Annotated in this window: 53 protein-coding genes and 1 tRNA gene (2 of these 54 only partly in view); 9 read left to right on the top strand and 45 right to left on the bottom strand. The window is 33.8% G+C overall.

All coding sequences use genetic code 11. From position 1 onward, the window contains the following. Nucleotides 1-1,245, top strand: the 3' portion of a protein-coding gene (locus V7719_RS10960; RefSeq protein WP_335729948.1) for a phenylacetate--CoA ligase family protein. 75 nt of this gene lie to the left of the window's left edge; the window shows 1,245 of its 1,320 coding nt (coding positions 76-1,320); the start codon falls outside the window, past its left edge; the stop codon is at nucleotides 1,243-1,245. After that, on the top strand, nucleotides 1,242-2,405 hold the full coding sequence (locus V7719_RS10955) for a glycosyltransferase family 4 protein (RefSeq protein ID WP_335729947.1): 1,164 nt from the start codon (nucleotides 1,242-1,244) through the stop codon (nucleotides 2,403-2,405). The genes V7719_RS10960 and V7719_RS10955 overlap by 4 nt, the downstream gene beginning before the upstream one ends. On the opposite strand, the gene V7719_RS10950 is transcribed toward V7719_RS10955, so the two are convergent. The 30 genes from V7719_RS10950 to V7719_RS10805 form a co-directional block, all read right to left on the bottom strand. Beyond that, nucleotides 2,402-3,808 (bottom strand): exopolysaccharide biosynthesis polyprenyl glycosylphosphotransferase, encoded by a 1,407-nt coding sequence (locus V7719_RS10950; RefSeq protein WP_335729946.1) that lies wholly within the window; start codon nucleotides 3,806-3,808, stop codon nucleotides 2,402-2,404. The two genes, V7719_RS10955 and V7719_RS10950, sit on opposite strands and share 4 nt — an antisense overlap. Before the next feature lie 3 nt (nucleotides 3,809-3,811). Next, entirely contained in the window at nucleotides 3,812-4,798 is a 987-nt protein-coding gene (locus tag V7719_RS10945; protein WP_335729945.1) for a UDP-glucuronic acid decarboxylase family protein, read from the bottom strand. Between the two features lie 6 nt (nucleotides 4,799-4,804). Then, nucleotides 4,805-6,103, bottom strand: coding sequence for a UDP-glucose dehydrogenase family protein (locus V7719_RS10940; protein ID WP_335729944.1), 1,299 nt, complete (start codon nucleotides 6,101-6,103; stop codon nucleotides 4,805-4,807). Nucleotides 6,104-6,118: 15 nt separating this feature from the next. Continuing rightward, nucleotides 6,119-7,465 (bottom strand): undecaprenyl-phosphate glucose phosphotransferase, encoded by a 1,347-nt coding sequence (locus V7719_RS10935; RefSeq protein WP_335729943.1) that lies wholly within the window; start codon nucleotides 7,463-7,465, stop codon nucleotides 6,119-6,121. 355 nt (nucleotides 7,466-7,820) lie between these two features. After that, nucleotides 7,821-8,612 carry a 6-hydroxymethylpterin diphosphokinase MptE-like protein gene (locus V7719_RS10930; protein WP_335729942.1) on the bottom strand — a complete coding sequence of 264 codons (792 nt, stop codon included), beginning with the start codon at nucleotides 8,610-8,612 and terminating at the stop codon, nucleotides 7,821-7,823. Further along, nucleotides 8,578-9,762, bottom strand: coding sequence for an O-antigen ligase family protein (locus V7719_RS10925; RefSeq protein WP_335729941.1), 1,185 nt, complete (start codon nucleotides 9,760-9,762; stop codon nucleotides 8,578-8,580). Before V7719_RS10925 ends, V7719_RS10930 begins: the two co-directional genes overlap by 35 nt. A 1,248-nt stretch (nucleotides 9,763-11,010) precedes the next feature. Beyond that, nucleotides 11,011-12,612 (bottom strand): O-antigen ligase family protein, encoded by a 1,602-nt coding sequence (locus V7719_RS10920; RefSeq protein WP_335729940.1) that lies wholly within the window; start codon nucleotides 12,610-12,612, stop codon nucleotides 11,011-11,013. A gap of 194 nt (nucleotides 12,613-12,806) precedes the next feature. Continuing rightward, nucleotides 12,807-13,742: a phosphoglycerate dehydrogenase gene (locus tag V7719_RS10915; RefSeq protein WP_335729939.1), complete on the bottom strand. Its 936-nt coding sequence runs from the start codon at nucleotides 13,740-13,742 to the stop codon at nucleotides 12,807-12,809. Nucleotide 13,743: 1 nt separating this feature from the next. Then, complete coding sequence (locus V7719_RS10910) at nucleotides 13,744-14,406, bottom strand: HAD family hydrolase (RefSeq protein ID WP_335729938.1); 663 nt, start codon at nucleotides 14,404-14,406, stop codon at nucleotides 13,744-13,746. Nucleotides 14,407-14,462: 56 nt separating this feature from the next. Then, nucleotides 14,463-15,131: a 6-phosphogluconolactonase gene (gene pgl / locus V7719_RS10905; protein WP_335729937.1), complete on the bottom strand. Its 669-nt coding sequence runs from the start codon at nucleotides 15,129-15,131 to the stop codon at nucleotides 14,463-14,465. Beyond that, on the bottom strand, nucleotides 15,118-15,999 hold the full coding sequence (locus V7719_RS10900) for an NAD-dependent epimerase/dehydratase family protein (protein ID WP_335729936.1): 882 nt from the start codon (nucleotides 15,997-15,999) through the stop codon (nucleotides 15,118-15,120). The genes pgl and V7719_RS10900 overlap by 14 nt, the downstream gene beginning before the upstream one ends. Nucleotides 16,000-16,011: 12 nt before the next feature. Next, on the bottom strand, nucleotides 16,012-16,794 hold the full coding sequence (locus V7719_RS10895; protein WP_335729935.1) for an HpcH/HpaI aldolase family protein: 783 nt from the start codon (nucleotides 16,792-16,794) through the stop codon (nucleotides 16,012-16,014). Then, nucleotides 16,775-17,236 carry a YhcH/YjgK/YiaL family protein gene (locus tag V7719_RS10890; RefSeq protein ID WP_335729934.1) on the bottom strand — a complete coding sequence of 154 codons (462 nt, stop codon included), beginning with the start codon at nucleotides 17,234-17,236 and terminating at the stop codon, nucleotides 16,775-16,777. The genes V7719_RS10895 and V7719_RS10890 overlap by 20 nt, the downstream gene beginning before the upstream one ends. Beyond that, nucleotides 17,233-17,910, bottom strand: coding sequence for an acylneuraminate cytidylyltransferase family protein (locus V7719_RS10885; protein WP_335729933.1), 678 nt, complete (start codon nucleotides 17,908-17,910; stop codon nucleotides 17,233-17,235). Before V7719_RS10885 ends, V7719_RS10890 begins: the two co-directional genes overlap by 4 nt. Nucleotides 17,911-17,923: 13 nt before the next feature. Then, nucleotides 17,924-18,442, bottom strand: coding sequence for a hypothetical protein (locus tag V7719_RS10880; protein WP_335729932.1), 519 nt, complete (start codon nucleotides 18,440-18,442; stop codon nucleotides 17,924-17,926). Between the two features lie 35 nt (nucleotides 18,443-18,477). After that, nucleotides 18,478-19,731, bottom strand: a complete 1,254-nt coding sequence (gene cysN, locus V7719_RS10875; RefSeq protein WP_335729931.1) for a sulfate adenylyltransferase subunit CysN — start codon at nucleotides 19,729-19,731, stop codon at nucleotides 18,478-18,480. A gap of 15 nt (nucleotides 19,732-19,746) precedes the next feature. Continuing rightward, nucleotides 19,747-20,652, bottom strand: coding sequence for a sulfate adenylyltransferase subunit CysD (gene cysD / locus V7719_RS10870; RefSeq protein WP_335729930.1), 906 nt, complete (start codon nucleotides 20,650-20,652; stop codon nucleotides 19,747-19,749). Then, the gene (gene cysC / locus V7719_RS10865; protein WP_335729929.1) at nucleotides 20,645-21,247 is read right to left on the bottom strand and encodes an adenylyl-sulfate kinase; all 603 of its coding nucleotides are present in this window, start codon (nucleotides 21,245-21,247) and stop codon (nucleotides 20,645-20,647) included. Before cysC ends, cysD begins: the two co-directional genes overlap by 8 nt. A 1-nt stretch (nucleotide 21,248) precedes the next feature. Next, a complete protein-coding gene (locus V7719_RS10860) occupies nucleotides 21,249-21,704 on the bottom strand; it encodes a DUF2061 domain-containing protein (protein ID WP_335729928.1) in 456 nt (151 codons plus the stop codon). A 6-nt stretch (nucleotides 21,705-21,710) separates the two neighbouring features. Continuing rightward, on the bottom strand, nucleotides 21,711-22,520 hold the full coding sequence (gene cysQ / locus V7719_RS10855) for a 3'(2'),5'-bisphosphate nucleotidase CysQ (protein ID WP_335729927.1): 810 nt from the start codon (nucleotides 22,518-22,520) through the stop codon (nucleotides 21,711-21,713). Next, nucleotides 22,498-23,544, bottom strand: a complete 1,047-nt coding sequence (locus V7719_RS10850; protein WP_335729926.1) for a GDP-L-fucose synthase family protein — start codon at nucleotides 23,542-23,544, stop codon at nucleotides 22,498-22,500. Before V7719_RS10850 ends, cysQ begins: the two co-directional genes overlap by 23 nt. Before the next feature lie 6 nt (nucleotides 23,545-23,550). Further along, nucleotides 23,551-24,669 (bottom strand): GDP-mannose 4,6-dehydratase, encoded by a 1,119-nt coding sequence (gmd, locus tag V7719_RS10845; protein ID WP_335729925.1) that lies wholly within the window; start codon nucleotides 24,667-24,669, stop codon nucleotides 23,551-23,553. A 2-nt stretch (nucleotides 24,670-24,671) separates the two neighbouring features. Next, nucleotides 24,672-25,538: a dTDP-4-dehydrorhamnose reductase gene (gene rfbD, locus V7719_RS10840; protein WP_335729924.1), complete on the bottom strand. Its 867-nt coding sequence runs from the start codon at nucleotides 25,536-25,538 to the stop codon at nucleotides 24,672-24,674. Continuing rightward, nucleotides 25,532-26,080: a dTDP-4-dehydrorhamnose 3,5-epimerase gene (gene rfbC, locus V7719_RS10835; RefSeq protein ID WP_335729923.1), complete on the bottom strand. Its 549-nt coding sequence runs from the start codon at nucleotides 26,078-26,080 to the stop codon at nucleotides 25,532-25,534. Before rfbC ends, rfbD begins: the two co-directional genes overlap by 7 nt. Continuing rightward, entirely contained in the window at nucleotides 26,080-26,946 is an 867-nt protein-coding gene (gene rfbA / locus V7719_RS10830) for a glucose-1-phosphate thymidylyltransferase RfbA (protein ID WP_335729922.1), read from the bottom strand. The genes rfbC and rfbA overlap by 1 nt, the downstream gene beginning before the upstream one ends. A gap of 3 nt (nucleotides 26,947-26,949) precedes the next feature. Next, nucleotides 26,950-27,999: a dTDP-glucose 4,6-dehydratase gene (rfbB, locus tag V7719_RS10825; protein ID WP_335729921.1), complete on the bottom strand. Its 1,050-nt coding sequence runs from the start codon at nucleotides 27,997-27,999 to the stop codon at nucleotides 26,950-26,952. Further along, a complete protein-coding gene (locus V7719_RS10820; RefSeq protein WP_335729920.1) occupies nucleotides 27,992-29,050 on the bottom strand; it encodes a hypothetical protein in 1,059 nt (352 codons plus the stop codon). The genes rfbB and V7719_RS10820 overlap by 8 nt, the downstream gene beginning before the upstream one ends. Before the next feature lie 17 nt (nucleotides 29,051-29,067). Continuing rightward, nucleotides 29,068-30,756 carry a DUF6909 family protein gene (locus tag V7719_RS10815; RefSeq protein WP_335729919.1) on the bottom strand — a complete coding sequence of 563 codons (1,689 nt, stop codon included), beginning with the start codon at nucleotides 30,754-30,756 and terminating at the stop codon, nucleotides 29,068-29,070. 29 nt (nucleotides 30,757-30,785) lie between these two features. Next, nucleotides 30,786-32,288 carry a GH3 auxin-responsive promoter family protein gene (locus tag V7719_RS10810; protein WP_335729918.1) on the bottom strand — a complete coding sequence of 501 codons (1,503 nt, stop codon included), beginning with the start codon at nucleotides 32,286-32,288 and terminating at the stop codon, nucleotides 30,786-30,788. Beyond that, nucleotides 32,288-33,154, bottom strand: coding sequence for a M23 family metallopeptidase (locus V7719_RS10805; protein WP_335729917.1), 867 nt, complete (start codon nucleotides 33,152-33,154; stop codon nucleotides 32,288-32,290). The genes V7719_RS10810 and V7719_RS10805 overlap by 1 nt, the downstream gene beginning before the upstream one ends. A 114-nt stretch (nucleotides 33,155-33,268) precedes the next feature. Here V7719_RS10805 and V7719_RS10800 point away from each other — a divergent pair, with 114 nt between their 5' ends. Beyond that, on the top strand, nucleotides 33,269-33,463 hold the full coding sequence (locus V7719_RS10800) for a Sec-independent protein translocase subunit TatA/TatB (protein ID WP_335729916.1): 195 nt from the start codon (nucleotides 33,269-33,271) through the stop codon (nucleotides 33,461-33,463). 51 nt (nucleotides 33,464-33,514) lie between these two features. Here the strand turns inward: V7719_RS10800 and V7719_RS10795 are convergent, their stop codons facing one another. From V7719_RS10795 to V7719_RS10780, 4 genes are all read right to left on the bottom strand, one after another. Further along, nucleotides 33,515-34,486 carry a DUF4837 family protein gene (locus V7719_RS10795; RefSeq protein WP_335729915.1) on the bottom strand — a complete coding sequence of 324 codons (972 nt, stop codon included), beginning with the start codon at nucleotides 34,484-34,486 and terminating at the stop codon, nucleotides 33,515-33,517. Nucleotides 34,487-34,507: 21 nt separating this feature from the next. Further along, the gene (locus tag V7719_RS10790) at nucleotides 34,508-36,109 is read right to left on the bottom strand and encodes a LysM peptidoglycan-binding domain-containing protein (protein WP_335729914.1); all 1,602 of its coding nucleotides are present in this window, start codon (nucleotides 36,107-36,109) and stop codon (nucleotides 34,508-34,510) included. Nucleotides 36,110-36,245: 136 nt separating this feature from the next. Beyond that, nucleotides 36,246-37,433, bottom strand: coding sequence for a phosphoglycerate kinase (locus V7719_RS10785; protein ID WP_335729913.1), 1,188 nt, complete (start codon nucleotides 37,431-37,433; stop codon nucleotides 36,246-36,248). 13 nt (nucleotides 37,434-37,446) lie between these two features. Next, nucleotides 37,447-38,514: a DUF2652 domain-containing protein gene (locus tag V7719_RS10780; RefSeq protein WP_335729912.1), complete on the bottom strand. Its 1,068-nt coding sequence runs from the start codon at nucleotides 38,512-38,514 to the stop codon at nucleotides 37,447-37,449. 181 nt (nucleotides 38,515-38,695) lie between these two features. Between V7719_RS10780 and V7719_RS10775 the strand changes: the two genes are divergently transcribed. Continuing rightward, the gene (locus V7719_RS10775) at nucleotides 38,696-39,847 is read left to right on the top strand and encodes a DNA polymerase III subunit (protein WP_335729911.1); all 1,152 of its coding nucleotides are present in this window, start codon (nucleotides 38,696-38,698) and stop codon (nucleotides 39,845-39,847) included. A gap of 42 nt (nucleotides 39,848-39,889) precedes the next feature. Here the strand turns inward: V7719_RS10775 and V7719_RS10770 are convergent, their stop codons facing one another. From V7719_RS10770 to V7719_RS10750, 5 genes are all read right to left on the bottom strand, one after another. Beyond that, the gene (locus V7719_RS10770) at nucleotides 39,890-40,405 is read right to left on the bottom strand and encodes an OmpH family outer membrane protein (protein ID WP_335729910.1); all 516 of its coding nucleotides are present in this window, start codon (nucleotides 40,403-40,405) and stop codon (nucleotides 39,890-39,892) included. A gap of 215 nt (nucleotides 40,406-40,620) precedes the next feature. Continuing rightward, nucleotides 40,621-41,478, bottom strand: coding sequence for a class I SAM-dependent methyltransferase (locus tag V7719_RS10765; RefSeq protein ID WP_335729997.1), 858 nt, complete (start codon nucleotides 41,476-41,478; stop codon nucleotides 40,621-40,623). Between the two features lie 72 nt (nucleotides 41,479-41,550). Further along, a complete protein-coding gene (gene mnmG, locus V7719_RS10760; protein ID WP_335729909.1) occupies nucleotides 41,551-43,422 on the bottom strand; it encodes a tRNA uridine-5-carboxymethylaminomethyl(34) synthesis enzyme MnmG in 1,872 nt (623 codons plus the stop codon). 173 nt (nucleotides 43,423-43,595) lie between these two features. After that, entirely contained in the window at nucleotides 43,596-44,006 is a 411-nt protein-coding gene (gene ybeY, locus V7719_RS10755) for an rRNA maturation RNase YbeY (protein ID WP_335729908.1), read from the bottom strand. Beyond that, nucleotides 43,999-47,487 (bottom strand): DUF4175 family protein, encoded by a 3,489-nt coding sequence (locus tag V7719_RS10750; protein WP_335729907.1) that lies wholly within the window; start codon nucleotides 47,485-47,487, stop codon nucleotides 43,999-44,001. Before V7719_RS10750 ends, ybeY begins: the two co-directional genes overlap by 8 nt. 120 nt (nucleotides 47,488-47,607) lie before the next feature. On the opposite strand from V7719_RS10750, the gene V7719_RS10745 reads away from it, so the two are divergent. Together V7719_RS10745 and gltX are read left to right on the top strand one after the other, a co-directional pair. Further along, entirely contained in the window at nucleotides 47,608-48,657 is a 1,050-nt protein-coding gene (locus V7719_RS10745; protein WP_335729906.1) for an alkane 1-monooxygenase, read from the top strand. A 102-nt stretch (nucleotides 48,658-48,759) separates the two neighbouring features. Beyond that, complete coding sequence (gene gltX, locus V7719_RS10740; protein ID WP_335729905.1) at nucleotides 48,760-50,271, top strand: glutamate--tRNA ligase; 1,512 nt, start codon at nucleotides 48,760-48,762, stop codon at nucleotides 50,269-50,271. A gap of 135 nt (nucleotides 50,272-50,406) precedes the next feature. Here the strand turns inward: gltX and V7719_RS10735 are convergent, their stop codons facing one another. Then, nucleotides 50,407-51,090 carry a hypothetical protein gene (locus V7719_RS10735; RefSeq protein WP_335729904.1) on the bottom strand — a complete coding sequence of 228 codons (684 nt, stop codon included), beginning with the start codon at nucleotides 51,088-51,090 and terminating at the stop codon, nucleotides 50,407-50,409. 77 nt (nucleotides 51,091-51,167) lie between these two features. Here V7719_RS10735 and V7719_RS10730 point away from each other — a divergent pair, with 77 nt between their 5' ends. Beyond that, the gene (locus tag V7719_RS10730) at nucleotides 51,168-52,094 is read left to right on the top strand and encodes an SPFH domain-containing protein (RefSeq protein ID WP_335729903.1); all 927 of its coding nucleotides are present in this window, start codon (nucleotides 51,168-51,170) and stop codon (nucleotides 52,092-52,094) included. Nucleotides 52,095-52,148: 54 nt separating this feature from the next. Here V7719_RS10730 and V7719_RS10725 read toward each other — a convergent pair whose 3' ends face one another. The 4 genes from V7719_RS10725 to V7719_RS10710 form a co-directional block, all read right to left on the bottom strand. Further along, on the bottom strand, nucleotides 52,149-52,682 hold the full coding sequence (locus tag V7719_RS10725) for a hypothetical protein (protein ID WP_335729902.1): 534 nt from the start codon (nucleotides 52,680-52,682) through the stop codon (nucleotides 52,149-52,151). Nucleotides 52,683-52,744: 62 nt separating this feature from the next. Beyond that, nucleotides 52,745-53,902 (bottom strand): GNAT family N-acetyltransferase, encoded by a 1,158-nt coding sequence (locus tag V7719_RS10720; RefSeq protein WP_335729901.1) that lies wholly within the window; start codon nucleotides 53,900-53,902, stop codon nucleotides 52,745-52,747. A 64-nt stretch (nucleotides 53,903-53,966) separates the two neighbouring features. Beyond that, nucleotides 53,967-54,452 (bottom strand): DUF1761 domain-containing protein, encoded by a 486-nt coding sequence (locus V7719_RS10715; protein WP_335729900.1) that lies wholly within the window; start codon nucleotides 54,450-54,452, stop codon nucleotides 53,967-53,969. A gap of 141 nt (nucleotides 54,453-54,593) precedes the next feature. Continuing rightward, nucleotides 54,594-56,603 carry a glutamine--tRNA ligase/YqeY domain fusion protein gene (locus tag V7719_RS10710; RefSeq protein WP_335729899.1) on the bottom strand — a complete coding sequence of 670 codons (2,010 nt, stop codon included), beginning with the start codon at nucleotides 56,601-56,603 and terminating at the stop codon, nucleotides 54,594-54,596. A 111-nt stretch (nucleotides 56,604-56,714) separates the two neighbouring features. Between V7719_RS10710 and folB the strand changes: the two genes are divergently transcribed. Together folB and V7719_RS10700 are read left to right on the top strand one after the other, a co-directional pair. Continuing rightward, complete coding sequence (folB, locus tag V7719_RS10705; protein WP_335729898.1) at nucleotides 56,715-57,083, top strand: dihydroneopterin aldolase; 369 nt, start codon at nucleotides 56,715-56,717, stop codon at nucleotides 57,081-57,083. A gap of 79 nt (nucleotides 57,084-57,162) precedes the next feature. After that, nucleotides 57,163-57,233: transfer RNA gene (locus tag V7719_RS10700), tRNA-Cys, on the top strand. 233 nt (nucleotides 57,234-57,466) lie between these two features. Here V7719_RS10700 and V7719_RS10695 read toward each other — a convergent pair. Next, on the bottom strand, nucleotides 57,467-57,671 hold the 3' portion of the coding sequence (locus V7719_RS10695; RefSeq protein WP_335729897.1) for a ribose-5-phosphate isomerase. 146 nt of this gene lie beyond the right edge of the window; only the last 205 of its 351 coding nucleotides appear in the window; its start codon lies off the right edge, out of view — the gene reads right to left on this strand; its stop codon occupies nucleotides 57,467-57,469.

Genomic DNA, 57,671 nt, shown 5'->3' with positions numbered 1-57,671 from the left:
CAGAAAAAAAATGATATCGCCTTTAAAACCTTTTTAAATCAAAAGCAAAATGACATTGTTAATTATCATTTGCAGCATAATGATTACTATAAATCGCTAACAAAACATATACAGTCTAAAAACTGGAACTCATTACCAGTAATGACAAAACGAGATTTGCAGTTACCACTAGAAGAGCGGTTATCTAAAGGGTTTACAACCAAAAATGTATATGTAAACAAAACTTCAGGTTCTTCAGGAGATCCTTTTATTTTTGCGAAAGACAAATTTTGTCATGCGATGACTTGGGCTGTTATTCAAAATAGGTTTGGATGGTATGATTTAGATTTTAACACGTCTAGACAAGCTCGATTTTATGGAATTCCGTTAGATAAAAAAGGCTATTACAAAGAACGTCTTAAAGATGGTTTGAGTAAACGCTATCGGTTTTCTGTTTTTGATTTAAGTGATGCCGCTTTTGAAAAGCATCTAAAGAAATTTAAATCCACTACTTTCGATTACATCAATGGCTACACAAGCTCTATCGTACAATTCGCAAAGTTTTTGGAGCGAAAACAATTAAATTTAAAATCTATTTGTCCAACGTTAAAGGCATGTGTAGTAACTTCGGAAATGTTATTTGACAAGGATAAAGCTTTAATGGAGGACTATTTTGGAGTTCCTGTAATTAACGAATATGGTGCTTCAGAATTGGATTTAATTGCTTTTCAAAACCCCAGTAATGATTGGCAATTAAACAGCGAAACCTTATTTATCGAGATTTTGGATGAGAACGATACTATACTTCCTTATGGTGCTGAAGGTCGTGTTGTGATTACTTCATTATACAATAAAGCACACCCTTTTATTAGATATGATATTGGTGATGTTGGCGTACTTTCTGAGCAGAGTACATTAAAAATACCCATCTTAAAAACATTAGTTGGACGAACTAATGATATTGCAATTTTGCCTAGCGGAAAGAAAGCCGCTGGACTTACCTTTTATTATATTACAAAAAGTATCATTGAAGATGATGGCAATGTTAAAGAGTTTATTGTTGAGCAATTAGAAACCCATTTGTTTAAGGTTACATACGTTAGTTCTGAAGCGCTTACTGAAGACAAAACGGCTACCATTACTCAAGAAATGGAAAACTATCTTGAAAAGGGTTTAACCATAACTTTTGAAAGACAAAACGAATTAAAGCGATCTAAAAGTGGTAAGCTAAAACAGTTTACTTCTTTTGTGAAAGAGAACTTATGAAGAAGGACGTCTTAATTATTACGAGTTATTTTCCTCCAGAAATTGGAGCAGCTTCCAACCGGATTTTCCAATTAGCTCATGGATTACAAAAAAACAACTTCAATGTGAGTGTTCTAACGCCATTGCCCAACTATCCTACAGGAAAAATATTTGATGGTTATAAAGGTAAATTCAAGCACGTTTCCGAAGAAAAAAATGTCACCATATATCGTCTTTGGATTTACGCCAGCAATTCTAAAAACAAACTTTTGCGTTTAATCGCGATGCTGTCTTATAGTTTTAGTTTGGTTTGGTTTTTTATGTGGAATAGGATTCCTAAAACCGTTATTGTTCAGTCTCCTCCTTTACTGGTGGCTTTTACTTCAATGCTTTTTTTACGACGTAAAAACCGAAATCTCATCCTAAACGTTAGTGATCTTTGGCCTATTGCCGGTTTGGAATTGGGTGCTTTTAAAAGGAATTTTAGTTATCGAATTCTTGAAAAAATTGAACGATATAATTATAAAAAGGCAAGCTTAGTTTTGGGGCAGAGCGAAGAAATATTAGCTCATGTCACTTCTATTTTTCAAGAGAAACCGACGTTCTTATATCGGAATTTTCCAGATTTTGAAGCACCTTCTATAAAGCAGACTTCATCAACCGGGAAACTCAAAATTGTTTATGCTGGCTTATTGGGTATTGCTCAAGGCATCTATAATCTTTGCGGTCAATTAGATTACTCAACTATTGAGTTTCATATTTACGGTTCGGGAGCTGAGCAAACTAAAATTGAAGATTTTATATCTACACATCCTGAATTGCCTATTTTTTTCCATGGTCGCGTGACACGAGAGAAACTTCATAGTGTATTGATGAACTATGATGTTACCATTATCCCTTTGCTAAACAGAATTTATGGAAGTGTGCCCTCAAAAATATTTGAATATGCGCGTTTAGGTATCCCTATGCTTTACTTTGGTGGTGGTGAAGGCGAGGATATTATTAAGTCTCATAATTTAGGATGGATCGCTAATGCGAGTGATTACGACGATCTAAATAAAGTGATTTCAAAAATTGAAGTTGGTAACCTTTCCGAAGAACAAAAAAGGACAATACAACAAACTGCGGTTTCTCAATTTGATTTTAATAAACAGTTATTGGAGCTGGTGAATGGCCTTTAATAGGCTTTTTCTTCTCCTTTGACGACGTTGGTTAAGGTTTGAAATATAATCTTAATATCTAGTAGTATAGACCAGTTTTCAATATAATAAATATCAAATTTGACACGACCTATGATGTCCTGGTCAGTTTCTATCTCACCTCTAAATCCACTAACTTGAGCCAGACCAGTAACACCTGGTTTTACATTGTGTCTAAAGATAAAATTATAGATGTCTACTTTTTTAGAATAGGCATCTGTATATGAAAGCATATGAGGTCTTGGCCCTACAACACTCATGTCTCCTCTTAAGACATTGTAAAATTGAGGTAACTCATCTATACTCGTCTTTCTTATGAATTTACCAATTCTAGTCATTCTTTTATCGTCTTTTTTGACATAGCCTTCATCATCTTTATTTATTTGTCTAAGCGACCTAAACTTATAGCAATTGAATTCTTTATAATTTATTCCGTTTCTTTTGTGCTTGAAAAACAATTCTCCTTTGGATTCTAATTTGATAAGAATGAATAAAAGAACAGTTAGCCAGGAGAGTATAAACACGATTATTAGTAAGGAGAATACAACATCAAAAGCGCGTTTCAAGAACTTATTAAACTCATCATTTAGAGCAACTTCTTGAATGGATAAAACGGGTAAATATCCATAATAGTCGGCCTTTAATCGCTTAGTAAGTAGTTGTTTTGTGTTGGGAATAAACTTGATGTTGCAGTTATTAAGATTCGCATACTTAACAAACTTGTTAACTTGACCTTCAGTAAGTTCATCAATTGAACAATATATTTCATCTATGGTATTAGGATTAGAATCAAGAAATTTAAAACTGTCCGCAACACTTCCGTCTTGAGTTTTTGCATCGTAGAAGTACCCTTCAAGGATGTAGCCTAAGTTCTTTTTGGTTGTAAACATTTTATGCAATTTCTGAGCATTTTCACCTTTACCTATAATGATTACATGTCTCACGTTTCCTTTTAAATAAGCTCTAAAGCTTTTTAAAACATAATAACTGACTAGTTTTACAACCGCAATACATAAAAAACATACAATGAGGTATTTAAAAACAAGAATTGCCTCAATCTCAAGACTTCTAAATATCCCAATGAAGGCGTATATAACAATGATATAAGCCAAGAACTGCTTTAAAAGCAGATATATAATATTAAGTAGAGATGTGTACCGATAAACTTTATAGAATTTAATAAGATATGTCGATATAAGCCACGTTACTACCGAATAGAACAAGTAAAGTAGATGCTTATCATTAAGAAATTCGTAAGAGAAAAAATAAAGTTCTGAGTCGTTAAAATTAAAGAAATAATAAGCGAAAGCATTGATAATCAATAGATCGTAAGAAATCAAAAATGGTCTTAGTAACCAAGAAAACCTTCCGCGTCTATATTCCATAAATTACTTTTTTATATAACTCATAAAATTTTTGTGTTCACTTTTATAAAGTTCTTCTTCGGAAAGGCCTTTGAAATAATCATATGTTGTAGCCATTCCTTGTTCTCTATCTACTTTAGGCTCCCAATTAAATAACTTTTTAGCTAGTGAAATATCTGGTTGCCTTTGAAGAGGGTCGTCTTTAGGTAAAGGTTTAAATATGATTTTTTGATCAGAATTTGTGAGTTTAATTATTTCTTTTGCAAAATCTAATATGGTGATTTCATTAGGGTTACCAATATTTACTGGTAGGTTATAATCACTCATCAATAATCTATAAATTCCTTCTACTTGATCATCTACATAGCAAAATGATCTCGTTTGTAATCCCTCTCCAAATACTGTTAAATCTTCACCTCTTAGTGCTTGACCCATAAATGCAGGGATTACTCTACCATCATTGAGACGCATACGAGGACCATAGGTGTTAAATATTCTTATAATTCTTGTATCTACACCATGAAAGCGATGATACGCCATTGTAATAGATTCTTGAAAACGTTTGGCTTCGTCATAAACCCCTCTTGGCCCTATGGTATTAACGTTTCCATAATACGCTTCAGTTTGAGGATGTACCAATGGGTCACCATAAATTTCAGAAGTCGAAGCTATTAAGATTCTTGCTTTCTTCTCTTTGGCTAAGCCTAATAGGTTGTGCGTGCCTAAAGCACCAACTTTTAAAGTTTGTATGGGAATTTTAAGATAGTCTATTGGACTGGCAGGAGACGCAAAATGCAAAATATAATCTACTGTTCCAGAAACATGAACAAAATTGGTTATATCATGATTGTGAAACTCAAAATTTTCTAGTGGGAATAAATGCTTGATATTATCTAGATCTCCTGTGATAAGGTTATCCATGGCAATCACGTGCATTCCCTCTTTGATAAATCTATCACAGAGATGTGATCCTAAAAATCCTGCAGCACCAGTTATTAAAATTCTTTCCATATTTAATTATCTGCCTATTGAACTATAAAATTCTACTTCTTTTGAAACCTCATCGACATCATATAGATTTCGTCCATCAAAAATAACAGATGAATTCATATTCGAATTTAATTTTTCAAAGTTTGGTGTTCTAAATATACTCCATTCTGTACATATTACAAGTGCATCTGCATTTTCGAGAGCGCTATACATGTCTTTTGCATATGAAATTTCAGACCCTAATTTTCGTTCTACATTTGGCATTGCTTCAGGGTCAAAGGCAATAATCTTAGCCCCTTCTTTGAGAAGTGCATCTATTATAAACAATGCGGGTGCTTCTCTAATATCATCGGTTTCAGGTTTAAACGCTAAACCCCAAATTGCAATTTTTTTATCTTTTAAATTATTTTTGAAATAGGTCCTAATTCTAGGAATTAGAATTGTTTTTTGAGTGGCATTAACCTCTATAACAGAATCCAATATTTTAAAGTTGTAGTCTGAGTTCAATCCTGATTTATGTAAAGCCTTTACATCTTTTGGGAAACATGAACCCCCGTATCCAATACCTGGAAACAAAAATCGCTTTCCAATTCTAGAATCTGTTCCCATTCCAATTCTCACCTTATCTACATCTGCTCCTACTTTTTCACAAAAATTAGCAATTTCGTTCATAAACGTGATCTTAGTTGCTAAAAAGGAATTAGCGGCATATTTTGTGAGTTCGGCCGATTTCTCATCCATAATAATAATAGGATTACCCGATCTTACATAAGGCTGGTATAGTTTTTTCATGAATTTAATTGCACGCTCAGACTGTGTCCCTACAACTATTCGTTCGGGTTTTAGAAAGTCATCAACCGCAAAACCTTCTCTTAAAAATTCAGGATTTGAAACTACATCAAAATCTACGGAGGTGTTTTTAGAAATAGCTTCCCTTACTTTTTCTGATGTGCCAACTGGAACCGTGCTTTTATCGACAATAACTTTATAGCTAGTGATTTTTTTGCCTATTTCATCTGCAACACCAAGTATATATTTTAAATCGGCTGAACCATCTTCACCTTCTGGAGTAGGCAATGCTAAAAAGATAATGTCGCCATGTTCTAATCCTTCATCTAAAGAGGTGGTAAATTGTAATCTATTTGCTTTAATATTCCGTTCAAAAATAACATCCAAGTGTGGTTCATAGATTGGCACCTCACCCTTTTTCATTTTTTCGACCTTGTTCTCATCTATGTCTACACAAATAACTTCATTTCCTGTTTCTGCCAAACATGTTCCGGTTACCAAACCTACATATCCTGTTCCTATTACCGATACCTTCATTCTTAATTTAAGTTTTTAATATGCTTTTTCTTCTCCTTGAATAACGTTTAATATCGTTTTAATAATGATTTTGAAATCCAATATTAAAGACCAATTTTCGACATAGAACACATCATAACGAACTCTATTTTGCATATCTCCATCTGTCTCAATATTTCCTCTGTAACCACTAACTTGCGCCAACCCTGTAATTCCTGGTTTGACAGTATGCCTTACCATAAATTTATCTATTTTGTTTTTATAGTCATTAGTGTGACTCAGTAATAATGGTCTAGGGCCTACTACTGACATGCTACCAAATAAAACATTAAAAAATTGAGGTAACTCGTCAATACTTGTTCGTCTAATAAATCTACCGATTCTGGTAACTCTCATATCATTTTTAGCAGCTTGAACCATATCTGATTCATTGTTTGCCGTCATTGATCTAAATTTATAACAAGCAAAAAGGTTAAAATCTGCACCATATCTTAGCTGTTTAAAAAACACCGCCCCTTTTGATTCCATTCTTATAAGAAGCGCTATTAAGGGAGTAAACCAAGACAATAAAAATATGATAACCAGCAATGAAAAAACAATATCAAACCCTCTTTTGACAAATCTATTAATTCCTGTTTTTAACGGAATTTCACTCAATGACAAAATAGGTAATAAGTTATAATTTTCAAACTTTAATTTCTTAGAATATATATACTTATTATCTGGTATAAGTTTTAGTGCGAATAAATTGTTTTCTGCAAAAAAAATTAGTTTAGACATTTGCTCATTAGACAGTTCTTTAATGGAGCAATAGACCTCATCTATCTTGTTTTTGAGAATATAATCATAAACGTCTTCGAAGGCCCCTAGTTTCTGTATTTCGTTTTTATTTGAAAAAAAACCCATGTATTTATAACCATAACCAGGTTCGTCGATAAAGAATTGTGATAGTTTTTTTGTTGAACTATTTGAGCCTATAATCACGACTTGTTTATAGTTGCTTCCTGTAACTATTCTATATTTTTTGAACATAACATGAAGCGTCACTCTCCATAAAGTAAAAAGGGCAAATAAAACCCCGGAATATTGAAGAACCTCTTTAAAATTTATATCAGAATCTATTATATATAAATAAGAAAATATCATTAAAATAAAAGCAAAAGTCTGCTTAAGTATTAAAGATATAATGGTCATGATTTTCGTATATCTATATACGTCGTAGAAAGAAAAAAAAACAGAAAGTAATATCCAAAATACAACAAAAGAAACCAAATAGGTTATTTCTGTCGTTAAAAAAAAGTATGCCAATGAAGAAATTATAAAAAGATCCAACAAATATAATGCTGGCCTAATTAATTGTGAATATCTCCTTCTTCTTGTCATGAAATGAATTTAATAAAAAGCAAATATAGTCCTATCATTCAACAATTAAAGAAAAAATAAAAAAATAAAAAAATGTTGATTATTAATGAGATTGGATGGTTTATTTTCGAAATTTGATAGAACTTCATCAGTGGGAAATTTACTAATAATATACTTCCATGCATGTGTGCCAAATTGCAACGTCTTTTTCGGCTTCTCGAATAGTTGATCTACAATAGAAATATATTTGTCTTGGTCCATCCAATTAGTATTGTAGAGTCCAACAGCTGTGTATTCAGTATAATAGTATCCGCTTATTAATTTTGGGTTTTAAAAATTTCAATTATAAAATAATTCGAGATTATTTAGTGTTTAGTTAATGAGAGTTAACAGCGCCTTTGGTTATTTCTGAAATATCCCCTTTTCTAAATATCTCTAATTTCCCACCAATAGTACAATCACTTATAGGAATCTTTTTCGACAGGAAGTAATCATTGCTCAATGCGTATAGCCTTTCACTACCATCTAAATCAGGTAATCCCCAAAAACTATCTTTAAAGTAATCTTTACTAAAATGGTTAACATCATCGCCTTCATATTTCTTTATGTCATATTCTTTTCCTTTTTCAACAACAAAACTATGATCAACACCTACAATATGCACTGATTTCGGATTTAAATATGCGGCGATTTGTAGTGCTGTAAATGTTACTGTGCACCCTGTTGAGACCGATTTTTTAATATTTGTATGGATTCTTTCCTCATCTTTTAAGTTGACAAACAAAATATTTTTTCTAGGTTTCACCCCTAGATAATACGCTTTTACTGGTAAAATTAACGGTATTTCAGTTTTGTTAAAATAGTCTTTATTTTGACCAAGCACTAGGCCGTTGACACATACTAGAATATCGGGCCTCCATTTGCTTGTACTATAAATTAAATTTATCTTATTCATACCAATAGAAACAATTGATTCATCAACTTTATCTAAAGGGGTTTTATTTAAACTTGGCCCATTACCAACAATCAATACAGGTTTTTTAAAATATGGGTCTAAAATATTCCAATTATTTCGTCTTTCGAGATAAAGTTTATATAATAGTATGTCTAAAATTTTTCTAGGATAGTACGTACTAATTCGTACTAAATCTAATATCTTTTCTTTCATTCTGAATAAATAAAATTGATAATATGGTTATGAAAAACAATGTTGCTTCAGTGGAATAAAATGATGGAATGGATTCCGTGAAACCAATTAGCAAAAGCATAACTATGAGTATGGTTATTATAAGTGACCTTAATTTTAAGGTTAATGCAAATATTTTCACAATAAATGTTAGCACAATTATAGCCCCTATTATACCAAAGTCAATAAGAGTTTGTAAAATAAAATTGTGAGAGGTTTGTAGGTATTGATCTTCAAAAACTTCTTTTGTGGAATCTGACATAGAGTTTTCGAAGCCATTTAATCCATGACCATAGATGGCACTAAAGTCGCTAAATATTGTTTTTAACGCTATTGACCAAATTTCTATTCTAGACAATGCTTTCCCTGTTAGTTCACCTGGCCTTTTAAGTCCGTCAAAAAATTCAGTATTATAAAACAAATACAATAGTGCTGCTATAACCAATCCAATTACCCACCATGTTTTTTTAAAAAAGGATACTATTGTCTTTAGAGAAAACCAATAGATAAATGAAAAAAACAGGGTTAAAAGCAAGATCAGTCTTGAATCGGCTAAAACTAACATGTAAATATAGAATGTATATATTAATATGTACCAAATGTTATTTCTAACATGTTTAATAAAATACAAGCCAATTAATGCGTTAAGGCCAAGTTGTGATGTGAAAACATTTGCACCTGATGATAAAGGGAAGTAGATCCTATAATCTACTATACCAAACAGTGCCAAAATACTATTAAGTCCGAGTTTTTGGTCCGCAAAATATAATTTAAAATGCACGAAGTTGGCAAAGTTAAAAATCAAGAAAGATATTAAAATGTACTTAAGGCATTCATCTAAAGTTTTATTTTTAAAGTAAGTGAACGTAAATACTAACCAAATCCAATAAGTTAATAAAACCGCTACATCTCTAATTTCTATTTTACTTAAAATTAGTCCGTGCACTAATAAAACAATAGTCAATAATAATGAGTAGAAAACATATTTTGGTACTGCTTTTATTTTAGACACAGATGTTCTCTTAATTATAGAGTACAGCATCAAGACAAAAACACCAGCGAAAGAGACAATCTTCGCAGTGCCTTCAAGATATGCAACTATTCTCAATAAGAGTACATAAAAATATATCATTTCATCCTATTGTATTTTATTACGGCGTAAACCCCTTGTACCAAAATGAAGTTTAGCATTATAATCAAAAGCCAATACTGTTCGTTTATATTTACAAAAAATAAAGGGAGTAAATATACAGTAAACACAACTAAATATTGAGCGAAATTCAAAGTTTTAATCTTGGTGATTTTGTTATTATATATAAGAATGAAAACCAATGGTTGAATAATCATAAATACCAACCCAACTAAAGATACTTTTACAAGAAGTGAGTCGTAAGTGACATATTTCGGGAAAAACAATCTTAGTATTTCAGTATTAAAGAGTAAGATAATAGTGATTACACCAACCACAAATGGTATTATCGTCTTTAGGATGTTTATATATGTTTTTCTAATAAAGCTTTTGCTAAACTCACTTATATTTTGGACTGTAATTTTAGATTGTAATCCTGATATAACTGCCATTGTAAGTAGTGTAAAAACATTATAGAATTGGTACATAATATGAGCGTATGCAACAAAAAGGTCCCCGAAATAAATTTGACCAAGATATCTAACAGCAAAATTTGACAGTACTTCATTTCCTCTTAATATGGTATAATTAATTCCTAATCTAAAGTCGGAAAACGAAAAGTCTATTAAACTAATCCTATAAGAGTTTATTTTTAGCTTGAATTTCCTTTTGAACAAAATCAAGCAAAAAACAGCAGTTATTATCGTAGAAAAAAGTAGCGCACAGACAATAGAAAAAAGGTTGTTTGAAAACATAACAGCAACAATTCCAGACGCAAAAAACAGAAAATAAAGCAGGAAGTCTTCTATAAATATAGATAGAAATAACGAGTTGTCAGACTTGGCAAACTCCGACAAATTTCTAATAACTATAGTTAGTAATAAGGTTGGTAAAAATAAAAGTGAAAGGAAAATATTATTAAAAATTACAATTGAGATTCCAAAAGAAATCAAACCAAACAATAGTGCCGTAATAACAATATTTACTGAAGTAACATTAGACCATATTTTATGTTCTATTAAGTTTTCTCGAACCTTATTGAAATAAATTATGTATAAATTATTAGCTGAAAAAAATGCAAACATTCTCAAAGTTGACCAAAAAATCGCAAATCCAGCAAAATCCTTAACAGATAGCTTGTAAGCAAAAAATGAGGTCAATAATAAAAATAAACCTCTCCCAAATACCTTACCAAATAGGTTAATTAGTCCAAGGTTGTTCTTTAGATATTTGCTATATAGATTTATTATCTTACTCAACTATCCGTTTTTTATATTTACCAAATAAAACCAACAACATAAAGGCGAAAAACAATAATCCCCATTGTCTCGATAAGGTGTTTTCGGTTAAAAAATTTAATACTAACAATGTGCAAAATGTTATTTTAAGTATGCTCTTTTCGGTAATAGCATTTCTAAAAAGATGTATCAAGAAAACTAAAAACGCTATAAGCCCAACAAACCCTGTGGTTAGAATCATATATAAATAATTATTATGGGAATTAAACTGCTTATCTATGGCTTTTTGGAGTAGTTCTGAACCGTTTTTTTTATACTCTGTTAAATGACCTTGCTCTAATTGTGCTCCCCAAATATAAAACCCCGATCCCTCAGATTTATAATGATAATCTGCATTTTTATTAGACATTCCTATCAATGCCAGTGGATTGGTTGTGTTTAGGTTAACTTTAATTGAGCACCTGTACCAATCATTATTTACTTTCTTAATGCTTGCAGCGTCCACATTCAATGTCTTGATAACACTTCCTTGTTCTAGATCAAATGTTGCTCTTTGGTTGATGTCTCCCAATCTTAAAATTACAGAATTTGAATGATCATTCTTAACAAAAACAGAGAAAGTATAAGTTCCGGATTGAGGTATGTCTATATTTGTTGATATACTATGCGAAGCTATACTGTCGTTGTTTTGTTCAAGTAAAATTTCGGTATTTTGTTTTCCTTCAGGAGAATCAATAACATTGTTATCTACTTTTACATTATTCTTAAACCAATAAGGGTGATCAAATTCTTCATTAAAAAAAAGTAGGTTTATGATATTTCTTTCTAAAAACCTGCTCTCATAATCCTCATTTAAAAGATCTTGCGGATCACCGACTCCAAATCCAAAAACTAATTCGGTAATACTTGCCGATTCTAAAACCTCGAGATGAGAAGTGTATATTTCTTTCCTAACATCATTAACTTCATATTCTTGTTCGTCCACCGTAGATTTCACGAAATTAAACCCTCGTTGTACATCAGTGTCATTTAATTTAAACACAACTAAGGACACACATATTAGAGTAAAAACCCCAATTGTTTTGACAAAGTTTTTTCTATTTAAATTATAATAAAGTAGTATTGTTACACCAATGGTAAGTGCTATTATGTTAGGGAACGAAAATCCGTAGAACAACCAAAAAAAGAAATATAGAAATATGGCTGAATATATTCTAAAATAGTTTTTATTCTTATGATAAAACCCTATAGCCTCTCTCAAACAATATATAGCACAGATTACAAATCCCATAGAGAAATAGGCTTTGTGAATAAAGATTAAATCGTTATCAATACTTCTATCAACGATTAATTGAAATTTGTCATAATCCAACAAAAAATGTAATAAGCCTAAATTTGTTTTATGAATATTTAAGAGGAATATTGCTGTAATAATAATCGTAAACAAGATGTTAGCGACTATAAATACTGAAATGGCAGTTTTTTTAAAATTTTTAGCAAATTGAAATTGATAAAATGACACAAAGAATGGTGCAATCAATAAGGGCAAAAACTGGACGCTTCTTTTTATTGCATTATCTGTATTTTGGGAATATGCAACTGAAATAAACAGCAAAAACAAATAGGTACATAAAAAAAGAAAGCTACGGCGGTTTTTTTTATCAAAATTGAAGGTCTTATATTTTATACCTATAAAAACAGATATTACTGAGAATGAAATTAATATTTGAGATGAATAATTAAACTTTAAAAGAGGATATAGCCCTAATAAACATAGTAATATAAATTGTAGTTTAATTAATTTCGCCTTCAATTTTCCAAAAGGTTTAATAAGTTATTTACAGCCATCAAACCTTGTCTTTCTACACTTTGATAAGTTCTAGATCCAACGTGTGGCGTTATTATGACATTTTCAACGCCTTTTAGCACTTCATCTTGAGGCATTGGTTCTTGTATAAGAACATCGGCTAGATAACCTCTTATTTTGTTTTCTTTTAAACCTTCAATAATCGCATTAGGATCTATCAACATCCCTCTTGACGTATTAATTAAAATAGGTTTTCTTTTAAGTTTTTCAAAAATCACAGACTTGTTAATCATCTTTTCAGAAGTTGGTGTATGCGGTAAATGCAAACTAATAACATCTGCTTTTTCATAAACCTCATCAATCTGCTCTGTAAAATATACATAATCATGCTCGGTTAAGAATGCTTCATTCTTAAAAACATCATGTGCCATGACATTCATGCCTAAAGCATTTGCTTTTTTTGCAAGCTCTTTCCCGACGGCTCCAAGTCCAATAATACCTATAGTTCTACCTTGAATTTCATTACCTGTATATCGTTTCCAATTTCCCTGTCTTGTTTCATTATACTGTAAATGCACATTCTTTTCAAATGTAAATAGTAATGCTAAAACATGTTCTGCAACAGAAACCTGATTCACTCCAGGGCAATTTGTAACTGGTATATTAAATTCTTTGGCTGCCTTTAAATCAATTTTATCTAAACCAACACCATATTTTGAAATATATTTTAGTTTCCCTTCTACACCCTTCTTTATTACCTGGTGTGTATACTCATCATCACCGCATATTACTGCATCGTAATTTTGAATTATCGGTAATAATTCCCGTTCTGGGATGGGTCCTCTCAAAACATCAATATCAAAACCTTGTTTGTTTAACAAATCACGGTGAGCACCTGGAGTGTCATAAAAGGATGTTGAGGTCAATAAAATTTTCATATTAGTCTTTAAATTTTAAACAATTTTTAATACTGCTTTCAAGTTCATAAAAATCTCTAAATCTAAGACCATTATAATCTTTAAAAAGTGATTCGTTTTCTTCATTCTCTCGTAGTGCAAAATTTAAATTAGAGTATTGAGCAGCTTCATAATCTGTTGTGGCATCTCCTAAAAATATCACCTCATCTCTTTTTAAATTATGCTTTTCTAATAAGTGCTCGGTCCAATATTTTTTGTTTTTAGGAGAACCGTGTATTCCGATAAAATATTGTGATAAATTTCTTTTATCAGTAATAATCTTTATTTCTTCGGTTGGTGTTCCGGTTATGATCCAGAAATTTAATTTATGAGCATATTTTTTAATAAAGGAATGCGCACCTTTAACTTCTTCAGAATTGATCACTTTGTTTAACACCAAGCCGCTAAATTGTTTAGCCAGGTCATCAATTCCTTCAGGAGATATGGTTTTATTCAAATATTCCTCATGATAAATTTTAAATTTCTCAAACCTTGACACGCCGCCATGTCTTATATGGTGGTCTACTACTTTATCTGAAACATCTTTACCGTATGGTGTATATAAGTCCCTAAAAGCTTCTGTTTTTGCGCTTACAGACTCCGCGATTACGCCATCAAAATCAAAAAAAATGTTTTTTATTATCATACTTGTTTTCAAGTTAAGATTCCCTTTCTATTTCGGTTTAACTCTGTCTTCTAAAATCAGTTAATTATGTAATCAATATATGGTATAATTCTAGAAATCGGAAAGTTTTTTGAAACAGATTCTTTTAAAACTTGTTGCTTTTCATTGCCCTGAATTAGTAATACAATTTTATTGGAGTTTATAATTAAGGGATACGTCATAGTAATTCTATCCGTATCAAGTTGTGGCACGTTATTTAAAACCACTAAATCTTGATCATTATTTAGTGCTTTTGTATTCGGAAACAAAGACGCTGTATGACCATCTAATCCCATTCCTAAAATTATTAAATCAAACTGAGGTTTATTGTTTAAAAGTTCTACATGCTTAATAATAGTGTCTTCATAAAGATTAGCCGATTTGCCATAATTATTAGCATCGCAAACCATTGGGTAGCTTTTTGACGAAATGTGCTTGAATAACACTTCAGAAATGTTGTTATAGTTACTTTGGTCACTTGTATTAGGAACACATCTTTCATCAACTAAAAAGAAATTTATCCTGCTCCATTCGATTTCGCAATCGCGTAATTTCTCATAAATTGGCATCGGTGTACTTCCACCAGAAAGCGCAATATTTATTATGGGTTTATCAATTAGGAGCTCTTGAATTAGCTGTTCAATATGTCTAGTAGATTTAGAAACAAATTCAGCTTTATTGCGGGTTAAAATTTTAATAGTCTTCATTTTTATGTACAGAGCGAATACATTCTAATAATCCTTGACCCATATCTATATGAGGATTAGCTATCAATTTTCTACTCAACGATGGTTCAAAGGAATAAGGTGTAAACTTGTAATGGTTTTGGTAGCCTTTAGTGTCGCAGACTATTTGAATTTTGTTGTTTAATATTTCATTTATCATATTAAATAAATCTGAACGTTTCATTCGTTCATTTCCGGTTAAAATGACATGGAGGTTGTTAAATTTATCAGATTCAATAACATCAACCGATAACTTTGCAGCATCAGCAGCATGAATATATTCTCTTAGCTCTTCACCATCTCCTTTATGCTCAATCTTATTCTCTAAAACAGCCTTTTTTACAAGATGATAGATGTAGTTGTTGTCGTATTCAATTTCAGAATATACCGATCCATATCGCAGTATGGTAAAGTCTAGATTGTATTTCTTATGGTATTCTTCAATGATTTTTTCAGATGCAAGTTTGCTTATACCATAAAAAGAACCTTTGTTGCTCATGGCATACGCGCTACTAGCGTAAATAAATTTTTTGACCTTATTTGCAATACATGCCTCTAATATGTACATGTTACCTAAAACGTTTAGGTTAATAGTTTTAATAGGTTCTTTTAACGCATAATCCAAATTAGCAAAACCCGCAAGGTTATACACGACATCGTACTCCTCCTTAAAAACTGAATCTACTTCGTCTTTGTCAGAGATATCACAATAAATGTGCTTTATATCTGCTGAAAGATTATGATTGGATTTGATATCTGCTACAGTGACATCATAATTCCTTGCTACCAGTTCCTTTGAAAGATAGTGTCCTAAAAATCCAAAGCCTCCAAAAACTAAAACCTTTCTCATAAGTCTCTAATATTACTTTCGTTTTAATAAATTCATTTCTTCTCGAGCCTTATCTCCTAAAAAGAAGAAATCTAAACTAAATGCAAGAAACGTATAATTCTTATCTATTTTCTCTAACAAATCTTTGTGGTCTGATGAGATCACATGAAATCCAAGAGGTTTATTTTTACTTAAGGTGATTTGATCAATTCTATCTAATACTTCTTTTACATCAGTATCATGAAACATCCCTGGTTTACCCATTGAAGCCGATAAATCATAAGGCCCAACGATAATTCCATCAACTCCTTCGACATCTAATATTTCAGATAAATTATTTACAGCTTCAATATGTTCAATTTGAACTATTACAACAGATTCATTTTGAACCCATTCTTTGTACGACTCAAAATTAACACCATAATGTTGTGCTCTTGAGAGGCCAACACCTCGCTTACCAAATGGAGGGTATTTAACATAAGAAACAGCTTCTCTAGCTTCTTCAGCATTTTTAACCATAGGAACAACGACTCCATTTGCGCCCGCATCCATAACACGCTTAATAATAACCTCGTCATTTTTACTCACTCTTACTAAGGCCTCCATATCATTGGCCTGAATATGACCAATTAGGTTTTGAACCGCTTCAAAGTCTATTGCAGAATGCTCTATATCTATGGTAAGCCATTCAAAATTTGCCGAAGACATTATTTCAACAACTGAAGGATGTGGTATCGTTAACCATGACCCAATTGAAAGTTCTCTTTGAGATAATTTCTTTTTTAACCTACTTTTTTTATGTGAAAAATTTTTCATTGACTTTAATTACTACTTTTTTAATATGTTTTGGTTTCCCATTAACCGCAAATAAAGGGTGATGTATATCTTGCTTAAAAAACACAGCCATATAACTAGGCTGAAGTATGATTTCCGAATGAGCTATTGACACGTTCTTATAAAATTGACAATCATCTTCTTCTTGATATGGTCTTATAATTTCTACTGCGTTTTCATTGTAAATTTTAATCTTTTCTTTTCCCGCCAAGACAATTTGTATATCTACTTCTTTGTTATGGTTTTCTATAATATTTGAATCTAATTGGGTGTCATAACTCATCACTTTAAAATAATAATTCTCATTTTTGAAGTGATTGCCATTAACCGTATCTACTGTAATCGTTTCCAAATCTTTGAAAATATTCTCAAAAACATCATGCTTAAAATATAGTTGCCAATTTTTAATTTTATCGTAAATCATCTTAACAGTTTATATAAAGCTTCGGCAATAATAAAGTCTTGAGGCTCGTCTATATCTACAGCTTCTATCTTATCTATTTCAAATAAGTAAGGGCGAGTTCCTATTCGTTTGTTACCTGCCTCTCTAAAAGAAGTTTTGCTGAAGATATAAAAATTAGAGTTCTCCTCAAATAAAGGTTCTAAATCTTGGGTTCTCAATAATTCTTTTGGATTGTGATTAAATGCTGTGCCATCACTCTTATACAAACGCGTTTGCCATTTTGTAACTGAAAATATTGAATCGTAAGTATTAGATTGCGCTAATTGAAGCATTTTCTCGATAGCGCGATTAACCGAATCAACCGATAACATTGGGTTGGTACTGTGCGATTGCACATAAAAGTCAGCATCTACCATGTTAATGTCGTGCTCAATAATTTTATTCATTGAAACGAAATCACCAACAATACTTTCAGGTCTATCAACTATTATGGTATTGTCTGGGAAATTACGTTTAATGTCTTCTTTTATAAATTTACTATCTGTATTTACCACAACACTTTCTATGTACTTTGAGTCTAACAAGGTCTGCATAGTGTAGTGGTAGAGTGGTTTTCCTGCAAAGTCTTTAAGATTCTTATTCTTTACCCTTTCTGAATTACCTTTCATTGGTAATAACGCGACTATTTTATTCATTTCTTCCTTATAATTATTTCAATAATCGATCCCAGAGTAAACCTCTAGCATAGAGTTTTGGAAAATGATAATTATCGACTTTCTGTGTAGTGATTTTGTGTGATGTTTTATCGAGCACTGTAAATTTACTTAAAACAAAATAGTTCTCAATCTCTCCTGGAGTAATATCCATATACTTATCTCCATATTCGAAACTCATCGAAACGATTTCAAATTCCTTCAGCTGACTGCTTCCTAAATCAATTATAAATTTCCTTGATGTATTCGATCCAAAATTCGCAGTGATGACTTCAGATGTGGTCGTTGGAATTACTTTTTCTGAAATTAATATTTTTTTGTTTTGAAATTCATCAACTATAATTTCATCTAATTCCAAAATAATGACATCTTCCTGGTTTGTTTTAAACTCCAACTTTATAATCAATTCGGGTTTAGCAACTTCTTTAGGAGCGACTTTTTCTTTGGCTGTTTTTGTTTCTTCTTGACAACTTAACATCATAGATAAAGCAATAAAAACAATAAGTTTTTTCATGGTTTGAAGATTTCAATTAGTTGTTTCAATTAATCTTAAACAATCATTCCCGCAGCAACAGTCTCGTTGGTGGTATCATCAACAAGAATAATACTACCAGTCGTTCTATTCTCTCTGTAAGAATCTACCATTAAAGGTTTTGTGGTTCGGATTTTAACCTTAGAAATATCATTCATTTTAAGATCCTTATCTTCGGTGTTACGCCCTAAGCTTTCAATGTCAATTTTATAAACCACTTCTTTAATCATTGCTTTTTGCTCATTACTCGTATGACGAATGCTATATTTAGCTCTAGGTTTTGCTGGGTTATTGTTTAACCAACATAGCATTACTTCGATATCTTGAGATGCTTCTGGTTTGTTGTTTGAACGCACTATCATATCACCTCTACTAATGTCTATGTCATCTTCTAAAGTGATTGAAACAGACATTGGGGCATATGCTTCTGGCAATGCTTCCTCAAAGGTGTCTATAGATTTTATTTTAGAAGTAAAGCCTGAAGGCATTACTGTGATTTCATCTCCTACTCTAAAAACTCCACTAGCAACTCTTCCTGCATAACCTCTATAATCTCTATGGGCTTCACTTTGTGGTCTTAAAACTGTTTGAACTGGGAATCTAGCATCTACCTTATTGATATCACTACTAATATGCATCGTTTCTAAGGTGTGCAATAGTGGGGCTCCCTGATACCAATTCATGTTTTCTGATCTGTTTACTACATTATCGCCATTGAGTGCGCTAATTGGAATAAAACGAATATCATGAACCAATAGTTTTGACGCAAACTCTTCAAATTGGTTGATAACCTTATTATAGGCCTCTTCAGAATAATCTACTAAATCCATTTTATTGATACAAACAATAACATGTGGGATTTGTAGCAAAGAAGCAATAAACGAGTGTCTTTTAGTTTGTTCAATCACGCCATGTCTTGCATCGACCAATATAATAGCTGCATTAGCCGTAGAGGCTCCTGTAACCATGTTTCTGGTATATTGAATATGTCCAGGGGTATCAGCGATGATAAATTTACGCTTTGGAGTCGTGAAATAGCGATATGCTACATCAATAGTAATTCCTTGTTCGCGTTCGTCTTTTAATCCATCGGTAAAAAGAGCTAAATCTACACCATCATGGCCTTTCTTTTTGCTTGTGTTTTCTATGGCTTGTAATTGATCTTCAAAAATAGATTTAGAATCGTATAATAAACGTCCTATTAGTGTGCTTTTTCCATCGTCAACACTTCCTGCTGTTGTAAATCGTAATAATTGATTATTATCTAACATTGATTTAATTTCTTATTAAAAATATCCTTGACGTTTTCTATCTTCCATAGCAGATTCTGATCGTTTGTCATCACTTCTATTTCCTCTTTCTGTTTGTCTCATTCCGGAAACCTCATCTGCAATTTTTTCTAGTGTATCTGCATCAGACTCTATACCACCTGTAATTGTAATATCTCCAAGTGTTCTAAATCTTATCTTCTTGGTTACAACTTCTTCATGATCTTCAAGGAGTAAGAATTCTGAGTTTGGTATCCAACTGTCCTGCCTCCAAACAACTTCCCGTTGGTGAGCAAAATACAAGGACGGAATAGCTATGTTTTCTCTTTTAATGTAGTTCCAAACATCCATTTCTGTCCAGTTACTAATTGGAAAGGCTCTAAAGTGCTCGCCTTCAAAGTGTTTTCCGTTAAAAATATTCCAAAGTTCTGGCCTTTGGTTTTTTGGATCCCATTGTCCAAAATCATCACGATGTGAAAAGAAGCGCTCTTTAGCTCGGGCTTTTTCTTCATCACGTCTTCCTCCTCCAATAGCACAGTCGATTTTATTCGTTTCTATGGCATCAAGAAGTGTTGTGATTTGTAATGCGTTTCTGGTGGCGTTCTTACCTTTTTCTTCTGCAACTCGACCTTCGTCAATAGACTCTTGAACCAAACCAACAATAAGCTCCACACCTAAATCCTTAATAATATCATCCCTAAATTTAATGGTTTCTGGAAAGTTGTGTCCTGTGTCAACATGCATTAGTGGGAAGGGAATCTTTGCTGGATAAAATGCTTTCTTAGCTAAATGCGCCACAAGAATTGAGTCTTTCCCTCCAGAGAATAAAATCACTGGATTTTCAAATTGAGCCCAAACCTCACGTAATATGTAAATGGCTTCACTCTCTAATTCGTCTAAATAATTTAAATAATACTTACCCATTATTGAGTTGTAATTTTGGTGTTATAAAATCTACTATTCTTTTTACAGAATCGTCAATAGATTCAAGCTCAGTTTTTATCTCTATATCTGGCTGATCTGGAGCTTCATATGGCGCTGAAATACCCGTCATATTCTTTATCTCTCCTGCTCTCGCCTTTTTGTACAATCCTTTCACGTCTCTACGTTCACACTCTTCAAGACTTGTATTGATATAGATTTCGACAAAGTTAACATCTTTCACGATAGTTCTAATGTTCTCTCTGTCTTTTTTATAAGGAGAAACAAATGCTGCTAGAACGACTAACCCCCCATCTATCATTAGGTTAGACACTTCGGCAATACGCCTAATGTTTTCAGTTCTATCCTCAGGAGCAAAAGAAAGATCCTTATTAATCCCCTTTCTAATATTATCTCCATCTAAGGAATAGGTTTTTATTCCTTGTTCAAAAAGTGCTTTTTCAACTAAGTTTGCAATTGTAGATTTTCCAGATCCTGAAAGCCCTGTAAACCACATTAAGAATGAATTGTGCTTATTGGATTGTACTCTATCTTTTTTAGCTACTTGATAGCTATGAGAAATTATATGTTTTGACATCTTATCGTTTTTTACCGAAAAAATAATTTCTAATTCTACCTAATGGTAATTTTAGCCATAGTCTTTCGTGTAGGTAATAAAGTGCGAATTTCGTAAATAATTCTGTAAGTGCAATATATAATGCGATTTCATCAAAGGCATTTAAGACAGAACCAGAAATCAAGAATGTCATCGTTGTTGCTATAACGCGCCATGATATCGTTTTCTTAAGTGTTCGTTTTTGATTTATCCGATTATTAATCAATAATCTTTGCCAAACTCTTTCGTGTAAATAATAGGCGAAAAACTTGATTAAAAATTCAATAGAGCCAATCTTAATGGCGCTTTCTATGCTGCATTCTCCACTTAAACAAGTAACAAGTAACACAACAAGAATGGTATCTGTAGTAGCCACAACTCTCCATGAAACCCCTTTTAAAAGACTTCTAACGTGCGATTCTGTTTTGTATGTGGTCATTTGGAACTATTGCTTTGAAACCAAAAACCAAGGGTTTAATAGGTTTTCCTTATTGTATAGGAGTGATTTTTGGGTTTCGTTGGAAATAACTTGAACCCCTACCGCGTTGCAAATTGCTTGTCCGGCTGCAGTATCCCATTCCATGGTTGGTGCAAATCTAGGATAGATATCAGCATTACCTTCAGCAACAAGACAGAATTTAAGTGAGCTACCTTTAGACACTATCTCTACCTTTTTTCCAGATGTCTTTAACTCATCAACAAAATCTAAAGTTTCCTGACTCATATGAGAACGGCTTCCTACGATTTCAATATTATTTGTAGTAGGTTTGGTTTGAAGCGGTTTTGATTGTTCTAGAACATCTTCTATCGATGTATTGTGTGATGTTAGTTCAGATTTAAATGCCTGTTTTTTTAAAACATCTGCATAGTAAAGTGTTTTGGTGGCTGGAACATAAATAACACCTAATTGTGGTTTGCCATTATGAACTAGAGCTATATTTACTGTAAACTCCCCATTTCGTTTAATAAACTCCTTAGTTCCGTCTACAGGGTCCACAATCCAACAAGTGTCCCATTTTTTTCTAACATCATAATCTATCTGCTTGTTCTCCTCACTAATAATAGGTATTGGTGTTGGCTGTAGAAAAGAGTTTATAATATCATTTGCTTTTTTATCGGCTTCAGTAAGGGGAGATTTATCTTCTTTCATTTCAACATCAAATGCGGTGTCATAAACTTGCATGATTTCTTCTCCTGCTTTTAAAGACGCCTCTATTGCTATTTGTAAATTTTTATTTATCTCTATACCAGTCATATATTTTCTTTATTCCGTTTTCTAGTTCCATTTTATGCTTCCATCCAAGAGCATTTAGCTTAGACACATCGGTTAATTTTCTCAGTGTTCCGTCTGGTTTGTCTGTGTTGTAAACCAATTCTCCATTAAAACCAACACATTTTTTTATTATCTCTGCCAGCTCTTTAATAGAAATATCCTCTCCTGTTCCTATATTAATATGCGTATTTCGTATATCTTTTTGGTCTTCGGAAAACGTGTCTTTAAAGTCTTTGTTCTCCATAATAAACACACAAGCGTCCGCCATGTCTTTAGACCATAAAAACTCACGTCTCGGATTTCCTGTTCCCCAAACCTCTACTTCTGAAGCTGATACTCCAAAACCCGATAAATAGTCTTTTCCTTCTTCTATAGTTGAAAACCCTGTGTCTGATAAAACCTCATCGTAACGTTTTTCGTTTAGCAGTTTAGCAAGGTGTATTTTCCTGATAAGAGCAGGAAGTACATGCGATTTTTCTAAATCAAAATTATCATTTGGACCATACAGATTTGTTGGCATTACAGAAATGAAGTTTGTGCCATACTGTAAATTATAGCTTTCACACATTTTAATACCTGCAATCTTTGCAATGGCATAAGGTTCGTTTGTATACTCCAATATGCCTGTTAGAAGATAATCTTCTTTCATTGGTTGAGGTGCGTTTTTAGGATAAATACATGTGCTTCCTAAAAACAATAATTTTTTCACATTATGAATATAACTTTGATGAATAATATGATTTTGAATCATCATGTTTTCATAAATGAAATCTGCTCTATAGATATTATTTGCTACTATTCCTCCAACTTTAGCTGCCGCCAAAAACACATATTCTGGCTTTTCAGCTTCAAAGAATTTAGCAACATCCATCTGATTTGTGAGATCTAATTCTTTATGGGTTCTGGTTAAAATATTGTTATAGCCTTTTGCTTGAAGGTTTTCTAATAACGCACTTCCAACTAATCCTCTGTGACCTGCAATATAAATTTTAGCTTCCTTATTCATAAAGTATTACTCAAAGTAATTTTTTATACTGTAGCCGCCATCTATAAGAAATTGTTGTCTTTGCATCAATTTAAGATCGCTAGACATCATGTCCTCTACGAGTGCTGGTAGGTCATATTCAGGAATCCACCCTAGTTTTTCTTTTGCTTTGGTTGCATCTCCAATAAGTAAATCTACTTCTGTTGGTCGAAAATACTTTTCATCAACAGAAACAACTTCTTTTCCAATTTCAATTTGATACTTTTGGTTATTACAGGATTTCACATAGCCTTTTTCGTTCGAGCCTTCGCCTTTAAATTCTAATTCTATACCGGCATGATCAAAGCTCATTCTAACAAAGTCACGAACAGATGTTGTTTTTCCAGTCGCAATTACCCAATCCTCTGGTTCATCTGCCTGGAGAATCATCCACATCATTCTTATATAATCCTTGGCGTGACCCCAATCTCTTTGAGCGTCTAGGTTTCCTAAGTAGACTTTATCTTGTAAACCTAGAGCAATTTTTGAAGTAGCTCTGGTAATCTTTCTGGTAACAAATGTTTCTCCTCGTACAGGTGATTCGTGATTAAACAAAATACCATTACAAGCATACATACCATAGGCTTCACGGTAATTTACTGTGATCCAATAAGCATACATTTTAGCAACTGCGTATGGGCTCCTAGGATAAAAAGGCGTTGTCTCAGTTTGCGGTACTTCTTGCACTTTACCGTACAATTCAGAAGTAGATGCTTGATATATTCTAGTGGATTTTTCTAGTCCTAGAATTCTAATAGCTTCAAGTAATCTCAAAGTCCCTACCCCATCAGTATTTGCTGTATACTCGGGTATTTCAAAAGAGACATGAACGTGACTCATTGCGGCAAGATTATAGATCTCGTCTGGTTTCACATCCTGGATGATTCTAATAAGATTCGTGCTATCTGTTAAATCTCCATAGTGTAAAATGAAGTTCTGATTTTCCACGTGAGGGTCTTGGTAAAGATGATCTATTCTATCTGTATTGAAAAGTGACGACCTTCTTTTTATTCCGTGAACTATATATCCCTTTTTCAGTAAGAACTCACTTAAATAAGCTCCATCTTGACCTGTAACTCCTGTTATTAATGCTATTTTTTTTTGCATTTCTAATTACCGATATTATTAAAATTAATAATTGCCTTTTTTAAACTGTCTCTCCAATGAGGTATTTCTATTTTGAAACTCCCTTTTATTTTAGTCTTATCTAAAACACTAAAAGGCGGCCTTTCTGCCGGAGTTGGATACTCTTTAGTCTTTATCGGTGATAGCTTTATTCCACTATTACTTTCATCAAATATTGCTTTTGCAAAATCATACCAACTCGCAACTCCCTCATTACTATAATTATAAACACCGAAATCTTTATTTGAATTATTTATAATTTTCAGAATTACTTCAGCTAAATCCTTTGCATAAGTGGGTGTTCCTATTTGATCATCAACAACACTCAACTCTTCTCTCTTTTCAGATAAACTAATCATAGTTTTCATGAAATTAGCGTTATGTTCAGAGTATAACCAAGATGTTCTGATTATATAATACTCCGTCAAGTATTTAATTACTTCTTGCTCTCCTTTAAGCTTAGTTAATCCATATATGCCTTGAGGGTTGGTAATATCACTCTCTTTATAAGCATGATAGGTTTTTCCGTCAAAAACAAAATCAGTAGAAATATGAATTAATGTAGAACCATTCTCGTGACATGCTTTCGCAAGATTTTTTACGCCCTCCACGTTTGTTTTTAAAGCGTTTTCTTCGTCACTTTCAGCTTTGTCTACAGCTGTATATGCGGCACAATTAATACAATAATCTATTTTTTCGTTTTTAAATAACCTATTCACAGAAACCATATCTGTGATATCTAAATCAATTGAACTTCTGTAAATTAGTTTTAAGTCTAGATTATTACTTTCTAAATCTCTAATATTTCTAGCAAGCTGACCATTTGCTCCCGTTACTAAGACACTTACCATAATTTAGCATTCACTAGTTTTGGTAAAATTACATCTTTTTCAGAAACAATAAGTTCAGTCGGTGATAACTTCCAATCAATTTTTAACTCTGGATCATTATAAATAATTCCGCCTTCAGATTCTTTATTATAAAAGTTATCGCATTTGTATGAAAAGATAGCTTCATCGCTCAACACAATAAATCCGTGAGCAAAACCTCTAGGAACAAAAAGTTGTTTTTTATTATCTTCTGTTAATTCGACAGATACATGTTGTCCGAAAGTATTAGAATCTTTTCTTATATCAACAGCAATATCTAGCACCTTTCCCTTAATAACCCGTACTAATTTAGCTTGAGCGTGGCTTCCTGATTGATAATGTAAACCCCTAAGAACGCCTTTGGTTGAATACGATTCATTATCTTGAACAAAGACCGTATCGCTCCCAATTGCTGCATTAAAAGTCTTGTGATTGAAACATTCAAAAAAATACCCTCTATCGTCTTCAAAAACTTTAGGTTCAATTGTAAAACAACCTTTAAGTTTTGTTTCCTTTATATTCATTATTTTTTATTCAAAAGTCCTAGTAAATTTTTACCATAACCGCTTTTCATCAATGGTTCTGCTAATTCTTTAAATTCGGATTCATCAATGTATCCCATTTCAAACGCAGCCGCTTCTATTGAGCCGATTTTTAAACCTTGTCGCTCTTCGATCACTTCTACAAATTGAGAGGCTTGCATTAAAGAATTAAAAGTGCCCGTATCTAACCAAGCTGTTCCTCTATCCAAAATACTAACACTTAAGTTTCCCTTTTTTAAATACACCTTATTGACATCGGTGATTTCTAATTCACCTCTGTGACTTGGTTTAATATTTTTAGCAATTTCAACTACGGAATTATCATAAAAATAGATTCCTGGAACTGCAAAATTTGATTTAGGTTTTAATGGTTTTTCTTCAATTGAAATTGCTTGACCAGCATCGTTAAATTCTACAACACCATAGCGTTCTGGGTCATGAACTCTATAGGCGTAAATAATTCCGCCTTGAGGATCATTATTACTTTGTAAGAGCGTTGCTAAACCAGAACCATAAAAGATATTATCTCCTAAAATTAAGGCCACTTTATCAGATCCAATAAATTCTTCCCCAATAATAAACGCCTCTGCTAATCCGTTCGGTTCTTCTTGAACAGCGTATTCAAACTTGCAACCATATTTCTTTCCGTCTCCAAGTAAATCTCTAAATAACGGTAAATCTTTAGGCGTAGAAATAATTAATATTTCATTTATCCCTGAATACATCAAAGTAGAAAGCGGATAATAAATCATGGGTTTATCATAAACAGGCATTAACTGTTTACTCAACGATAACGTCAATGGATGGAGTCTAGTCCCTGATCCTCCGGCTAATATAATTCCCTTCATCTTTTAACTGTATTGTTTTTGATAGTATGACTTATAAGCTCCACTTGTAACATTGTTAAGCCAAACTTTATTATTCAAATACCAATCTATTGTTACCTTGAGCCCTTCTTCAAATGTGACCGAAGGTTCCCAGCCTAATTCCTTTTTAATCTTTGAAGCATCTATAGCATACCTTAGGTCATGACCCGGTCGATCTTTGACATAGGTTATCAATTTTTCTGAAGAACCATTAACCCTATTTAATTTATTATCCATTTGCTGGCATAATAACGTGATCAAATCAATATTTTTCCATTCGTTAAAACCTCCAATATTATAAGTTTCACCCTGTCTTCCTTTATGAAAAACCAGATCTATAGCAATGGCATGATCCTTTACATATAACCAATCTCTGGTGTAATTACCATCTCCATAAACCGGTAATGGTTTGTTGTTTATAATGTTATTTATAAATAATGGAATAAGTTTTTCGGGAAATTGATTTTGCCCATAATTATTAGAACAATTCGTAATGACATAAGGAATTTTGTATGTTTCTCCATAGGCTCTAACAAAATGATCCGAACTTGCTTTAGAAGCAGAATAAGGTGAGTTAGGATCATAAGCTGTGGTTTCTGTAAACAGTCCAGTTTCTCCCAAGGAACCATAAACCTCATCAGTACTTATGTGATAAAACAATTTATCATTAAAATCTTCGTTCCAACAGTTTTTAAATGCATTTAAAAGAACCATCGTACCAACAACATTTGTTTTAACAAAAGCTAATGGATCTTCTATTGATCGGTCAACATGAGATTCTGCGGCCAAATGAATGACATTGTCAAATTTATACGTATCGAATAGTGATTCAATAACGTTTTCATCTGTAATATCGCCTTTAATAAACGTGTAGTTTGAAGCCAATTCTATATCAACAAGATTCTCTAGATTACCAGCATAAGTCAATGCATCAAGATTGTATATTTGATAATTAGGATATTTCTCTACAAAAAGCCTGACCACATGAGATCCTATAAATCCAGCACCGCCAGTAATTAATACCTTTTTACTCATATTCCTTAATAAACTTAAATGATTTAAAAAATATGTATCCAAAAATCAAAAGTAGAAACGTAAGTATTGGTAAGATTATGGTGTATATTCTATAAATGTTGACATACTTTGTTCCTCTTTCTTGAAAACCTGAAACCGTATCAAACATTCCGTCGACTTGAACTTCTTTAGATTCTAATTCACTAAACTCATCACGTAGTTTCATTTGCTTTTCAAGTAAGTCATATTCTCTAGTATTAATCCTCTCTTGTATTAAAGACAAGCCTTCAGTTGAGACACCCCTTCCGCTAACGTTTTCTGCCGACGATTCCTCTTTAATAACATCAATATAAACTTTCTTTAAAGAATCAACTTCTTTTATTGAGTTAGATATTCTCACTTTGTCAATTGAAATTAAAGAATCTCTCTTTTGTTTCAATTTCAAAGAATTCGAATTTTGAAAACTTAATTTAAGCCCTTCTTCAAGCGCCCTGAAAATTGTTTTATTAGTAGAAAAGACTTCAATCTCAAAAATCTCACCATTATAAATACTTCTATTCTTTATATAATCATCATAACTTAACTTAATAGTATTCACGCTATCAAGTGATTTGAGAAATCTAGTATATTTAACAAGTTTATAGTTGTCTGTTTCTGGTCCTTGAGCAATGTTAATACTTATTATCGATTCAGCTTCTTCTGTGGTTAATCCAAAAACTTCTTTTATTTCCTCGTAATCCCTGTCTTTTAAAAGCGCATTATACATGATTATATTGTTCACAAGCGGGTATTTTGATTCAAAATAAGGCCTGACAATCATTTGCGACATATATACAGGTTCTTTTGTCCTGTCAATTGCGTAACCAACTCCTCCAGCTACTACCATCAAAATCACTATGACTATTATATTATTGACTATTGGTTTCAAAGCATATATTAGCATTGAAAATAAAGACTTTAAAACCGACATGAATGCCTTATACACTTTATTTACAGATTTTCCTAGTTGATTAAAAATCACGAGAAGGTCTATCTCATCAGAAGCATTGTTTTTAGGTGAATTTTCACTCATAATATATTATCAGTTTTTTAATTAAATATCTGTTGTAATATTTTTCTTGTTATCAAATATGTAGGTTTTACTCCTGAGGTTCCTAAACCCCCAGAAGCCAATGTGCTTCCTGTTTCCAAAGGATTGTCACTAGCATAATAGGCATACCTTACTTTCACATCTGGATTTATACTCCTTCTAACTTTTGATGCGGCTTGAATAGCTTTTTGATAGTGTGCGCCTTCCATTTCAAGTCCAATCACATTCCAAGTTGAGTTATAAAAGAACTTTAAGATTTCCTTATTTTGAAGTGATGTTCCTAAAACTGTAATCATTGCGCCTTCATAAACATCAACGCCTTGGCCTTCTAAATCTGATTTACATAATTCATTTTCTAAAGGATAGTTGTCGGCAGTTCCTTCAAAAATATGTGCTGATGGAATCATAATATCGCCTTTACCGCCTTCTAAAATTCCTGCCTTTCCCATTATAGAAACAGATTTCACATCTAAATGAACCTTTTCTCCGTTAACTTTTATGGGTTTCAATAATTCATCTATTGTTTCGTAGGCTTGCTCACCAAAAGCGTAGTCCATTACGACTATTACTGGTTTTTCAGTGTCATTGAAAGACGATCCAACCTCAATATCTGTTTTAGAGAAATCTATCTTTTCGGTATCAAAAATTTGAACGTCGATATTGGTTCCAGAAGTGTCTTTAATATAAATCATTCCACTCTGCAACGCTTCTTTGGTGATTTTATTGCGTAGAGCATCATTTTCCTTTTGACCTATCGATTCATAAACTTCAAAAATATCATTTTTAGATACTAATGTTTTTAGTGCTTTTGGTGCAAAAATAGAATTCATTACGCTGTGCATATTAGCACTAATCACATGAATTGGGCGACCTAATAAATTATTTTTATGTAATACTTCTTTGATATGATCCGCCCAAATCTCACCATGAATATGATGCCCCAAACGCTCTCTCAATACAGGACTAAAAGTAACTGTACGTTTATTATTATTTATGACTTCTTCAATGGCGAGTTTACCTAGCCAATAAATGATATGTAGCAAACGCTCAGGTTTAGTTTTTGTAGTAAATTGAGTATGTGCGTCTGTAAGTTCTTCAAAGGTTCTCCCTAAAATATTAGCGGTATGCGTTATGGCTATTTCTCGTTCAGGCTGCGTTAACTTCTTTTTAGAAAGCACAGCTTTTTCAAGCTTTATCCAATCACGAGTAGTTCTGCCTTGTTCGTCAATTAAAACGCGCTTACTTATTTTGTGAGATTCTACGAATAAAAAAGTGAGGTGAGTGAGTATGTCATAAATTTCCGAGCGACCTCGAGTCACTTCTATATTCATTTGCTCATCATCTATTCGGTAGCAATTACGTCGTCTTTTAGGAGGAATAATTGGCTTAAAATGAGAATTTCCGTAGCCCTCATCACTCGTAAGGTTAATAAACGTACACTCTTCTATGCCTTCTGGAAGTCGGTCTATCACATATAATAACCCTTCTAGTTCTGCTTTTTCTTCAGCAATCGAACCATAGATTTCTGGACGTAATAACAATAAAGATTCCCTTAGTGTTTCTCCCGAAACCCCCATAGGTTTATAGAACCCGCGATTAAATAGGTGCCTCATCGTGACATACATTCTTTCAATGGCATTTGAGCTTTCTTGGGCTCTCGTTCTTTCGTGAATTTTCTTTTTATTCATTCGGAGTTGGTTTGCGAACAAATATAGTATTATTTAGTTAATTTTTGAGCGTATAACGCATCTGCTATTTTTCGGTCATTCGACAGTCTTGGGATTTTATTTTGTCCACCTAATTTTCCGATGGATTTCATATAATCCTGAAAGCCATTTTTCTTAATTGTAGTTACTTTTAGTGGCTGCAGCACATTTCCGACGATAAGATCATAGTAATAGCTGTTTTGTTGCTGTAATGAAATCTCTATTTGTTTCGCTAAAACGGAAATATCCTCAGGCGCATCATCAAACTCAATAAACCATTCGTGATAGGGTAACCCAGACTCAGGATTTATCTGAGGAGCAACAGTGAATTCTGAAATACTAATAGAAGACTTTAATGTTGCCTCTTGAAGCGCTTGTTCAACTTCTTTACCTATCACATGCTCACCAAAGGCCGAAATAAAATGCTTGATTCTACCTGAAACGATAACACGATACGGTTTTGTGGAAGTAAACTCAATGGTATCTCCAATATTATAAGCCCAAAGTCCTGCATTAGTAGAAATAATCATAACGTAGTTCACTCCAACTTTAACTTCTGCAATGCCGAGTCGTTTAGGATTCTCGTCAAAAAAGGTATCGGCTTCAATAAATTCGTAAAACATTCCAGAATTTAACTGCAAAAGCATTCCTTTTTCGTTTTGTTTATCCTGAAATGCAAAAAACCCTTCACTAGCGGGATAGAGTTCTATGCTGTCAACCTTTCTGCCAATTAGGTTTTCAAATTTTGATCGGTAAGGCTCATAATTGACGCCTCCAAAAATAAAAAGATTGAAGTTTTTAAACACGTCACCAACCTTTTCTCCTGTTTCATTCTGAATTTTCTCAAAATACATCTGTACCCAAGACGGAATTCCTGAAATCACCGTCATATTCTCAGGTAAGGTTTCTTTGACAACCGCTTCAACTTTAGTTTCCCAATCGTCAATACAATTTGTTTCCCAAGAAGGCATGCGGTTTTTTTGTAAGTATTTTGGAACGTAATGTGCTACAATACCTGAAAGACGTCCTAATTGTATGCCGTTTTTTTCTTCAAGAGTTGGGTTCCCTTGTAAAAAAATCATCTTACCATCAACAAACTTACTGTTTCCGGTTTCTGCAATGTACATTAAGATAGCATTACGTGCAGCTTCAACATGAGTGGGCATGCTTTCTTTGGTTAATGGAATATATTTTGCTCCTGAAGTCGTCCCTGAGGTTTTAGCAAAATACAATGGCTTGCCTTTCCAGAGTATGTTTTCTTCTCCAGCCACAACCTTATCTACATAAGGTTTTAAGGCTTCATAGTCTCTAATTGGTACACGATTAATAAAATCGTGATGTGTTTTAATAGACTTAAAATCGTGGTCTTTACCAAACTGAGTATTAGAAGCTTCTTTTATTAATTTCTGAAACACTTTCTCTTGTGTTTCAACAGGTTTACTTGACCATTTTAAAACGGACTTTCTAATTTTTTTCGCAAACAGTTTAGCGAGTGAAGGTTTTATGGATAGCATTAATTAAAATCTATAAAGTTGGTTGGGTCTAGAGAGTAGCCTCTTTTCCAAAGCTCAAAATGCAAGTGTGGTCCAGTGGTTAATTCGCCACTATTTCCAGCCATAGCAATCACCTCTCCAGATTTTACCAAATCGCCTTGTTGCTTTGTAATAGATGCATTATGCTTATAAACCGATATGAGTTCGTAACTGTGCTCGATAATTACAACGTAACCTGTTTCCGCAGTCCATTCTGCAAAAATCACAGTACCATCAGCAGTGGCCTTTACGGGAGTGTCTTTCGCGACTACAACGTCTACCGCATAATGTCTATCTTTAAGGTTATACCCTTCGGAAATAGTTCCGTTAACAGGGGGAAACAAGACAAAGTTTGTCGACGAAATCGTAGACTCAAATACATTGTATTTATCTTCTTTATCTACCAAATCTCTTAGCAACGAATCTTCCTTGGTTGGTTTTAAATCCAAACCTCTAGGATCTATACTAGCTGCGTCAATGATAGAATCTCTATTGAAATCTAATGTGCTTACATCACCTGTAAGCACCTTTTTTATCGAAGCGTAATAGTGTTCGTTCAGATTGATAACCTGTTGTAATGAATCTGTTTTATAATTTAAAACAGTGGCTTGTTTCTTTAAAGCGGTAGATGAATAGCCTGGTATATATTCTTTTAAAGACGTGAATGCAATTAAAAAAATAGTACCAGCAATGAGTAAAATGGTACCAAGAGATGCAATTACAAAAACATTAAGTCGCGTTAATTTTATAGCAAATCGCTCTTCAAAAGTATCTTCGTTTAAAACTACCAAACGATACTTATGCAATAGTTTTTTTCTAAATTTTTTCTCTTTTTCCTGTTTTGCCATTGTCCCACAAAATTAAATAAAATATGTCCAAGTTTTGTTCGATGTCTTAAAGTTTCACAATAAACGTTTAATTTGAAGTATAATTATTAAATTTGCAATTCAAAATCGTTTATTATGATATCATCAAGCATATTTTTAGCTCCAGGAGCATGGCAAATCATATTAATTGTAGTTGTCGTTTTATTGCTATTTGGAGGAAAGAAAATACCGGAACTTATGAGAGGTCTTGGAAGTGGCATCAAAGAATTTAAAGATGCTAGTAAAGAAGAAGAAGAAGAAAATTCTTCTGCTACAGATAAAAAGGAATAGTTTTACTCATATTCAATAAAAAAAGAGACACTTTAAAAAGTGTCTCTTTTTTTATTGAATAGCTATCGATTTCACAATAGACTCTAGTTCAAACATATAATCTCGTTTCGCTATTGAAGGCGCAAACACATAGCCTTCGATAATTATATAGCGATTATTCACTTTGTCTTCAACAGCATAATTGATAAACGGTCCAGACATAAAGGCATTTTTCAAATCCCAAAGTCCTCTGGTTTCATATGCCGACTTGTTATCTACAATAACTTCACTAATAAAAGGTGTAAAAGCATCTTCTGTTCCCATATAGGTCTTTTCTGCAGCACCTTCAATGTGTGTTTTACCAACAGAATCTCTAACTCTTACGATATCTATCACTGCGCTATCTCCTTTTCTTATTGATGTCATCGGAACTTCATAAAGTAAGAGATCAACATTTCCTGTTGCAATATCTTTTCTTATCCAGAAAAAAGCGTCTTCAGTTTTTGCAATTCGGTAAGCCGTAGGAAATTTAAGAGAAACACCTAATTTTTCTCTAATTTGAGTGTCATTAAATAATGATTTACTTGTACGTCTTTGTCGTTCTGTAATTTCTGTCTTTTTGAATACATCAATGATTTTAGGCGCATTCTTTTTAATCTGTTCAATAATTTCTTCGTTTGTTTGACCAGAAACCACAACCATGGTTTGAGGTCTTGCAAAAGCATTAGTAGCTATTTGAGTTCCTGCCTCTTTGCCTTTTTCTATTTTTAAGACCGTTCTGTTTTGTCGTGCAAAACCCGAAAAGACTTTGGTAGGCATTTGACTCATAGAAAACTGTGGTTCTTCTTTGGATAGACCTTCAACTGGAGCAGCAAGAACATCTCTAATTGCTTCCCCAACACTGTTTTCCCATAATAGATTATCAGCTACAACTACAAGGTTATTAATTTGTCCTGAAGAATCAGGAACATAGCGTTTTTGTTCTTTGTTATTACAAGAACTAAATAATAATATCGCAAATAAAACACTTAATATGTTCTTCATTTTTTTTGAATTTTTTCACGCTTACTTAGATACAACAAGCGTCATTCCTATTTTTAATTTGTTACTACTAATATCGTTCCATTCTTTAATATTTTGAACAGAAACTCCAGGAAACTTTTGAGAAATACTCCAAAGTGAATCGCCCTGCAGAACTCTATAGGTCGATTTCCCTTCAGTATTAATGACTTTTTTAGGCTGATTTACCGTTACTTTCTTACCAGAAGACGTATTGGGTTTTCTAGGATATATAGTTAAGCGTTGACCGATTTTAAGGTTGTTACCCCGTAAGCCATTCCATCTTTTAATTTGACTGACCCTAACACCATACTTTCTGGCAATTTTCCCTAAGTAATCACCAGATCTTACGCGATATCGAACCTTACTATCTGCATCAAAAAACTGTGGAAGTGGTTTCTCACGTTTACTCAATTCGGTTTCAACATGTGCATAGATTTCTTTTTCGTTGGTTACGAATTTGCCAACCGCTTCTCGTGGTAATCTCAAGGTGTAGTTCTCTCCTTTGATAAAAGGAATGATGTCTAACTTATAGGAAGGGTTTAAAAACTGTAATTGCTCTATTGGTACATCAACCAATTCAGAAACTTGATCTAAAGTAATCATTCGCTTTACGTGTATCGTATCGGTTTCTACATAGTGATAGTCTGGTCTTTCTACTTTAAAACCATGTTCTTCAGCAAACTCAAATATGTACATGGTTGCTAGAAAAGCAGGAAGATAACCAGCAGTTTCACGTGGAAGATGTGGTCTAATATTCCAATAGTTTTCATAACCTCCAGAGCGACGTATCGCTTTGGTAACATTTCCCGGTCCAGAATTATAAGCCGCTAATGCCAAATCCCAATCTCCAAAAATCTTGTAGAGTCTCGCTAAATATTTGCTAGCCGCTTCGGTAGATTTTATTGGATCACTGCGTTCATCAACATAACTACTTACATTAAGGCCGTACTCTTTACCTGTCCCAAACATAAATTGCCAAAGGCCTGTTGCGCCAACTCTAGATCGCGCTCTTGGTTTTAATGCAGATTCTACAATAGATAAGTATTTGACTTCTAACGGAATATCGTAATTATCTAACGATTCTTCAAATAAAGGAAAGTAGTAATGACTCAAGGACATCAATCGCGACATAGAGTTGCGTCGATGTTTTAAATAGCTTTTAATAACACTTTCTAATGACGAATTGTATTCGATATTAAAAGGCGTTCTTGCGTTAAGTCGCTTTAGTCTTGCTTTTAAAGTATCTGTAGTTAACTCTGGATAATCTACTGGATCGTATTTTAATTCGGAAACAGATTTATAAATAGTATCGAACAAGTTGTTGCTATACAATTCTTCAAGCCATTTCGCATCTAACTCAGCGGCAAATTTATGATCTTCTAATGCTTTGGTGTTGGTAGAATCAATTACAGGCTTTATATTCAAGTTCTCTTTAAAGTAGGTCTTACCGTCAATAATGGTATCGATGACGTAGGTTTCGCCTTCTAAAAAGTCGGATTCTGTGAGTCTTTTAGTTTCGGTTGCTTTCGGAATTGAGTCCTGACCAAAACTAAATAAAGTACATAACAGAAATCCAAAAGTTAGGGTTCTTAGCTTAGGGTTCATTGGTTAAAATGTTTAACTATCATAACGACAGGTCAGCTAAAATCGTATTTTTTTGGTTAAAATGAAAGTTTAATAAGATAATTTAACGCTGTCCGTAAGGCAATTCTGAGATTAGAATTCCTTAAATACAAGTGATTTATTCTAAAATCGCCGCAATTCCCGGGAGTATTTTCCCTTCAAGACTTTCTAGCATTGCTCCCCCACCTGTACTTACATAGCTCACTTTGTTTTCAAAACCAAACTGTTTTACAGCAGCAACAGAATCTCCCCCTCCAACAAGTGAGAATGCACCATTTTCGGTTGCCTCTGCTATAGAGTCTCCTAGAGCAATAGTTCCACTAGCGAAGTTTTCCATTTCAAAAACACCTAATGGTCCATTCCATAAAATAGTTTTGCATTGCATAACAACATTATGAAAATTCTCTTTAGATTTTGGCCCAGCATCCAAGCCTTGCCATCCATCTGGAATTTTTGTGACATCCATGACTTGAGTCTCAGCGTCGTTACTAAATGCATTAGCCGCAAGAACATCAACAGGCAAATGGATTTGAACGTTCTTTTGTTTTGCTTGTTTCAGAATGTCTAATGCTAAATCCATTTTATCATCTTCACAGATAGAGTCTCCAATACTTCCACCTTGTGCTTTCACAAAAGTGAAAGTCATACCGCCTCCAATAATAAGATGATCAACTTTATCTAAAATGTTTTCTATAATTGTGATTTTTGATGAGACTTTAGCGCCTCCAAGAATGGCTAATACTGGCTTTTGGCCAGTTTCCATAACTTTCTTTATACTCTCAATCTCTTGAGCGAGTAAATTTCCGAAGCATTTCGACCCCGAGAAAAACTGAGCAATAATCGTTGTAGAAGCATGCGCTCTATGAGCAGTACCAAACGCATCGTTCACATAGATATCTCCCAACTTAGACAATCCCTCTGCGAAATCTTTATCGCCTCGCTTTTCTTCTTCATGAAAACGTAAGTTTTCCAACAATAAAATTTCTCCTGGTTTAAGATTTTGGGCAGCTTCTTCAGCAATGGGTCCAACACAATCCTCGGCAAATTTGATAGAAACACCTAAAACGTCCTCGACTTTGCTAACGATATGTTTTAATGAAAATTCTTCTTGAACGCCTTTAGGTCGCCCTAAATGTGACATTAAAATACAACTACCACCATCTTCTAAAATTTTGATGATTGTTGGTTTAGCTGATAAGATTCGAGTAGCGTCAGTGACCTCAAAATCATCATTTAAAGGCACATTAAAATCAACTCTTATTAAAGCTTTTTTCTTGTCAAAGTTAAAATCGTTTAAAGTTTTCACGTATTAAAATAATTTAGTTGTTAGTATGATCTGTTGAAAATCCAGAATCGATTAGCAAAATAAGTTCTTTAATGTTTTCTGAGATAATTTTTTGGAAGTTTTTTTTCATTAAGGGCCTTATTAGTATACCAAAGGGTTGAAAATCTGCAAATACCTCAATATTCATTTTTGTAAATCCGTTATCTATTTCCTCTAAAACATAATAACAATTGACGCGTTTAGTAAAGGGAATATTAGCTGTTGATTCTCCGTAAACCATTTGATTTTTAGCAACTTCCTTTTTTACCGTTGTTTGTTCGACTTCTTTTTTATTAATTAAACATTGGTGTTTGAGTCCTGACCGATTAACTTTATTTTTATCATATTCAAGCTTGTCAACACCTTTAACCCATAATAATCTGTAATCAAAATTACTTATAACTTCATATAGCTCTAATATAGGGACTTGAATAGTTTCTGTACTATCAAATAATTTATGTTTAGGAATGTCATCAGGAATAGGGTTTATTTCAGGCAACTTTTCTTTTAGGTGTATTAACGATTCATATGAAAATGTGATGTCCCCAAAGTCGTAAGTGGTCGTCAAGGTAGTTGTGTTTTCCGAAGATTCTGGAATTAAACTCTCAGTTAAAATGACATATTCCTTTAATGGCACCTCATTTTTAAGCAATCTATGAACTATAATCACATTGCTGCCATAAGGTTTCTTGGAGTCTTTAACTTGAATAAATTCTATTTCGCCATAATGGACAACAAACTTCAAACTCAAATTATAAGCCGATGAACATGCCCCACAATTACAAATACGCTGAAGTTCGTATCTTTTTAAATGGGTGTGAAACGCGATGTACATCCTCTCTATTTGAGCTTTAATTGAGGTTATGTCAAGATCGTTTCCTAGCTTATATAAAAATAATGCATCACCTTCTATTTCTGCTAATTCCAAATTCATCATATTACTATCGAGAAGTAATTCTAAGAGTTCAGAAATAATATGGCGGCTATGATAAATATCTGTATTGTGAACAAACTCAGTAAATCCAGAAATATCTGGCATGAAAAGAATAGCGTTTTGAGTCATTTTTTAATCTATATGCAACGGTTTTATCAGTATAAAAATAAGTTGATTTTTCTTTCAATGTTTACAATATTATGTTAAAAACAAAACTCATATCTCCTTGACTAATATATGGTTTAAAAATTCGCATCATCGATATTAATTAGACAACTAAACTTTTAAAAAAAATATGTAGGTTTGCTTTATGTTATTTTCAGAAATTCTTGGGCAAGAGCACATCAAAAACCACCTTACTAAAAGTGCTGATTTTGGACGTGTTCCTCATGCGCAATTGTTTGTTGGCCCTGAGGGTTCTGGAACATTACCGATGGCGATTGCTTATGCCCAATATTTACTTTGCAAAAACACAAATGGAGAAAATTCAGAAGGCAATGAGGCTTGCAATTTAAAGTTTAGAAACCTCTCGCATCCCGATTTACATTTTGCATTTCCAGTCGCTACAAATGACAAGGTAAAAAGTCATCCTGTTTCTAATCATTTTTTGGAAGAATGGAGACAACTTATTAACAATCAACCCTATGGAAACCTGTTTGATTGGTATAGAATATTGGGAATCGACAACAAACAAGGTCAAATTGGCGTGGACGAAGCCCAAGATATCGTGAAAGCGTTGTCTTTAAAATCTTATGAAGGCGGCTACAAAGTCATGCTAATTTGGATGGCAGAAAAGATGAATACTTCTGCCGCAAATAAACTTCTAAAACTCATTGAAGAACCCCCTAATAAAACCGTTTTTATTCTTATAAGTGAAGATGAAGAGCAAATCATAAACACGATTAAATCACGTTGTCAAGTATTGCATTTTCCGCCTTTATCTGAAGACGTCATTAAAAAGGCTTTAATTGTTAATTATCAAATTCCTGAAGTAGATGCTATAAAAATAGCGCATCAAGCAAATGGGAATTATAATAAAGCCTGTGATTTAGTCTATAGTGATAGTGAAGATACGCAATTTGAAGAATGGTTTGTATTTTGGATTCGGTCTGCATTTAAAGCCAAAGGTAATAAAAGTGCTATTCATGATTTAATCTCATGGAGCGAGATAATTGCTAAAACTGGTCGTGAAACACAAAAGCAGTTTTTAAATTTTTGTCTTGATTTTTTCAGACAGGCGTTACTACTAAACTATAATGCCAATAATTTGGTTTTTATGGAACCTAAAACAACATTCAAATTAGAAAAATTCGCCCCTTTTGTTCATGGTAATAACATTATGGAAATTTCTAACGAACTTCAAGATGCTATTTACCATATTGAGCGTAATGGAAATTCGAAAATCATTCTTACAGATTTATCGATAAAGCTCACAAGGTTATTGCATAAAAAAGCCGATTAAAAACAACCGGCTCATCTCAAATATTATTATAATAAAAACTTACTATTCTTCTTTACTTTCTTCATTTAAGGCTTCGATTACAACCGCAGTAATATCATTAGCTTCTGCACCATACATAACGCTTCCTGCATCATTAGAACCTAAGATATATGTATATCCGTTTTTCTTACCATAACCTTTTACAAAAGCTCTCACTTCTTTTATAAGCGTATCGATTTGTGTTTGACCTTCAGTTTGAAGTCCTTTCTCTTCGATTCCTAATTGATAATCTTGAAATTGCTTCTTTTGAACTAATGTTTGGTATTCAGTATCTGCGTTTTTTTTAGACATTGTAGCAGATCTCGTTTGAAATAATTGAGCCTCCATCTGAATAGCTTTATCTAAACTATCAGCCTTTTTATTGAAGCGGTTAATTTTTACTTGAAACAATTTCTCAAAATTTATTTTTTTCTGAAATGCGCTTACAACTTTGGAATTGTCTACAAAAGCAATTTTTTGCTGTTCCTGACAAGATGCCAATACAAGCACAAAAGATAATACGCCTAATATTTTTTTCATTTTAAGTTTATTTAATTTTTTGCAAATGTATAAAAGTGAATTAATTTTTCATCAAAACACCACTATAAAAAATATTTATAGCTTTTTTAAAAATGATTGCTGTTATCTATTTAAAATCGATCTTTTATTTACGCCTTCCATCAGTTTACAGATTACATAAATACATAAGCCAGGTGTCATGGGAGAAAATGCATTAAATCGTCTTAAAACAAGTTTTAACTCTTTTTTATAACATAGATCAAGGATGAATACTCTCTTGTGCGTCTTGCTTTCATATTTGAACGTAAACCAACCCAAAAGGCCTTCAACGGATTCATAATTCCGTTTTTATATTTTTCAGAAAGTAGAGACACATAATAAGCATCAAAAGTCATAGGAACCGTTTTTTCGACCTCCATGTTTTTTGGCTTAACTAATCTTGAAATGGATTCTTGAGAAAAGTGCCATAGGTGTCTCGGGACATCATAAGCCGCCCAAAACGTTTTATAATGATTGGCGTCATAACTTTTAAAATTTGGAACCGCAATTAACAATCGCCCATTAGGCTTTAAAAGCGATTCGAAAACAGCGATATGGTTTTCCAATTTTGGTAAATGTTCAAGCACATGCCAAAGTGTTATAACATCAAAACTATGGGGTTCAAATTTCAATAAATGGTCAATATCAAAAACGGTGTTATTTGTTTTTTGATTTGCAATTGCTCTAGCGTTTTTATTAGGTTCAATTCCAGAAACAGTCCAATTATCATCTTTTGCTACTTTTAAAAAGTCGCCTGTGCCGCATCCAACATCCAAAAGTTTTTTGTTTTCAGAATTAAAAGAACTAATCAGTTTTAGCTTTCGTTTAAGCGCTACCGATTTTATAAAATGATAAGCTTTCTCGAATAAATTACGTTTGGCATCTGTATGAGAAATGTAATCTTCGCTTTGATAATAATCTCCCAATTTATCTTCGGAAGGTTGCGGATGTGTTTCTAACAGATCCAATGCCTCATTATAAACTAACTGAAATTCTTCACCAGAAACAGAATGATCTTTGACGGTTAAATACGCTTTGTTGTCAGTTTTATTCACCACAAAAAGAAGGTTGATTTTTAATCATTAAAAATATGTTCCACGTGAAACATATAAAATAAAGGTGTTTTTTTATCTACCCAAATATACCAACAATACCGAAACATCTGCGGGAGATACACCAGATATTCTTGAAGCTTGAGAAATGGTTACGGGTTGAATCTTGGTTAACTTTTGAACTGCTTCCGTCCTCATAGATTTCAGTTTTGTATAATCAAAATCAACAGGGATTTTCACATCCTCGAGCCTATTTAATTTATCGGCATTATTCTTTTCCTTTTCTATATATCCAGAATATTTAATCTGTATTTCTGTTTGCTCAAGGACTTCTCGATCCAAATTATGTTCTTGAATATAACTTTCTACAACCTCAAATCGACGCATATCTTCAGTTGTGATATTGGGTCTAGAAAAGAGCTTAAACATCTTATCCGATTGCTTTACTAAAGATGAATTTTTCGATTCTAAAACGGGATTCGCATCTTCTGGCTTAACACTAGTCTCTCTAAAAAAGTTGACGAAGTTATCAGATTGCGATTGCTTTTGTTCCATTCGTCGCAACCTATTTTCACTCGCTAATCCTAACTCATATCCTTTTGGTGTTAATCTAAAATCGGCGTTGTCTTGTCGCAACAGCGTTCTATATTCTGCCCGAGATGTAAACATCCTGTAGGGCTCATCCGTTCCCTTTGTAATCAAGTCATCAACTAAAACACCGATATAAGCCTCGTTACGTTTTAGAATAAACGCGTCTTTCTCTTGAACTTTTAGTGCTGCATTAATTCCCGCCATCAGCCCTTGAGAAGCGGCCTCTTCATAACCTGTTGTTCCGTTAATTTGACCAGCAAAAAACAAACCATCAACTAACTTTGTTTCTAAAGTATGTTTTAATTGCGTTGGTGGAAAATAATCATATTCTATGGCGTATCCTGGTCTGAAAAATTTCACGTTTTCAAAGCCAACAACAGATTTCAATGCCTTAAACTGAACGTCTTCCGGTAGCGATGTAGAGAATCCATTTACATAAACCTCGACTGTATTCCAGCCCTCAGGCTCCACAAACAATTGATGTCTATCCTTATCAGCGAAACGATTAATCTTGTCTTCTATTGATGGACAATATCTTGGTCCAGCACTTTGAATTCGACCATTAAACATTGGCGAACGATCAAAGCCTTCACGAAGCAAATCATGCACCTCTAGACTTGTATAGGTCATATGACAAGACCGTTGTTCTGTTAATGGTTTTATATGCTCCAAGTAAGAAAACTTTTCTGGCCGTGCATCTCCAGGTTGCTCCACCATTTTTGAATAATCTAACGATCGTCCATCCACACGAGGAGGTGTTCCTGTTTTCATTCTTCCAGATTCAAAACCAAAATCTATAAGTTGTTCTGTAATTCCAGTTGCTGCTCTCTCGCCTGCTCTTCCTCCACCAAAATTTTTATTACCGATATGAATTAACCCATTTAAAAAAGTTCCGTTTGTTAAAACAACAGTTTTGGCTTTAATTTCAAGTCCGAGGGATGTTTTAACACCAACCACCTTATGGTTTTCTACAATTAGACCAGACACCATATCCTGATAAAAATCTAAATTCTTGGTCTGCTCCAAAAGCAATCTCCAGTCTTCAGCAAAACGCATTCTATCACTTTGAACTCTCGGGCTCCACATTGCGGGACCTTTAGATTTGTTCAACATCTTAAATTGAATTGCCGAGGTGTCACTAACAATTCCGCTATAACCACCAAGCGCGTCAATTTCTCTTACGATTTGCCCTTTAGCAATTCCACCCATGGCAGGATTACACGACATTTGCGCAATATTTTGTAAGTTCATGGTAATGAGCAACGTCTTGCTTCCCATATTAGCTGCCGATGCCGCTGCTTCACTTCCCGCGTGACCAGCTCCAACAACTATAACATCATATATTTCGTTGAACATAATATATCGTATTGTTCCACGTGGAACATTATTTTCCGGCAAAAGCAGGAATTATTTTTTACACAAATAATAAACGCTACTCAATAAGCTAATAACCTTATTGCTTTAGCCTAAAAGATTCCAGCATGCGCAGGAATAAATAGCTTGCAAATATACGTCGAAATCCTAATATATTAATTAAGTGCTGTTAAGTAGTAATTTTCTTTGCTTCGCATTAGGTTGGCATCATCATCTGTTTTATCCTTATAGCCACAATAATGAAGCACACCATGTATGATAACACGATGTAATTCTACCGAAAGGTTAACGCCAAAATCCTTAGCGTTATCGGTTACTCTCTCAACTGAAATGTAGATGTCACCATGTAGTTCTTTTCCTACTGAATAGTCAAAACTAATAATATCAGTTAAAGTGTCATGTTCCAAAAATTCAACATTCAGTTTGTGCAAATAATCATCATCACAGAAGATGTAATTAATCTCACCTGTTTTGCGATTTTCACTTAAAATGGTGTTAGAAATCCACTCTGAAACTTTAGCTTCATTATCCAATTTGAAATCGGTCTCGTAGTTAAAACTAATCATTTGCCTTTTTAAAATACTCTTGAACTTTCTTTTTATAAACCTGCTGCAAAGGTAATGCTTGGCGGTTTAAAATCTCAGTAGTATTAAAATATTCTTTGGCCTTCGGAATTTGATTAGGAACCGTATTGTCGTAAGTTTTATTATTAGTTTCAGATTTACGCTTATTATCCTGTCCTTGCATAAATGTTGCATTTTCCAATTTCAGTAATTGATGCTGTAACTCCATCATTTTTTGAAGGGTCTGATTTGTAAACCCTTTATTGATGAGGTCCAATTCAATCTCTTCCATTTTCTTAAGCAATTCACCTCCAAGACCCTTTTTCCCTTCTTTACCTAGCCTATTTTCTAAAGCCTGACGCAGTTGTTGTTGTCTTTGGTAAATTTCATAAAGCTCACCATTTTGCATTTCACTATCTCCCTCGCCTTGACCTTCTCCCTCTCCATCACCTTTTTGTTCTCCTTCTTTGCCTTCTTTACCGTCTTTTCCTCCTTTAGGTTTTCCGTCTTCACCGTCTTCAGGTTTCTCGCCTTCGCCTTTTTCACCATTCTCTCCTTCCTTTGGTTTCTTTCCTTTCTCGCCTTTTTTCATGCCCTCCTCCATTTTCTTATTCAATTCCTCCTGACTCATAATAATGTCTGGCAACTGTTCTCCTTGCCCTTGACCTTGTCCCATAGATGGATTCATTTCCATGTTCATATTGTCCAATACATCACTTAAGAAACTCGCTAATTCATTTGTAGCCGTAATTGTGTATTGCTGCGATGAAATGCCTTGATATATCTGATTTTCAGATAATTGACCTAAAGATTTATCAATATTATAAAACACATCCGTGATTTGTGAATTGACTTGCTCTGAAAGCGCAGGTTGTCTCAACGACAAGGCAAATAAACTATCGTCAACGTGTTCAAAATGCTCTCTCAGGTTACTTTGTTTACGTAAGAATTTACCATACTCGTTATGGTTAACTTCAATGCTTCTGAATTGATTCATTAACTTTTCTTGATCAAAAGAAAACAACACTAAATTATCTAATATTTGTCGTAATACATCAATATCTTCTTGCATCTGCTCGCCTCCACCCATTTCCATAGATTGTCCCATTTTCTTGCTCATCTCTTTCATCTTCTTAGCGGCCTGCTTCTGCTTTTTCTTAGCTTTCTGCTGGCTCTGTTGCGGGCCTTCTGGCTTTTCACCTTCCTGCTTTTCTTGCTTCTCTTGAGGTTCTTGTTCTTCAGGTTTCTCGCCTTGCTCTTCTTCGTCTTGTTTCTTTTGCTCATCTAAGGCCTCAGTAGCCTCTTTTTGATCTTGTTTTATAGACTCTTCTGTTGGCTTGTCTTGAGGTAGGTCCATAGGCTTTTTAAGCTCCTGATTTTCTTTTCCAAGATCTTCCATTTCCTTCTGAAAATCCTCAAACTTTTCATTGAGTTTTTCTTGTTCTTCCTTGGTGTTATTTTCTTTATTTTCTTCAGAAAGCTTCTCTTGTTCATCTGCTAACTGTTCCAATTCCTTCAATAGTTTCTCAGCCTTTTTTGCGACATAAAAACGCTTAGTCAATTCTAAAAGTTGCTTTAAGCTTTTCTCTTTGTTTTTATTCTGCTTAGCCAATTCTTCAAGTTTTTGCGTAAACTCTTCCTTATTAATCTTGTCTTTCATTTTCTCCAACTCGTCTAGAAGCTTTTCGTCCCTTTTGAGTTGTTCCTCGTTCTCCTCTAAACGCTTTTGTAAGTCTTCTTTGAACTGGTCTTTTTCTTTGTCCTCATTCTGAAATTCTTCAATATTTTCCTTTAATTTCTTATTGAAGTTTTTCATCAATTGCTCCTGCTCTTTCTGGCGCTTAATAAAATTCTCAAATTTCTTCTTGTCGTTAAAACTGAGCTCCTTCTTTTCCTTTTGAGTTTTAGACAATTCTTTCAACTCCTTGTCCTGCTCTTTTAACTTGTCAAAAGTGTTGCTAATGTCCTTAATGGTCTCATTTTGCTCATCCAATTGTTTCTGTTCTTCCTCGTCTTTGGTTAACTTTCTATAACTAAACACCGAACTCTTGGAGCTTTTATATTTGTGAAGGACGTCATTATCAAACACTTGAAAATACAACTCATAATCCACACCTTCTACTAAATTCAATTGATTAGGAAACGCGCTCACAAACTCATCAAAATTTGATTTCGAGACCGACATGATTTCATAAGACTTGTCGTCCGGATTATCGCTTGGGTAATATACTAGTTGTAGTTTACTCAATCCGTAATCATCACTTACCTGACCGAAGAAATACAGTGTTTGATTATCCAAAGAATCCTTCTCCATCTTCACATTCATTTCAGGATAACTATCCTTAATCACGTTTATTGAAAAGGCTAAATTCTCATAATCTTTTAATAGTTTATTACTTGTACTGATGCTATAATCTGTATTGCTAAAAACGCGTTTTGTAGCTTCAAACCTCCCTTCGGAAATTGACTCAAACGCAACCGTATCTTTGGAATAAAACACAACTTCATCGGTAGATTTTGTGTTCACTTTCCATGTTACATTAGTGCCTTCGGGAATCGTGGAGTTTCCAGTACTTTTTAAAACTTCATCCAGCTTTTTAGTATAAGCAGGGTAATCGAGCACCATTTCAAAACTCACCAATGTCGGAACCTTAATGATATCAAGTGTGTAGTTTTTTGAAACCACATCATTTGCTGATAAACTAAAAGACACCGCATCCTTGGGTTGCGAAAACACAAACTCAAATTGTCCTGGAGACATCTGTTGCATAAAAAACGACTGACCGTTAAAGTGAATCTGTGCGTTTTCTGGAATAATCTCACCAGCAGTATTCACCGAAACTTTAAAATCTTTATTCTCAATCGCCTTTAAATTATCATTCAGCACAAAAAACTGAAAAGGTGCAGGCGGCTCATAAGCCGTATTATAATTCACTACGCGCTCATAACTATCACTAAACCAATTGATCTTTCCGGTCACAAACGACAGAAGTAAAATCACCACAGGAATAGCAGCATATTTTAGATATTTGGTATTTCTATTGAAATTAACGGCTAATTTAAACGGAATTGGGCTCAACTCGGTCGATTTCTGCTCAATACTAGCCACTAGAAGTTCTGATTGCTGACTGGTTTGATTTAACTGAAGCACATTCAGTAGTTTGTCATTCACCTCTGGAAAATGATTTCCAATAATTTGAGAAGCTACTTCATAATCAATTCCCTTTTGAAGTTTAAATAATTTCGCCAAAGGAAAGGCAATAAATTTAGCAAATAGCGAAGCTTCCACCGCAATAAACGCCCAAAACAAAATGGTTCTTGCCGTTGGATTTAACCATAAAAAATATTCAACGAGTAGTGTCACTATCAAATACAGTAATCCGATAGCAAAAAACAAAATAGCGCCTTTAAGCAACTCATTCGTGTAATAACGTTTGATAAATTGCTCTAATTTGCCTTGTATTTGTCTAAAATTGCCTGCCATACATATCAATTAACTCACTAATATAGAATTTATTTTCATCTGTAAATGCTTAAATCTGGTAAGATTCTGTTAATTTCGAGGAGTTGCGTTAAAATTTAGACCATATCAAACACTATTAATATGAAAGACCTTAAATACCTGGCCGCGTATTCAATTCCGTTAGTTGTTTTTATTGGACTCTATTTCAAAGGTCCATTGGTGTATTTCGCGCCTATATATGCTTTTGTTATCATTCCAATTTTAGAACTAATTTTTCCCGTAGATACTGAAAATGTATCTTCCGAAGAAGCCAAAAGCAAATTAAAACAGAAGGTGTTTGATTGGCTACTGTACCTTAATCTTCCCGTCGTTTTTGGATTGGTATTCTACGGAATATACGAATCCACAAATCCCACTATTGAAACTTACGAGCTTGTAGGAATGATTATTTCAGTTGGCATTACTTTAGGAGTGAATGGGATTAACGTTGCTCACGAATTAGGTCATAGACAAGCCACAAACGAGCGCTTTATAGGTAAAGCTTTACTCCTGCCTTCACAATACATGCATTTTTATATCGAACATAATTTTGGCCATCATTTACATGCAGCTACACCAGAAGATCCAGCAACAGCTAGATATAATCAGAGTGTATATTCGTTTTGGTTTACATCAATTTTCGGACAATATGTGAAAGCATGGAAGATTCAGAAGACATTACTTAAAAACAACAATCAATCCTTTTTCTCTATAAATAACGACATGTTGTGGTATGTTATTTTTCAAATTGGTTATTTGGTTGCTGTCTACCTTTTCTTCGGAAATATTGGGGTGCTCTTCGCCTTTGCCTCTGCGGTCATTGGCATATTGCTCTTAGAATCTGTAAACTACATTGAGCATTACGGATTGATGCGGTTAAAAACAAAATCAGGTCGTTATGAGCGCGTTAAAGAAATGCATTCATGGAATTCTAACCATGTGATTGGCAGAATCGTACTTTACGAACTTACCAGGCACAGCGATCACCATTTTAAATCTTCAAAAAAATATCAAGTTTTAAATTGCCACGAAGAGAGTCCGCAAATGCCATTTGGTTACCCAACCTCAATGGTTTTAGCAATGGTTCCGCCTTTATGGTTTAGTATTATGAACAAACGTGTGCCTATGGAAATGAATGTTTCTAGGGTCTAGAAAACAGAGAAAAAAAGAATAGACTACTCATTTATGTCTTTGTTCTATTTTCTTTGTTCTTCTTCAACTCTATTCTATCTTTGCAGTCATAAAATTAATAACATGACCAAACCCGTTCGTGTGCGATTTGCACCAAGCCCAACAGGACCTTTACATATTGGAGGCGTTAGAACAGCGCTTTTTAACTACCTATTCGCTAAAAAACACAACGGAACCTTTGTGCTTCGTATAGAAGACACGGATCAGAACCGTTATGTTGAAGGCGCTGAAGATTATATTATCGAGTCCTTAAATTGGTGTAATATTCCGTTTGATGAAGGTCCGAACAAGAATGAAAAATTTGGACCATACAGACAGAGCGAACGCAAGCATTTGTATAAGAAATATGCCAATGAATTGATTGAAAAAGGGCATGCATATTATGCATTTGATACCGCTGAAATTTTAGATTTCCATAGAAAAGATCATGAGGCCAACGGCAAGACCTTTATATATAATTGGCATAATAGATTAAAATTAAGCAATTCTTTATCGCTTTCTGAAGACGAAGTCAAAGGGAAATTAGATGCTGGAGATAATTATGTGATTCGATTTAAATCACCTCAAGATGAAACACTTCATTTAAAAGACATCATTCGTGGTGATATTAAAATTGACACCAATGTTTTAGATGATAAAGTCTTATTTAAAAGTGACGGTATGCCAACCTATCACCTTGCTAATATTGTAGATGACCATTTAATGGAAATCTCTCATGTAATTCGTGGCGAAGAGTGGTTACCATCCTTAGCCTTGCATTATCAACTGTATGCAGCTTTTGGTTGGGAAGCGCCTCAATTTGCACACTTACCACTAATTTTAAAGCCGACAGGAAAAGGGAAATTAAGTAAGCGTGATGGTGATAAATTAGGGTTTCCTGTATTTCCACTAGAGTGGACAGACCCTAAATCTGGTGATGTTTCTAGAGGTTATAAAGAAGATGGATATTTTGCCGAAGCCATGGTAAACTTCCTAGTCTTTTTAGGCTGGAATCCAGGAACAGAACAGGAAATTTTCAATCTAGATGAACTTATAGCCGCTTTCGATTTAGATCGCGTTAATAAAGCTGGTGCGCGTTTTGATCCAGATAAAATCAAGTGGTTCAATCATCACTATATGCAAGATCAGGATAATTATAGTTTAGCAATAACATTTCAGAATTCTAGAACAGAGTTGGCAGATATTGACACTCAATTTATCGAAATGGTGATTGCGTTAGTTAAAGAACGAGCAACCTTTGTGAGTGACTTTTGGGAAATGAGTCATTACTTCTTTGCTTCACCTTCTGCTTATGATGAAAAGGCATCTAAAAAAGCCCTAAAGGAAGATACTGCTGACATTTTGACGAAAGTAAAAGAACTTATTGATGGCGTAGAAGATTTTACGGTTGAGAACCTTCAGAATACGGTTAAAGGATGGATAACCTCTAATGAGATTGGCTTCGGAAAAGTGATGATGCCATTACGTTTAGCGCTAGTTGGAGAATTGCAAGGCCCAGATGTGTTTGATATCATCTATATGATTGGAAAAACCGAAACAATTAAACGTATTAATGGTTTGATTGCCACGACATAATTCATTGCTGAAAACCAATGTCATTCAGAGTGATAGAGAAGAAGTTGTGATATTATTAATAAAAATTCTTGAGTCGCTCCGATAGCTATCGGAACCCCCTCTGAATGAAGCGAGTATTCTTAACTTCGTAGGGATTTAAAACGTTATCATCAAAGCAAACGCCAACATGTTTTGGTGGCCTTCAAATTTTTCTGCAGAGGGTGTGGTTGTTAAGTTTTGATCATTCAGTTTGTTCAACATATTAGTAAACCCGTAGCTATAAGATGCTCTGAGTTTAAAGTTTCCTATTCCGGCAGATGCGCCAACAACACCATTGACATTAAACTGAGATATTTTAGTAATGTCTTCAGCAAATAAATTATCAAACCCATCAATGATATAATTGCTCTGGTTGTCGTTGTCTAGTTCCAATTCACTATTGTATTGTAATTGTGGGCCTAAATCAATTGTAAGATTATCACCAAGCAATTTCACATGCAACATAAACGCCAACTGAACAGCCAGGATATTATAGTCTATTTGCTCTTGTGTGATTGTCGCTAAAGATGGGCGACCAGTAATTTCTAATGTATTCTGAGAAAATTGAAGGCCATAACTAACCGTATACCATTTATGTGGAATACCTACTGTTGCTATCATTCCGCCTATAAAACCGTTTCCGCTTTTGGTAGTGAAATTATCTGTTGCAATATCATACTGAGTTAATCCTCCAATGATTCCAATGCCATTTTTTATCGTATATCGCTTATGTTGTGCAACCGAAACTGTAACAAAACCAATACAAAACGCTACTAATAAAATAAACTGTTTTTTTTGCATGCTCTTAGTGTGTGATTTGGACAAATATAACTTAAATTAGTAACTGATTATTCTATCTAACTATTAAAAAAACTTGTATGGAAAATATTATTTATATCGCAATTAGCTTTTTTTGTCTCATCGTTATAGTTTCATTATTCTTTGTTGTTAAGCAACAAACCGCTGCTGTTATTGAACGATTTGGTAGGTTTCAAAGTATTAGACAATCAGGATTACAACTTAAAATCCCATTAGTAGATCGTATTTCGGGCAAACTGAGTTTAAAAATTCAGCAACTAGATGTGATGATCGAAACAAAAACTAAAGATGATGTATTTGTCCGCTTAAAAGTCTCGGTTCAATATAAAGTGATTAAAGATAAAGTGTATGATGCGTTCTATAAGTTGGACTATCCTCACGATCAAATTACATCTTATGTGTTTGATGTGGTTCGTGCCGAAGTACCAAAAATGAAACTAGATGATGTATTTGTTCGTAAAGATGATGTTGCTATTGCGGTTAAAACCGAATTAAACGATGCTATGATGGAATATGGTTACGATATTATTAAAACCTTAGTCACTGATATTGATCCAGACGCTCAAGTAAAAGAAGCAATGAATAGAATTAATGCAGCCGACAGAGAAAAAACAGCTGCTCAATTTGAAGGTGATGCTGCTCGTATTTTAATTGTGGAGAAAGCAAAAGCTGAAGCTGAAAGTAAGCGTTTACAAGGACAAGGTATCGCAGATCAGCGTCGTGAAATTGCTCGTGGTTTGGAAGAATCTGTAGAGGTATTAAACAAAGTTGGTATCAACTCACAAGAAGCCTCTGCACTTATTGTGGTGACTCAGCATTATGACACCTTACAATCGATAGGTCAGCACACAAATAGTAACTTGATTTTAATGCCAAATTCTCCACAGGCAGGTAGTGAAATGCTTAACGATATGGTGGCTAGTTTCACTGCTAGTAATCAAATTGGTGAAGCCATGAAAAATTCGCAAAAGAAGAAAGAAGAATAAACCAATATTTAACTCCAAAACAACCCAAAAAGAGCGCTGTCTTTTTGGGTTGTTTTAAATTTTTGTCTTTTTTGTCTTTGTCTTTGTCTTTGTCTTTGTCTTTGGCTTTGGCATTGGTTTTTCTTCCGTGTCTCTGGTTTCTTGTCCAAGTCCCGGAAATGCCAAGGAAGTGCTGGCGTACGAGGTTCCAAAATTGATGTTTGCATGATACACCTGACTAAGTGCGTCCCTAACTTGATGTTCGGACAATTCTTTTAAAGGGTGAATAAAAACAACCCACAAAATGCCATCTGAAACGGCATACTTTACATCTAATGCTGTGTGGAAATTTGCAACAAGAGCTGCTCTAATTAATTCGTCATCTAGTGAATTTGAGTCTGCAATAGGTGAAATGATTCGCATTCTATTGTGATTCGTATCTGTAAAAGAAACAAGCTGAACCTCTTCAATAAAAAACTGCCAAGCACCTTTATTTCCTTGAATTGAATCGCTAACTGAAGTGTAAATTTCCTGAAGTTTTTCATTGTTCATTTCCTGAGAAAAAGACAATAAAGGCAACATTAATAACGTGAAGATTATTTTTTTCATGATCTATCTATTTTGTAATTGAGTCGGAAAAAATCCCACATACAAACAAAACAGGGCAATCATTATTTAAAAGGATGGCGCTCTTCCCAGTCTCGAATGGGATTAGCATATTTAACCACAAGCTTTAAAACCGTATTAGCAATCACGTTGTTGGTGTGCTTTAGATAGATATTCATTCCGTGAGGTTTTGCACCCATTGAGCTTTTAATTTCCATAGCCGTTCTTGCAAAAATCACTGTTTTATATTTATGTTGAATCCCAAAAGAAGCCATATCAAACAACATGTTTAAATACATTTGATGTTGGTGCTGCAATTCTTGGTTATAACCTAAAAAATACGTTTCTAGCTTATCATTATTTAGTATAAAAGTATAAAACCCAATTAGCTCGTCATTTAAGAAATACCCATAGAGTTTAAAACGGTCATGAAGTTGAAGTTTTAGATTATAAAAATGCTTCTCATGAAGTTTAAAGGAGTTAACTCCTGCATTGTCTGATACGTTTTCATAGAGTTGATATAGTTTTTCTGAAAACATTTTAACCTCTTCTAAATAGAGCTCTCTACATTGTATATCGGTACTTTTATTTCTTGCTGTTTTGTAGCGCCTACGATACTTTTTATTGAATGAAGCAATATAATCTTCAGGAGACTTCCAATCGTGTCGAACATCAAAAATCATATTGGGCTGCACTTGCGCTTTATAGAGGTTTTGACTTCGGAAAAACGCCTCACTTTTGTGAATTTTATCGTCCTCAAAATAATCTTTAAACCCAATAATCCTTATCTTCTTATTAAATTGATTTTTAATGATTTGAGACAGTTCTTTAGTCCCTTCGGAGACTGTATTTAAGAAGTCTTCTTGGCTTATTTGTCCAGAATCAAAGTACAAACCATGTTGTCCGGTATGCATCAAATTACCGATAATCAGTGCGTTTCCTTTAACGATTTTTGAAATAAGAATTTTTCCGAAACGTTTAAAAAATTGATTTGAGGTTTTTCTAAACACATCATCCAGATACATTTCAACACGTTGAATAATGGCAATTCCAACTAATGTTTCCGAAGAAAAAACACCCAAAAAATGTGTTGAAATATTTGAAGGACTAGAATCCTCAAGCGCCTTAAGAAATGGTGTTTTTAAGAATATGTCGTTTACTGGAAGCGCGTCCCATGTGTTGGGTAAATTGGCAACCGAATTATATAGTTTAAAGTGTGTCAAGGCAAAGAAAAAGACTGAAAACCTTAAGTCGTCAGTCTTTTGTGTGTTTTTAAGTTTACAAAAATTATGCTGTCCAACCGCAAACAATAGCTCCCATTATCGTCAAAGCAACGGTCCAATATAAGCCATTAATTATAATGTATTTCCAGCTTTTACGCTCAAACATTCCATTTATAGCAATTACAGGTATAAACATAAATACACCCGCAATAGCACCATGTAATGCGCCATGTTTAAAAGTTCTAAATGAGTTTCCGTAATCTGCCATAAACGCTTCATATGATGGTTTTGCCAACGTAGGATCTCCTCCCATAAGACTATAAGCCCCCATTTGATGATTGGTTAGCGCTTGAATAAAAAAGGCTAGTAAAAAAGAAAGAATCAACGATACAATAAAAATGACAGGCATATTGCCTTTCTTCATTTTTTCTTCCGTCATTTCGGCTTCTCTCATCCATACAAGTCCAAAAACTTTAGGGTTGTACCAAATAAACCCTAAAACTATGGGTACAATTGCAGCTACAATAATTGCTAAAAAATTAAAATCCATGATGTGTTTTGATTATAGTTAGTATTATAAATATAGTTTAAATTGATGTAATAGGTTGTTTTTTTTACGTTTCTGCTAGATTATATAAAGCAAAAACCCATAAAACATGTGTCTTATGGGCTTGAAAAGCAATGCCTTTTTCTACAAAATAGAATTAGCCTCAGTCGCCAATAGTTCGTTTTTATCTTCTTTAGCTTTTCCTATAAAAGCATCAATATCTCCATTGCGTTCTTGTCCGTTTTTAAGCAGAACACTTAAAGTTAATAGTGTTGCAATACGTGTTCCTGCTTTTTTAGCAGCCGTATTAAAAAGGGGTTGTAAATCATCATAACTCACCTCTTCTGCGAGTTTTAATATTTCAGCTTTAGACTTTTCTTGTTTAGCCTCTGGCAAGTTGGTATACTTTTTTCCAAGTTGCTTAATGACCTCAATTGCTGGGCGTTTTTGCTGTTGTTGTTGCGGTTTGTCATTTTGATTTTGTTGTGGCTTTGGTTTTTGCTTAGCCCATGAATCTCTTAAACCAACGGTCTTATTAAACACTAAGTGTTCTGCAGTAGAATCAACATCCACATTAAAATACCCTAAACGTTGAAACTGAAAACACTCACCCATCTTGACATTAGCTAATGCGGGTTCTACAAAAGCTTCAATAACATTTAAAGAATTAGGATTGATAAACGCCATAAAATCTTTGTCTTGGTGACTATCTGGTGCTTCATCTGTAAATAATCTATCGTATTCTCTAACTTCTGCTTTTATAGCGTGCTTGATAGACACCCAATGCAATGTTCCCTTCACTCGTTTTTCGGTATCTGTAGAATACGTACAATGGATTTCGGTTATATGTCCTTGAGCGTCTTTAATAACGCTTTCTCCTTTAATAATATAGGCATTTTTTAGTCGAACTTCGCTCCCTAGTTTCAGTCTAAAGAACTTATTACTTGCTTCTTCTTTAAAATCATCTTTTTCGATATATAATTCTCTAGAAAAAGGGACTTGCCGCGATCCTGCATTGTCATCCTCTGGGTTATTTTCTGCTTCAAACCATTCTTCTTTATCCTCAGGATAATTAGTGATGACTAATTTCACAGGGTTCAAAACAGCCATGACTCTTGGTGCTATTTTATTTAAGTCTTCTCGAATACAGAATTCTAGCAGCGACACATCTATGATGTTTTCTCGCTTAGCAACACCAACTTTTTCAATAAATTGACGAATAGAATTAGGCGTATAACCACGTCGACGTAATCCTGAAATTGTAGGCATTCTTGGATCGTTCCATCCTGATACCACGTTATCTTGAACTAATTTGAGTAGTTTTCGTTTACTCATTATGGTATAACTCAAGTTTAAACGCGCAAACTCTCGTTGTTTTGGTAGCATTGGAAGCGCTTCTGAAGCATATCCATGGACATTATCCTTAAACCAATCGTAAAGCTCTCTATGGGGCTTAAATTCTAGCGAGCATAACGAATGTGAAATCTGTTCTATATAATCACTTTCACCATGGGTCCAATCATACATTGGATAAATACACCAGTCATTTCCTGTTCTGTGATGATGCTTTTTTAAGACGCGATACATAATAGGATCACGCATCAACATATTTGGATGTTGCATATCAATTTTAGCCCTTAAAATATGCGAACCCTCATCAAACTCACCCTTTTTCATGCGCTCGAATAAATCGAGGTTTTCTTCTATGCTTCTATTCCGATACGGACCATCAACACCCGGCTGTGTTGGTGTTCCCTTTTGCTCTGCCATAGCCTTACTAGACTGAGAATCTATATAGGCTTTTCCGTCCTTAATGAGCTGAACAGCCCAATCATGGAGGGTTTGAAAATAATCTGAAGAATACAACTCGTTGGCCCATTCATATCCTAACCATTCGATATCGCGTTTGATAGCATCAACATATTCTTGTTCTTCTTTTGCTGGATTGGTATCATCAAAACGAAGGTTTACTGGCGCATTATATCTTTCTCCAAGACCAAAACTAATACCGATGGCCTTAGTGTGTCCAATGTGTAAATATCCATTAGGTTCAGGTGGAAAACGAAAACGAAGCTTATCTTTCGATAAACCGTTTGCCAAATCTTCCTCTATAATATGCTCTATAAAATTGAGCGATTTTGTTTCTTCAGACATGATTTTAAAATAATAAGCAAAGTTATTAAATATTATATCAAATAAACATCTAAAATTAATTCGAAGTATAATTGATATTTGCGTCTTATCTTTGTTTTAAAATAGAAGGCTTTGGGAATAATTATAGTTGAAAATTTACGCGTTTTTGCACATCATGGTTGTTTAAAAGAGGAAACCAAAATTGGTAGTGATTACCGTGTAGATTTAGAGGTGAAAGCTAATTTAAAAGCTTCATCAAAAACCGACAATCTTAGTGATACCGTTGATTATGTGTTATTAAATAAGATTATTAAGGAAGAGATGGATAAACCATCAAAGCTACTAGAAACCGTTGCAAAACGCATTTTAAATCGAATATTTACTGAAGACACTTTAGTAAAAAAAGCGACCGTTAGCATTAGTAAACTGAATCCGCCTATTGGTGGTGATGTTGAAAGGGTGACAATAAAAATGACCAAAAGACGAAAAAAGCAATTGTAAATAGTGATAAATGCATATTTTTTATACATTTGCTGACTCGCTAGAAATAATGAGACACCTTTTTTGAAAAGGTAACATTGGCGTCGTGGCCGAGTGGCTAGGCAGAGGTCTGCAAAACCTTGTACAGCGGTTCGAATCCGCTCGACGCCTCAAGAACCTTCAACTTATGTTGAGGGTTTTTTTTGTGTCAATTTCGATCCACTTTCTCTTAACAGCAAAATAGTCTAAAATAAATAATAGGTTTAACAGTAAAATGCCAAGTAAAAACATGATGTTACCACATAGCCAGTGCTCTATTTTAAAAAAACACAAAATAAGGTGAGGTCGATTGTGAAAATTAGTAATCCGTGATAAAAAACTTTTAAAACACGGTTATTTTAAAATTAATTAAACCAAACTGCATAGCGTTGTCTTCTGAGCTCTAATGCTAATGTTTCTTCCATTTTTAATGCTTCTGCTCTAGTTTGTAAAGGTGGAATATGATTGTATAGGCTTGGACGCAAATACGAACCATATTTTTCTACAATGTTTGAAGATAACTTATAGCCCTTTTTATTACGGTAACCCGTTTTATGTTGAATGAATCGT

The organism is Psychroserpens sp. (genome assembly GCF_036960315.1).
Classification (GTDB): Bacteria; Bacteroidota; Bacteroidia; order Flavobacteriales; family Flavobacteriaceae; genus Psychroserpens.
Note: the sequence above shows the minus strand (reverse complement) of the source record. Positions and strands in the feature narration are given on the sequence as shown.

Coding starts and splice junctions, on each gene's coding strand:
- V7719_RS10730 (WP_335729903.1), top strand. CDS start 51,168: ATGGAAAATATTATTTATATCGCAATTAGCTTTTTTTGTCTCATCGTT.
- V7719_RS10770 (WP_335729910.1), bottom strand. CDS start 40,405: ATGAAAAAAATATTAGGCGTATTATCTTTTGTGCTTGTATTGGCATCT.
- V7719_RS10715 (WP_335729900.1), bottom strand. CDS start 54,452: ATGGATTTTAATTTTTTAGCAATTATTGTAGCTGCAATTGTACCCATA.
- V7719_RS10800 (WP_335729916.1), top strand. CDS start 33,269: ATGATATCATCAAGCATATTTTTAGCTCCAGGAGCATGGCAAATCATA.
- pgl (WP_335729937.1), bottom strand. CDS start 15,131: ATGAAGACTATTAAAATTTTAACCCGCAATAAAGCTGAATTTGTTTCT.
- V7719_RS10885 (WP_335729933.1), bottom strand. CDS start 17,910: ATGAATAAAATAGTCGCGTTATTACCAATGAAAGGTAATTCAGAAAGG.
- V7719_RS10955 (WP_335729947.1), top strand. CDS start 1,242: ATGAAGAAGGACGTCTTAATTATTACGAGTTATTTTCCTCCAGAAATT.
- V7719_RS10790 (WP_335729914.1), bottom strand. CDS start 36,109: ATGAACCCTAAGCTAAGAACCCTAACTTTTGGATTTCTGTTATGTACT.
- V7719_RS10880 (WP_335729932.1), bottom strand. CDS start 18,442: ATGAAAAAACTTATTGTTTTTATTGCTTTATCTATGATGTTAAGTTGT.
- V7719_RS10890 (WP_335729934.1), bottom strand. CDS start 17,236: ATGATTTACGATAAAATTAAAAATTGGCAACTATATTTTAAGCATGAT.
- V7719_RS10710 (WP_335729899.1), bottom strand. CDS start 56,603: ATGTCTGAAGAAACAAAATCGCTCAATTTTATAGAGCATATTATAGAG.
- cysQ (WP_335729927.1), bottom strand. CDS start 22,520: ATGACTGGTATAGAGATAAATAAAAATTTACAAATAGCAATAGAGGCG.
- cysN (WP_335729931.1), bottom strand. CDS start 19,731: ATGTTAGATAATAATCAATTATTACGATTTACAACAGCAGGAAGTGTT.
- V7719_RS10895 (WP_335729935.1), bottom strand. CDS start 16,794: ATGAAAAATTTTTCACATAAAAAAAGTAGGTTAAAAAAGAAATTATCT.
- rfbA (WP_335729922.1), bottom strand. CDS start 26,946: ATGAAGGGAATTATATTAGCCGGAGGATCAGGGACTAGACTCCATCCA.
- cysD (WP_335729930.1), bottom strand. CDS start 20,652: ATGGGTAAGTATTATTTAAATTATTTAGACGAATTAGAGAGTGAAGCC.
- V7719_RS10775 (WP_335729911.1), top strand. CDS start 38,696: ATGTTATTTTCAGAAATTCTTGGGCAAGAGCACATCAAAAACCACCTT.
- gltX (WP_335729905.1), top strand. CDS start 48,760: ATGACCAAACCCGTTCGTGTGCGATTTGCACCAAGCCCAACAGGACCT.
- rfbB (WP_335729921.1), bottom strand. CDS start 27,999: ATGAGTAAAAAGGTATTAATTACTGGCGGTGCTGGATTTATAGGATCT.
- cysC (WP_335729929.1), bottom strand. CDS start 21,247: ATGTCAAAACATATAATTTCTCATAGCTATCAAGTAGCTAAAAAAGAT.
- gmd (WP_335729925.1), bottom strand. CDS start 24,669: ATGCAAAAAAAAATAGCATTAATAACAGGAGTTACAGGTCAAGATGGA.
- rfbC (WP_335729923.1), bottom strand. CDS start 26,080: ATGAATATAAAGGAAACAAAACTTAAAGGTTGTTTTACAATTGAACCT.
- V7719_RS10750 (WP_335729907.1), bottom strand. CDS start 47,487: ATGGCAGGCAATTTTAGACAAATACAAGGCAAATTAGAGCAATTTATC.
- V7719_RS10820 (WP_335729920.1), bottom strand. CDS start 29,050: ATGAGTGAAAATTCACCTAAAAACAATGCTTCTGATGAGATAGACCTT.
- V7719_RS10810 (WP_335729918.1), bottom strand. CDS start 32,288: ATGCTATCCATAAAACCTTCACTCGCTAAACTGTTTGCGAAAAAAATT.
- mnmG (WP_335729909.1), bottom strand. CDS start 43,422: ATGTTCAACGAAATATATGATGTTATAGTTGTTGGAGCTGGTCACGCG.
- V7719_RS10910 (WP_335729938.1), bottom strand. CDS start 14,406: ATGATAATAAAAAACATTTTTTTTGATTTTGATGGCGTAATCGCGGAG.
- rfbD (WP_335729924.1), bottom strand. CDS start 25,538: ATGGTAAGTGTCTTAGTAACGGGAGCAAATGGTCAGCTTGCTAGAAAT.
- V7719_RS10795 (WP_335729915.1), bottom strand. CDS start 34,486: ATGAAGAACATATTAAGTGTTTTATTTGCGATATTATTATTTAGTTCT.
- V7719_RS10850 (WP_335729926.1), bottom strand. CDS start 23,544: ATGAATAAGGAAGCTAAAATTTATATTGCAGGTCACAGAGGATTAGTT.
- V7719_RS10930 (WP_335729942.1), bottom strand. CDS start 8,612: ATGAAAGAAAAGATATTAGATTTAGTACGAATTAGTACGTACTATCCT.
- V7719_RS10935 (WP_335729943.1), bottom strand. CDS start 7,465: ATGACAAGAAGAAGGAGATATTCACAATTAATTAGGCCAGCATTATAT.
- V7719_RS10915 (WP_335729939.1), bottom strand. CDS start 13,742: ATGAAAATTTTATTGACCTCAACATCCTTTTATGACACTCCAGGTGCT.
- V7719_RS10780 (WP_335729912.1), bottom strand. CDS start 38,514: ATGACTCAAAACGCTATTCTTTTCATGCCAGATATTTCTGGATTTACT.
- V7719_RS10815 (WP_335729919.1), bottom strand. CDS start 30,756: ATGAATAAAAAGAAAATTCACGAAAGAACGAGAGCCCAAGAAAGCTCA.
- V7719_RS10725 (WP_335729902.1), bottom strand. CDS start 52,682: ATGAAAAAAATAATCTTCACGTTATTAATGTTGCCTTTATTGTCTTTT.
- V7719_RS10805 (WP_335729917.1), bottom strand. CDS start 33,154: ATGGCAAAACAGGAAAAAGAGAAAAAATTTAGAAAAAAACTATTGCAT.
- V7719_RS10860 (WP_335729928.1), bottom strand. CDS start 21,704: ATGACCACATACAAAACAGAATCGCACGTTAGAAGTCTTTTAAAAGGG.
- V7719_RS10950 (WP_335729946.1), bottom strand. CDS start 3,808: ATGGAATATAGACGCGGAAGGTTTTCTTGGTTACTAAGACCATTTTTG.
- V7719_RS10745 (WP_335729906.1), top strand. CDS start 47,608: ATGAAAGACCTTAAATACCTGGCCGCGTATTCAATTCCGTTAGTTGTT.
- V7719_RS10900 (WP_335729936.1), bottom strand. CDS start 15,999: ATGAGAAAGGTTTTAGTTTTTGGAGGCTTTGGATTTTTAGGACACTAT.
- ybeY (WP_335729908.1), bottom strand. CDS start 44,006: ATGATTAGTTTTAACTACGAGACCGATTTCAAATTGGATAATGAAGCT.
- V7719_RS10735 (WP_335729904.1), bottom strand. CDS start 51,090: ATGCAAAAAAAACAGTTTATTTTATTAGTAGCGTTTTGTATTGGTTTT.
- V7719_RS10945 (WP_335729945.1), bottom strand. CDS start 4,798: ATGGAAAGAATTTTAATAACTGGTGCTGCAGGATTTTTAGGATCACAT.
- V7719_RS10940 (WP_335729944.1), bottom strand. CDS start 6,103: ATGAAGGTATCGGTAATAGGAACAGGATATGTAGGTTTGGTAACCGGA.
- V7719_RS10925 (WP_335729941.1), bottom strand. CDS start 9,762: ATGATATATTTTTATGTACTCTTATTGAGAATAGTTGCATATCTTGAA.